Origin of the sequence: Novosphingobium mangrovi (assembly GCF_022818885.1) — a bacterium.
GTDB lineage: Bacteria > Pseudomonadota > Alphaproteobacteria > Sphingomonadales > Sphingomonadaceae > Novosphingobium > Novosphingobium mangrovi.
Genome location: NZ_JALHAT010000012.1, coordinates 1 through 53,130, shown reverse-complemented (window position 1 = coordinate 53,130; position 53,130 = coordinate 1). Strand labels below are relative to the sequence as shown.

The window sequence follows — 53,130 nt, the reverse complement described above, 5'->3', positions numbered from 1 at the left end:
TGCATCTTGAGCATGTCGAGGCGCAACTCAAGGTGGCAGACAAGGCGCGCATCGTGGTGGAGCCGGCCGCTCGGAACACGGCTGCGGCGATCGCCTTGGCTGCCTATAGCCTTTCCGAAGACGCGATTATGTTGGTGTGCCCAAGCGATCATCACATCGGCCGTCCAGAGGCGTTCGTGCAGGCCGCGCACTCGGCAGCCGCGCTGGCGGCTGAGGGCTGGATGGTCTCTTTCGGTATCGAGGCAACCTCGCCCGAGACGGGCTTTGGGTATCTGAAGCGCGGGGATGCAATCGAGCAGGATGGTGTGATTCTCGGCTACCGCACCGCGCAATTCGTTGAAAAACCCGACTTGGAGCGAGCCGGTGCCTTCCTCGCCGATGGTGGATATAGCTGGAATGGCGGTATCTTCGCCTTTCGCGTGCGCGATTATCGTGAGGAACTGGAGCGCCACCGTCCCCAGATCGCCCGAGCGGTCCGGGCTGCTGTGGCCGACGGGACGTGCGATGGCGTGCGCTTTCATCCTGACCGCGACCTCTTCGCGTCGGCGCCGAGTGCTTCAGTCGACTACGCCGTCATGGAGAATACGACGCGCGCCGCCATGGTTCCGGTCGCGATGCAGTGGTCGGATATCGGTAACTGGCGTGCCCTTCATGAAGCTCTCGAACACGACGAGGCGGGAAATACCAAGCGGGCGATGGGCGAAGTCGAATTGGTCGACTGCCGCAATGTCTTCGTAGATAGCGACGGTCCCCGTGTCTCCGTCATTGGTCTTGAGGATGTCGTTGTGGTTGTCGATGGCAACGATATCATGGTGACCAGCGTGGCCGGAACCCAGAAGGTGGGGGCGCTGGCCGGGGCAAAGAACCAGTAGCCAGGCCAAGAGGAGACACCATCATCTTGGAACAGGAAATGCGCGCAGCTCTGCCCATGCGCCAGATCGAGAAGCCGTGGGGCTGCGACAGGCTTCCGGCGCCGTTCGTCGCCCCCGAAGGGCAACGGATCGGAGAGATCTGGTTTGAGCCTCCTGCGCAACTTCCTGAGTTGCTTGTGAAGTATATTTTTGCATGTGATAAACTTTCCGTGCAGGTCCATCCGTCCGATGCGCAGACCGAGGCGGAAGGGCTCGGTCGGCAGGGCAAGGAGGAGTGCTGGCTGGTGGTCGATGCTGAGCCCGGAGCGCGGCTCGGAATCGGCTTCGATGCGCCGCTGGATAGTGCCGAGATGCGGGCGGCCGCGCTTGATGGTTCGATTGAGGATCTGATGACCTGGTATCCGGTTTCCGCCGGAGATTTCTTCTATATTCCGGCCAATACCGTACATGCGATTGGGGCCGGGGTGAGCTTGATAGAGGTGCAGCAGAACAGTGATATCACCTACCGTCTGTTCGATTATGGTCGCCCCCGCGAACTCCATCTCGACGAGGGTCTGGCCGTGGCCGATGGGAAAGTCTACGACCTCGCCCGTTGGGCCGCGAAAGTACCTGACAACGCGGCACAGACGCTTGTCGATGGCCCTCTGTTCCGTCTCGACCAGGTTTGCGGCAAACCGGCCGAAGCCATATCTGTTCTGTACCCGGCGGAACTGCTGGTGATACCGCGCGATGGGAAGGTGCAGGTGCGGGGTGAGATCATAGAGCCGGGGCAGTGCGCCCTTGCGCGCAGCCTTGATGAAGTTGTTTTCAAAGATAGGACAGTTTGCCTTCTGGCACGTGCGTGCTGAGGGAAAAGGGCCGTCCACGTTATCGGGTACGCGATATGCAAGGAGCGTGAGGGCCGGAAGTGTGTGTATGTGTGCCCGCTGCAGGCCCGTCGCGTCCGAGCGGGGCATGCCGATATGGCGTGGTGAGGGAAGACGAGAGGCTGGGAATGAAGGAAATTGTTGCGTTCGATCTCGATGGCACGCTGGCGCTGAGCAAGCAGCCTCTGACCGACGAGATGGCCGAACTTCTTGCTGGCCTGCTGGAGGTCGCGCAAGTGGCCGTGATCTCGGGCGGGGACTGGCCGCAGTTCGAAAAGCAGGTCGCCTCGCGCATGCCTGCGCACGCGGACCTCTCACGCCTGTGGATGATGCCGACCAGCGGCGCGAAGCTTTTCGTCCACCGTGACGGAACGTGGACCCCGGTTTACGCGGAACTCTTCACAGACGCGCAGAAGGCCGAGATCCTGGAGGCCTTCGACGCTGCGCTTGAAGCTACCGGCTTCGTGCCCGAGCAGACCTGGGGCGAGCGGATCGAGGACCGGGGCAGCCAGATCACCTTCTCGGCGCTCGGCCAGCAGGCTCCGCTCGAAGCCAAGGAAGTGTGGGACCCGGACTTTGCCAAGCGCAAGGTAATCCAGGCGGACCTGGTTAAGCGTCTGCCCGGCGTGTCGGTGAACCTGGGCGGGGCGACCTCGGTCGACATCACCCAGCCTGGTGTGGACAAGGCCTGGGGCCTCAAGCGCCTCGCCGAGCATTCGGGCGTGGCCGAGGACAAGATGCTCTTCATCGGCGATGCAATCTTCCCGGGCGGCAACGACTACCCGGCCAAGGCCATGGGCCTCGACACTGTGTGCGTGCGCGATCCGGCCGACACGATCAATGTCGTGACCGCGATCATCGCCTGCCAGAAGTCGGCCTGAGCTTGGGGGCGAGGGCAGGTGAGCGGGCGCGCGGGAGCCGAATGACGTGCCCGCCTTCTACCTGACCCTGCTGGCCGTCCTGCTGTCGGGTATCGGCGCGCGCGATCAGGGCGTGGTCGCCATGCTGTCGTTGCGGCAGCAACGGCGTCCGGCGATCCTGGTCACGGCGCTGGTGACATCGCTGGTGTGTGCCGGGCTCGCGGCCTTTGCCGCGCACACCCTGCTGGAGAGCCTGCCTCCGCCCGCGCGGATGATCTTCGCAGGGATCGCGCTGGGCCTCGCAGGCGCGGAGTCGCTTCTTCTCGGGCCTGTGCGGGCTTGGAAGGAGCCGACCCATTCGTTGGGCGCGCTGGGGCTGGTGCTGCTGGCCCACCAGATCGGCGATGCGGCGCGTTTCGTGATCTTCGGTCTTGGCGTGGGCATGGCCGCGCCACTGGCATCGGGGCTGGCTGGCTTTGTTGGCGGAGCGGTCCTGCTCGGCTTTGCCTGGGCCTTCCCGCAGGAGGCATCGCGGCCGCGCTGGCGCCTCGTACGACGGGTCGCGGGCGGGGCCCTGCTGCTTGCCGCGCTCTATCTGCTTATTGTGCAAATGCGTATTCTGTAATCGCCAATTCCGATTGAACAAACCCTTATAATCTGAGTTTCCTATCATATATCGAAACTGCCGGACGATGGCAGGATGACAGTTAGGAGGGTTTTTCAATGGCAAGTAACGACAATGCACACGGTGCGCTGATCGACAGCCTGAACGGGCTTCTCGCGGACACGTTTGCGCTCTACATCAAGACCAAGAATTTCCACTGGCACGTCAAGGGCCCGCAGTTCCGTGACCTCCACCTGTTGTTCGACGAGCAGGCAGGTCAGGTCCAGGCTCTTATCGATGACATCGCCGAGCGCGTGCGCAAGCAGGGCGGCACGACGCTGACGAGCCCGGATTCGATCGTAGCGAAGACCAAGATCGCCCCGCAGGACGCCACCTCGATCGACGCCATGGCGATGGTCAAGGAACTGATGGAGGACAACCTCTCCTACGTCGCGCGTCTGCGCGAAGTGAAGGCGGCGGCCGGCGAAGCGGGCGACAACGCCACCGATGGCATCGTAGACGACTGGACCGATCAGGCCGAGGAACGCGCCTGGTTCCTGCGCGAGATCCTCGCCTGAACCTGTCGGAATACCGCGCAGGCTGCGTAAGGCGCCGCGCGTGGATATCACAGGGCCCGGGAAGCATGAGGTGCTTTCCGGGCCCTGTGCGTTCTGTGCTGCGCCGCACACATAGCTCTTGCAGTGCGAAGGCCAGATGATAGACCCTCGTCCATGTCGCAGATCGAAATCATCGCTGGCGCCGAAAACGGCGCGATTGCCGCATTTGTAGCGGAACGTCTCCACGCCGCGCTGGCCGTTTCGGCCGAGGTTGCGATCACGGTTCCGGGTGGTTCGACGCCGTTCCCGATCTTCGAGATCCTGGCCCAGTCGGACCTGCCCTGGCCCCGCATAAGTGTCTGGCCGGGCGATGACCGCATCGTGGCCGAGGACCATGCGGCCAGCAACGTGGGCAAGATCCGCGCGCTGCTCGAGCCTGTCGGCGCGAAGATCGTGCCGCTGACCGAGACCGCGCGTCCTCCGCATTTCGCGCTGGCCTGGCTGGGTATGGGCGGAGATGGCCACATCGCCTCGCTCTTCCCCAACACCGATCCGCAGGTGGACGACCCTTCGCCGGTGCGCCGCCTGACCCCCGATCCGCTGCCGCCCGAAGCGCCGTTTGATCGGGTGAGCCTGACCATTCCTTCGCTCGTGGCTTCGGACGAAGTGATGTTCGTGATCCGCGGCGCGGACAAGCGTCTTGTCTTCGATGCCGCCCGAGCGGGTGAGAACGACTTGCCCGTGGCGCGCTTCCTCTCGGCGTTCCCGCGCCGGGTGACATGCTTCTGCTGACATCGCTAGCACAGGCGCTGCCCGCGCCGCTTCACCGCTTGGGGCTGCGCGGGGCGCATACGGTGCGCCGCCTGATCTGGAAGGTGCGACGTCCGGTTGTCGAGGGCGTACGGGTGCTCGTGTTCGATCCATCCGGTGCGGTCCTGCTGGTCCGGCACAGCTATGGCTCGGATGCGTGGATGCCGCCGGGCGGGGGCGTGACGCCGGGGGAAGACGTGCTGGAAGCCGCCCGCCGCGAGCTGCGCGAAGAGACCGCGTGCCGCCTGAAGTCGGCGCGCCATCACGTCGTCACGCAGGAGAACCTGCATGGCGCGACCAACCGCGTGCACATCGTTCTGGGTACGACCTGCGACCATCCGGTCCCGGACGCGCGCGAGATCGTGGAGACGCGCTTCTTCGCTTTGGATCAGCTTCCCGAAGCCATGCCGCGGGGGTTGGCTGCGCGGGTACGGTGCTGGGCGCAGGAGGATGAGGGCGGGTAAAAAAGTAGTAAGCGTGTATTCTGGATGAAATCTCCCCATGTGGAAGGGTAAGGATACTCTCGTGCATGGGACCCGACATGCGCGTGGCTCTGGGGGTGAATATGCGTTTCCTGATTACCGGTACGGCAGGTTTCATCGGATACCATCTGGCGCAGCGCCTGCTGGGCGAGGGTCACGTGGTCACCGGCTTCGATGCCATGACCGACTACTACGACGTCACGCTCAAGGAGCGGCGCACCGCGCTTCTGGAGTGAGCTGAGAATTTCCGCTTCATCAAGGGCCGGCTCGAGGACTTCGCTGCGGTTGAAGCGGCCTTTGCCGAAGCGGCGCCCGATGTGGTCATCCACCTCGCCGCGCAGGCGGGCGTGCGCTACTCGATCGATGCGCCCGAAACCTATATCGACAGCAACCTCAAGGGATCCTGGTCGATCCTGGAGATGTGCCGCCGCCAGCGCCCGCAGCACCTCATGCTGGCCTCGACCTCGTCGGTCTACGGGGCCAACGAGGCAATCCCCTTTCGCGAAGCGGACAAGGCGGACGAGCCGGTCAGCCTCTACGCGGCCACCAAGAAGGGCATGGAGGCGATGGCGCACAGCTATGCCCACCTCTACGGGATCCCGACGAGGGCGTTTCGCTTCTTCAAGGTCTACGGGCCCTGAGGACGGCCGGACATGGCGCTCTTCAAGTTCGTGCGCGCAATGCTGCAGGATACGCCCATCGACGTCTACGGTCAGGGCAAGATGGCCCGCGACTTCACCTATATCGACGATCTGGTCGAGGGCATCGTGCGCCTTTCCGAGGTGCCGCCTGTCGCCGGACATCCGGTGGAAAGGCCGGGACTTGTCGATACGCTTTCGCCCATAGGGCCCTACCGGGTGGTCAACGTGGGCGGTGGACAGCCGATCGCGCTCATGGACTTCATCTCGACCATCGAGCGCTGTCTCGGGCGCGAGGCCAAGCTCAACATGATGGACATGCAGCCCGGAGACGTGCCGCAGACGTACGCTGATCCCGCCTTGCTGGACGCGCTGACGGGCTATGTGCCGCAGACGGATCTGGCGAAGGGCGTCGCTGCCTTTACCCAGTGGTACCTGGAGGAATATGCGCCGCAGGGCGTGTCACAGAAGGGATAGCTGTCCGTCCTTCTCGGCCTTGGCTTTCACCGTCTTCTCATCCTGTTCGAGCGCGGAGAGGGTGAGGCCCATCAGCCGGATCGGCTGGGGCAGGGGCAGGAGTTCGGCCAGCAGCGCATGGCCGAGCGCGGCGAATTCGGCCTTGTCGGCGACCCAGTGGTGGACCGAACGGGCGCGAGTCAGCGTCGTGAAATCGGCATAGCGCAGCTTCAATGTCACCGTGCGTCCGCGCGTACTGGCGCGCTCGATCCGCTCCCACACCGTCTCGATGATGGCGTCCAGTGTCTCGCGCAAGGGCCCCGCGCCTTCGATGTTCTCGGCAAAGGTGCGTTCGCCGCCCACCGATTTGCGCGGGCGGTCGGCGCGCACCTGGCGCAGGTCCACGCCGCGCGCGGCCCGAAAGAGGTATTCGGCAAAGCTGCCGAAATGCGCGCGCAGGAAGGCGAGGTCCTTGGCGGCCAGGTCCGCGCCGGTCTCGATACCGAGCCTCGCCATCTTTTCCGCACCGCGCGGGCCTACCCCGTGAAAGCGGCGAACCGGCAGCGAGGCGACGAAGGCCGCGCCTTGTCCCGGGCGGATCACGCACAGGCCATCGGGCTTGTTCTGGTCACTGGCGAGCTTGGCGAGGAACTTGTTGTAGGAGACCCCCGCGCTGGCGGTGAGCCCGGTGTCGGCCTTGATCCGCTCGCGGATCTGCTCGGCGATGCGCGTCGCCGAGCCCAGCCCCTTGCGGTCCTCGGTGACGTCGAGATAGGCCTCGTCGAGCGAGAGTGGCTCGACGTGGGGGGTATAGTCGAGGAAGATTGCCCGGATCTGCTGGCTGACCGCGCGGTAGACATCGAAGCGGGCCTTGCGGAAGATGAGGTCCGGGCACAGGCGCACCGCGCGCGAGGAGGGCATCGCCGATCGCACCCCGAAGATGCGCGCCTCGTAGCTCGCCGCGGCCACCACGCCGCGTCCCGACGAACCACCCACGGCCACCGGTTTCCCGCGTATCTCGGGATCGTCGCGCTGCTCGACGCTGGCGAAGAAGGCATCCATGTCGACATGGATGATCTTGCGCAGACCGTCGGCCTCGTCCTCGTCGTGCTCGCCTGGCGAAACCATCCGCCACATATAGGCATGCCTGCCCGAAATGTAGCGGGTCGGATGCGAATCTGCTGGCCTAAATTTCGCAACTGCGGCATGCGCGCGGCATGACCGGTGCTCACACTTCCAAGGATTCCTTCCCCATGGGGCAGGCCGAATTCGTCGGCCTGATGGCCTCGATGCAGGCGCTCATGGCGCTCTCGATTGACATCATGTTGCCGGCTTTGGGGCTTATTTCGGAGGATCTGGGCGTACCCGACCCGAACCAGCGTCAGCTGATCATCGGGGTGTTCATGACTTGCGCCGGGATCGGGTCGCTGTTTCCCGGCGCCTTGGCGGACCGCTTTGGGCGTCGCCGCGTTGCCCTTTTCGCAATTGCGGGCAACTTCCTGATGACCTTCGTGTGCGCGGTTGCGGGCAGCTTCGAGCTGTTGCTGATCGCGCGTGGTATCGCAGGCCTCCTGACCTCGGCGATGATGGTCATGCCCATGACGATCCTGCGCGACCGCTACGAAGGCGATGCCATGGCACGCACCCAGTCGCTGATCGCGACGACCTTTATGGTGGTGCCGATGATCGCGCCGATGGTCGGTCAGGCGATCATGCTGGTGGCGAGCTGGCGCTGGATCTTCGGAGTGACCTGCGCGATGGGCGTGGTCGTCTTCATCTGGGCAAGCCTGCGCCTGCCCGAGACGCTGGAGCCCGAGAACCGCCAGGAAATCCGCCCCCGCGTGATCGCGGGCAACATGCGCCTGGCGCTCACCGAGCGTGCGGCCATCGGCTATTTCCTGGGCGGCGCGCTCGTCCAGGCAGGGCTCTTCGGCTATCTCAACAGCGCGCAGCAGCTGGTGGGCGAGACGCTCGGCGCGGGCGAGATGTTCCCCATCCTGTTTGGCATGATGGCGATGATCATGGCGGGCACCAACTTCATCAATGCGCGCATTGTCGTCGCCTTTGGCGCGCGCCGCGTGTCGCACACGGCGCTTATCGTTTTCATCGTGACCGGCGCGATCCACATGCTGGTCGCGCTGCGCGGCGAAGAGGATCTGTGGACCTTCGTGCCGCTGATGACCGTCTCGATGTGCATGCTCAGCTTCATCGCGGCGAACTTCCAGGCGATCTCGCTTCAGCCTTTCGGTCGCATCGCAGGCGCCGCGGCCTCGGTCATGTCGTTCGTGCGCATGGTGCTGGGCTCGGTGATCGGCGCGGCCATCGGCCTCGCCTTCGATGGAAGTGCGGTGCCGATCACGGCGGGCATGGCGATCATGGGGAGCATCTCGCTGGTGCTGATCCTCTATTCCGAAGGCGGCCGCCTGTTCCGCCGCGTCAACCCGCCGGAATACTACCTGCGCAACCAGCCCCCCAAGCAGCCGCCGCACGGCGGCTGAGGGGAGGCCCGGCTGGTCGGTGGGGCTAGACCCCGCCGCCGCGCTTGGCGAAGAAGAGCTGGTAGAGGCCAATCACGATGGCCACGAACAGCAGCACGTGAATCAGTGCGCCAGCGACCTTGAAGACGACAAAGCCCAGCAGCCAGAGCGCGAGCAGGATCAGGATGATGTATTTGAGCATCGAGCAAAACTCCTTGAAGAGGCTTTGCTTTTCCAACGCATGAACCGGCGCGGGGCTCCCTGCGCAGTGCAGATGGCGCAAGGGCTGCGGCGATGCCTCTTGCCCCGCAGGCGCAAGGACGCCACCTCGCGGCTGGATGAGCACGACGAACGATAGAACGCCCAGGTCTGAGGGGCTCGAGGAACTTCTCGCGCGCATCGCGGCGTGCCGGACCTGTGCGGACGCTCTGCCCCATGACCCGCGTCCGGTTGTCCAGGCAGGACACTCGGCCCGGATCCTCGTCATCGGGCAGGCGCCCGGGAGCAAGGTCCACGCCAGCGGGCGGGCCTGGGACGATGACAGCGGAGATCGTCTGCGCGACTGGACGGGGCTGGGTACCGAGGACTTCTACGATCCCGAACGCGTTGCGCACATGCCCAGCGGCTTTTGCTACCCGGGCAAGGGCGAGGGGGGCGACCTTCCGCCCCGGCCTGAGTGCGCCCCCTTGTGGCACGACGCCTTGCGGGCCGAACTGCCGCAGGTGCGCCTCACCCTGCTGGTGGGGCTCCACGCGCAGAAACGCTATCTGCCGCGTGGCTTTGCCCCCACCATGACGCAGGCCGTCATGCGCTGGCGCGAGGCCCCGCCGGGTTTTCTGCCCTTGCCGCACCCTGCCTGGCGCAGCCGCCTGTGGATGGCGCGCAACCCCTGGTTCGCGGCCGAGCTCCTGCCCGATCTGCGCGCGCGGATACGGGCTGCTCTCGATTAGAAGGTGTAGGCGATCCCGACGCCGCCCATGAACTGGTTGGCCGAGCCGCGCAGGGAGGTATAGGGCGTGTCCTTTCCATCGCCGAGCATGCGCGAATAGGTGGCGACCCCGATGAGCGAGAAGCCGCCGTCGCGCAGGTCTCCGGAAAGGTCCCAAGCAACAAGTGTGCCCACGCCTGCCCGGTCCCAGCCGCCCTTGCCTGTGTACTGGGGCAGGCCGCTTGCCTCGCTCTGAACCGGGGAGACCGAATAGTTGTAGTCGCCGAAATTGTCGTCCACGTGGCGGGCATAGGCCAGCACCGTGACCAGCAGGCTCTTGCTGAGCGGGGTGTTGTAGCTGACAGAGGGCGACACGGTCATGCCGTCATGGGCACCGGCAACGTCCCATTTGACGTCGGTGTTGAAGGTCATCCAGTCATAGTCATGCAGCACGCGGTTGACCGTGAAACCGGCACTCACGCCGACTTCGACCGGCATCTTGAGCCTTCCTGCCGCGGCCACCACCGGATCCTTTACCTTGCGGGTGCGGTTGAAGGACACCGTGGCGACGGGGCCGAGCGCAAGGTCGATCTTGGCGCCCCGTTTGTCCGGGATGAAGTCAATCGCGGCGCCGCCTGCACGGGTGTTGATGGTTACGCCCTCGATCCGTCCGCGGATCGCGGGGATGGGGGCAATTACGTAGTCATCGGAGCCGCTGTAGTCCGGCGTGGCAACAACCCCGGCGCCGATCGTGAAGGAATCGCCCTCGAACACGTTGCGACCGGGCTCGTCCATCTGCGTGGAAGTATCCTGGGCGAAGGCGGCCGGGCTGGCCGTGGCGGCGGCCAGCGTGCTGGCGGCCAGCAACGCGGCCTGTATCGTCTTGTGCATGGGGCTCCCCGATTGAAATGCGTATCGGGCCCAACGTGTGAGAAGCCTAATCGTTTCCGAAGGTTTGCTCCGGTTCGGGAAGGCCTGCGTGCCGGAACGGCCCGCCTTGCTGTCAGCTGCGGGGGATGAGGGGCTCGGGCAGCGTGTCGTTTCCTTCACCCAGTTTGCGCTGCATGAGGAAGACGTCGATCCACTGTTCGTGCTTCCAGCCCGCCCCCTCGAGCGTGCCCACCGGCCGGTACCCTGCGCGCGCGTGCAGGATCACCGAGGCGGGTTCGGACGAGGCGATGACTGCGAAGGCCTGGCGGAACCCGCGCGCCTCGCATTCGTCGATGAGGGCCTTGATGAGGGCCGAGCCGATGCCGCGCCGGACACAGTCCGCGCGGACGTAGACCGTTGTTTCCACGCTGTAACGATAGCCCACGCGGGGGCCATAGCGCTGGGCATAACCGAAGCCGAGGACCTTGCCGTTCGCGTCGCGCGAAACCAGATAAGGGTAGCCGGACTGGGTCAGGTCGGCGATGCGTTGACGAACCGCGTCGCAGCCTGGCGGCTCGGTTTCGAATGTCGCGGTGCTTTTCAGCACGTAATGCGAAAAGATCTCGGTGATCGATTGGGCATCCTTTGCGGAGGCCTCCTCGACTGTCAGTTCGTCATTTGTCATCGGTGTTACAATGCCGCAAGGTCGCAACTTTGCCAAGTTGTACTGTATGTCTCCAAGTACTGGGCGCTTTATAAATGGCTGACCGCACGTGTGATCTGGCAATTCTGGGGGGCGGACTGGCCGGGGGGCTGACCGCGCTGGCCTTTGCGCGCACGCGTCCCGATCTGCGTCTTTGCCTCGTCGAACAGGGCGCGCGTTTCGGCGGCGAGCATGTATGGTCGTTCTTCGATACCGACGTCGATCCGGCGGCGCGTGCGCTTCTCGATCCGCTGATCGCGGCGCGCTGGGAGGGGTACGAGGTGCGCTTTCCGGGATATGCACGCGATCTTTCGACCCGCTACGCCAGCATCACCAGCGACCGGCTCGACGCGCGCCTGCGCGAGGCTCTGCCTGCAGAGGCTCTGCTGTGCGATGCGCGTGTGGCCCGCACAGCAGCCCAGCGGGTGGAGCTGGAGGACGGGACCTCAATCACGGCAGGCGCGGTCCTCGATGCGCGCGGTGCAAAGGGTTTGCCGCATATGGCGGGAGGCTGGCAGACGTTCCTGGGGCAGATGGTCGCGACCACGCAGCCCCATGGCCTGACCCGTCCCATCGTCATGGATGCGACCGTGGATCAGGTGAACGGCTATCGCTTCGTCTACGTTCTGCCCTTCGGCCCCTCGCAGCTCTTCATCGAGGACACCTATTACGCCGACAGCCCGGCGATCGAGCGCGAAGCGCTGCGGGCACGGATCGCGCGCTATGCCGCCGGGCAGGGCTGGGACATTGCCGAGGTCCTCTACGAGGAAACAGGCGCGCTTCCCGTGATCGCGAGGGGCGATTTTTCCGCCTTCTGGAACGCCGATCCCGAGGGCGTTCCCGCGCGTGCGGGAACAAGGGCCGCGCTCGTGCATCCTTTGACATCGTACTCCCTTCCCGATGCTGTACGATTTGCCGTTCATCTCGCCGGCCTCGACAACATCGGCGGGGAGGCCCTAGGAAGGATCTGTCATGACTGGGCCGCACATCACTGGCGCGAGGGGCGCTTCTACCGAATGCTGACGACGATGCTGTTTGGCGCAGGCGCGCCCGAAGACCGCTGGCGTATGCTCGCCCGTTTCTACCGGCTTCCCGAGCCGCTGATCGAGCGTTTCTACGCCGGGCAGTCGCGGCTGGCCGACATGGCGCGGGTGCTGGCTGGAAAGCCGCCGGTGCCGGTCGGCGCGGCCGTGGCCGCTCTTGCGGGCCAGGGCCGCGCGCTCGCGGACCTCAGCCCATCGGGAGAGCGCGCATGAACCGCGCCTGCGTGATCGGGGCGGGCTTTGGCGGCCTTGCCCTGGCCATCCGCCTCCAGTCCGCCGGTGTGCAGACCACCCTGGTCGAAGCGCGCGACAAGCCGGGCGGGCGGGCCTATTACTGGGAGAAGGAGGGGTTCACCTTCGATGCCGGGCCCACCGTCATCACCGATCCCGATTGCCTGCGCGAGCTGTGGATCGGCGCGGGGCAGGACATGGCCGACGACGTCACGCTGATGCCGGTCATGCCCTTCTACCGCCTGAACTGGCCGGACGGCGTCAGCTTCGACTATTCGAACGACGAGCCCGCGCTTCACCGCGAGATTGCGCGTATCGCGCCGCAGGACCTGGCCGGTTACGACGAATTCCAGCGCTATGCCGCGGGCGTCTGGCAGGAGGGCTACGTCAAGCTGGGCCACGAGGCCTTCCTCGACTTCTCCAAGATGATCAAGGCTGCGCCCGCGCTCGCGCGCTACCAGGCCTGGCGCTCGGTCTATTCGATGGTCTCCAGCTTCGTGAAGGACGAGCACCTGCGCCAGGCGCTCTCGTTCCACACCCTGCTGGTGGGCGGCAACCCGATGAAGACAAGCGCGATCTACGCCCTCATCCACAAGCTGGAGAAGGACGGCGGCGTGTGGTGGGCCAAGGGCGGTACCAACCGCCTGGTCGCCGGGATGGTCGCGCTGTTCGAACGCATCGGGGGCACCGTGCGTCTGGGCGACAAGGTGACGCAAGTTCACACCGTGGGCGACATGGCGACCGAGGTCGAGTGCGCGAGTGGCTGGCGTGAGCGCTTCGACGCGGTCGCCAGCAACGGCGACATCATGCACACCTACCGCGACCTCCTCTCCGACAATCCGCGCGGCGAGAAGGTGGCGAAGCAGCTCTCGAAGAAGCGTTTTTCGCCCAGCCTCTTTGTCGTCCACTTCGCGCTGGAGGGCACCTGGCCGGGCATCCCGCACCACACGATCCTGTTCGGGCCGCGCTACAAGGGCCTGCTCGACGACATCTACGAGCACGGCGTGCTGCCGCGCGACTTCTCGATCTACCTCCACCACCCGACCGTCACCGATCCCTCGATGGCGCCCGAGGGCAAGAGCACGTTCTACGCCCTCGTCCCCGTCGCGCACATGGGCAAGCTGCCGATCGATTGGGACGAGGTGGGCCCGGTGCTGGAAAAGCGTATCCTTGCCGAAGTCGGCCGCCGCCTGGTGCCCGACATCGAGGACCGCCTCATCACCAGCTTCCACTACGCGCCGACCGACTTCGAGGCGGACCTTGCCGCCTACAAGGGCAGCGCCTTCAGCCTCGAGCCGATCCTGACGCAAAGCGCCTGGTTCCGCGGTCACAATCGCGACGATACGCTACGTAACTTCTACCTCGTGGGCGCGGGCACCCATCCCGGCGCGGGGATCCCGGGGGTCGTCGGCAGCGCCAAGGCGACGGCGAAACTGATGCTCGAGAACCTGCTGTGAGAGCGCGCGAACTGGCCGCTCTTCGCCAGGGCTGGGGCTGGACCGGGATCGAGTTTGCCGAGATCGTTGCCAACTCGCTCTTCGGGCACCTTCTCGTCACGGACCGTGTCGGCACGTTTCACTATGTCGATCCCGATGTCCTGGGCGTGCAGACACTGGGCGACGAGGCCGCGGCCAAGACGCATATGGAGCTGGGCGAGACGCAGGCAATCTGGCGCGCCGACGCGCACGTCGAGGCCGCCGACAAGCGCCTGGGCGCTCCGCGCGTGGGCGAGGTCTACGGCTTCACCCCGCAGGCGCTCGTCGCGGGGGACTACGCGCCGGAAAACATGGTGTGTGTGGAACTTGCCGCCTACATTCGCATGACCGGCGATCTTGCCGACCAGATCAAGGACCTGCCCGAAGGGGCGCATGTCCGCATCAAGGTGACCGACTGAAATGAAACGTCTTGCTGTCTACTGCGGCTCGGCCACTCCCCAGGATCCGCGCTACATGGAACTGGCCCGCGACGTCGGGCGCACGCTGGCCGGGCTTGGCATCGGCACGGTCTATGGTGGCGGGCGCCTCGGCCTCATGGGCGCGGTCGCGGCGGGCGCTCTGGAGGCGGGCGGTGAGGTGATCGGCGTGATCCCCGAGGCGCTCACCGCCACCAATGGGCGCGGCGGCGAGGTTGCCAACCACGACTGCACCGAATTGCACATCGTCAAGGACATGCACGAGCGCAAGGCCGCCTTCACGCGCCTGTCGGACGGCTTTATCGTCCTGCCCGGCGGGGTTGGCACCATGGATGAGCTGTGGGAGGCGGTCAGCTGGTCGCAGCTGGGCTACCACGACAAGCCGGTCGGTGTGCTCAACGCCTTCGGCTTCTACGATGGTCTCCTCGCCTTCAACCGCCACATGGCCGAAGTCGGCTTCGTGCGCCCCGCCCACCAGGGCATCATTCTGGCCGAGACCGAGCTCGACCTGTTGCTGGAGCGCATGCGCGCGCACGAGCCGATCGTGCCGATCGTACGGATGGATCCGGGCACGCTGTGAGACCCCTTATCCGTTGCAGGACCATGACCCCGGCATGACCCGCCTTTCGCCTTACGACCGCGCGGCGCTGGTGCGTTTTGCCCACCAGTCGATCCGCAAGGGCTCGAAGAGCTTTTCCGCCGCCAGCCGTCTGTTCGACCGCGAGACCCGCGAGAGGGTTTGGCTCCTCTATGCCTGGTGCCGCGCCTGCGACGATATCGCGGATGACCAAGATCACGGGCGTGGCCGCGCGCGCGGCGTGCAGGCCGAGCAGGGCGTCGGGCAGGGCGGCCTCGATCCCGAATCGCGACTCGCGACGATCCGCACGCTGACCGAACTCGCCATCGCGGGCGAACAGACCGGATCGCAGGCCTTCGATGCCCTGGGGCAGCTCCTGTGTGAAGTACCGATCCCCCAGGTCATGCTCGAGGACGTGATCGCCGGGTTCGAACTCGACGCGCGCGAATGGCGGCCCCGCTCGGAAGGCGACATGCTGCGCTATTGCTACCATGTGGCCGGTGCGGTCGGGGTGCTGATGGCGGCGGTCATGGGGGTGTCGTGCGACGAGAGCGACCCGGAAGCGGCGGACACGCTCGACAGGGCCTGCGATCTGGGCCTGGCCTTCCAGCTCTCCAACATCGTGCGCGATGTCTGGGAGGATGATGCCAATGGGCGCTGCTACCTGCCTGTCGAATGGCTGGTCGAGGCCGATATTCCACCCGGTGAACACACCAAGCCGCACTACCGCGCGCGGCTTGTCACGATCGTCGCGCGGGCCTGCGCGCTGGCGCGGGGCTACGAGGAATCCTCGCGCGCCGGGGCGATGCGTCTGCCCTTCCGACAGCGTTGGGCGATCCTCGCCGCCGCCAACATCTACGGCGGGATCGGGCGCGAGGTGGAGCGGCTGGGCGCCCATGCCTGGGACCACCGCGTCTCGACTTCCAAGCTGCGCAAGGCGGAATATCTTGCTGCGGCCTGGCACGAGGCGCGCGGCGGCGTGGCCCCGGTGCTCGAACGTCCCGGACTTGGCCGACGCGACCTGATGGAGCTTGCCCGCGCGGACTAAGCCTCTGGACACACGTGCGCGCTTGGCTCAGTCTCCCCTCCATAAGACAAAGGGGGAGATGCGCATACGATGCCAGATCTTGCACTCGCGCCGGCCTGGACGGCGATTTTCCTGGGGCTCTTCGCGCTCTTCGCCGGGATCGGGGAACTGCGCCAGCCCGGCCACTGGCACAAGCTGATCGGCGAGATCGTCGGCTCGCCCGCGCTGCAGATGGTGACGGGCCTTCTGGAACTGTTCCTGGGCGCGGTGATCTACCTCGCCAATCCCTGGGCCTCGCCCGACTGGCTTTCCAGCACGATGAGTGTGGTCGGCGGGCTCATGTGCATCGAGGCGCTGATGGTGCTGGCCTTCTCGGACGTCTACATGGCTTTCTGGCTGCGTCGCTTCGGACCGCTCTCGCGCCTGTGGTGCACCTGTTCGATCATCATCGGCCTGGCGCTCATCGCGGCGGGGCTGTTCCACTTCGGTGTGTTTGCGAGCAGCTGAGGAGCGAAGAGGAATAGGGCTGGACGAGCGTCTGGGCGCGGTCCCACCCGGCGCGCAGCCAGGTCTCGTGCGCCTTGGGATCGGGTGGCAGGATCACCGGCATCGTCTCGCGGCCCTCGGCGCGCAGCGCGGCATTTGCCTCGCAGGTAAGTATGGCGAAGGCGGGCACCTCGCTGTCCTTCCAGACCCCGGCAAAGGCGAAGATCGGCTGGTCGGCGCAGGAGAGCCAGAGCTGGCGCCGCCTGCCGTCGACGGGAGAGGGGCGTCCCCATTCCATGAAGGCGGTCGCGGGCACCAGGCAGCGGAATTCGGGGTTGCGCAGGTTCCCTGTCCAGAACGGGCTGTCGAGGTTGCGCGCGGTCAGGATGCCGTGCGGGCGGGTGTCCATCGCCGATTGCGGGGGCATGACGCCCCATAGGCGCGGGATCATCCGGCGGGGCTGACGGGTACGGGGCATGGGGCCCGCGATTGCTTCTCGTCCCGCGGTGAGGACAGGGGCGAACTGGCCGGGGCCGACATAGCCTCCCGCCCAAGGGTCCTCGCGCGTGTCGGTCTCGAAAGCGCGGCCCACGGCGGCGGCGGGGGCATCGAGGCGGTAGAGCATCGTCATGGTCTTCGCGCGCATCGTCTCTTCCCGCGCACGGGTCAAGGCGCGCTGTGCAACGCTGCGTTAGGTGAATGGGGCCTTGTGTGGTACAGCTTCGGCGCGACGTCGAATTTTGTGACGGACTTTGCCGGTTGATAGGCGCCCGACCCCGGGCCCGTGCGTGTTTGCACGGGCAGGGCCATGGCGCACTTTGGGCGACGATCTCCATTCGAAAGATGAACAGACGCACCCTCCCGCGTGCATGTGGCACGGCGGGAGCCCATAGCTATTGCATTAAGGACATCACCATGCCCATCGGCACTGTCAAATTCTTCAACACCGAAAAGGGTTACGGCTTCATCGCTCCGGAAAACGGCGGCGAGGACAGCTTTGTGCACATCAGCGCGGTGCAGGCTTCAGGCCTGGCTTCGCTCGAGCAGGAACAGCGCGTTTCCTACGAGGTCGAGACCGGCCGTAACGGCAAGAAGGCCGCGGTGAACCTCGCGCTCGCCTGATCGGCTTGCACGTATCCCGGACCGGCCTTTGCGCCGGTCCGGTTTTCGCTCCGACCCGCCATTCCAACCCGAGGAAACCCGGAGCATGAGTGTAAGCTACAAGTTCGCTACCGAGCAGGCCGATGCGGCCGCGAGGGCCGCTGACGAGGCGGTTCTTGGCAATGTTCGCGAGCGCGCGCTGCGGTCCGAAACCGCCTGGCGCACGATGGCCTCGCAGGCCCTCAAGACCGAAGAAAGCCGCCGTCGGCGCGAAGAAGCTGCCGCCAGCGCACGCGACGAGGCCTGAGCCTTTTCGCACAGGCGCTATATAGCTGCCCCTCTGGACGCATCCGCAAAGCGTCCCTACCATCACACGTATCCCCGGGGAGCCAGCAGGGCGTTCGCGTCCACCGGCTGAGAGTTGTGGGTATGCTCCACAAGACCCGTCGAACCTGAACCCGTTAATACGGGCGGAGGGAGTGGACGGTGTGCCCGGAGCTCTACGCCGGAAATCCGTACTTCATCTCTCACGCCCTCGATCAGAGAGAAGCGTGTATGGCCGACATCAACAGCAAACTGGAAATCGGTGTGACCACCGGGCCCATCCGGGGCTCGCGCAAGATCCACGTTCCCGCACAGAGCAACCCCGCGATCCGGGTCGCAATGCGCGAGATCGACCTTGAACCCTCAAGTGGTGAGCCGCCGGTTCGGGTCTACGACACCTCGGGGCCCTATACCGACCCAGAAGCCACCATCGATATCTCCGCGGGGCTGGCCGCGCTGCGCCGCGATTGGCAGCTCGCCCGCGATGATGTGGAAGAGTACGCGCCGCGCGAGGTGAAGCCCGAGGACAACGGCATGACCGGGCCGGATCGTTCGGGCGGAGTGCCCGCGTTCCCGACCGCGCTTCGAAAGCCCCTGCGGGCAAAGGCGGGGGGCAACATCTCGCAGATGCACTACGCAAGGCGCGGCATCATCACCCCCGAGATGGAATATGTCGCCGAACGCGAGAACCTGGGCCGCGCGCGCCTTGCCGAGTATTCCCGTTCGGGCGAGAGCTTCGGTGCCTCGATCCCGGACTATGTCACGCCCGAATTCGTGCGCGACGAGGTCGCTCGGGGCCGCGCGATCATTCCCAGCAACGTCAATCACCCCGAATGCGAGCCGATGGCGATCGGGCGCAATTTCCTGGTCAAGGTCAACGCCAATATCGGCAATTCGGCTGTGGCCTCGGACGTCGCCAGCGAAGTCGACAAGATGGTCTGGTCGATCCGCTGGGGCGCGGACACGGTGATGGATCTCTCAACAGGCCGTAACATCCACGACACGCGCGAATGGATCATCCGCAATTCGCCCGTTCCCATCGGCACCGTGCCGATCTACCAGGCGCTCGAGAAGGTCGGCGGCGTGGCCGAAGACCTCAACTGGGACGTGTTCCGCGACACGCTGATCGAACAGGCCGAGCAGGGCGTCGACTACTTCACGATCCACGCCGGCGTTCGGCTTGCTTACGTACCGCTCGCGGCCAAGCGCCTGACCGGCATCGTCAGCCGCGGCGGTTCGATCATGGCCAAGTGGTGCTTGGCTCACCACAAGGAATCGTTCCTCTACGAGCACTTCGACGAGATCACCGAGATCATGAAGGCTTACGACATCGCCTACTCGCTCGGCGATGGCCTGCGCCCGGGCTCGATCTACGATGCCAACGACGAAGCGCAGTTCGCCGAGCTTTTCACGCTGGGCGAACTGACGAAGAAGGCCTGGAGCCAGGACGTTCAGGTCATGATCGAGGGCCCCGGCCACGTGCCGATGCACAAGATCAAGGAGAACATGGAAAAGCAGCTGGAAAGCTGCGGTGAGGCCCCGTTCTACACCCTGGGGCCGCTTACCACCGACATCGCGCCCGGCTACGATCACATCACCAGCGGCATCGGCGCGGCGCAGATCGGCTGGTACGGGACGGCGATGCTCTGCTACGTGACGCCCAAGGAACACCTTGGCCTGCCCGACCGCGATGACGTCAAGGTGGGCGTCGTTACCTACAAGCTCGCCGCGCACGCAGCCGATCTCGCCAAGGGGCACCCGGCCGCGCAGGTGCGCGACGATGCGCTGTCCAAGGCGCGTTTCGAGTTCCGTTGGCGCGACCAGTTCAATCTCTCGCTCGATCCCGACACCGCCGAGCTCTACCATGACCAGACGCTACCCGCCGAAGGCGCCAAGACCGCGCACTTCTGCTCGATGTGCGGCCCCAAGTTCTGCTCGATGCGGATCAGCCAGGAGGTGCGCGATTTCGCGGCGAGGCAGAATCAGGGCGCCGATGGCTTCCTTGCGGCGAGTGCCCCTCAGGCGGCAGGCGTTGCCGAGAAGGGCATGGAAGAGATGAGCAAGGTCTTCAAGGAGACCGGCTCGGAGCTCTACATGGGGCAAGGCGACCGGGAGCACGATTGAGGATCTGCGCGGTGCGTCCGACGTGGCGCGCCGATGCACAAACGCCCCGGCGTTCTCCCGCGATGTTGCCGCAGAGAGCCGGGGCGTTCCTTGTTCGGTAATCAGCCGACGAGCACCATGTCGTTCCCGCTGCGCGTGACCGCAGCCGTGGCGGCGGTGTGTACGAGCGCGGCTGCCCCGCCTGCGGTACGCTTCACGGAGACGGGGGAGGTCGCGGTGTTCAGAAGCGCGAGGCGTCCGGGAATGTTGTTGGGGATGCGTAGCTCACGCGTTGCCGAAAGTGCGCCAGCGATCGTCACATAGGGCGCGGCGGTCAGGGCGGGCCAGGAGGAGAGCGTGGAGACGTCGTAGCTCGTGTCACTGGGAAATGTGAGGGTCGGCGCGGGGCGGCCCTGCCCGTTGTAGTCCTCGACCAGGCCGACGATGAAGTTGTTCGACGCGAGCCCCGCGGCAGGTCCGCTTCCGGCGTCGTTGTCCGCGAACGCTCCGCCTGAAGCGGCTTTGAAGCGCAAGCCCTTGATCCGGTTGCCCTGCGTGTTGGCACCTTGGAAGCGGACCATGGCAAACGGGGTCGCCGCGGCCGAATGGTCGATGTCCAGGTCTGTCCACGTGTTGTAGTCCGTATACAGACCCTCGTTGGCGGCGAGTGTGCAGAACAGCGCTGGGCCCGAGGAGCAGATATAGGCGTCCTGTACCGATTTGGCGTTGCGTGATCCGCGGTAGATGACCTGTGAGCAGTTGAACAGGTTGTGCGAGGTGCGCAAGTCGATCTGGTTGGCGAAAGTCACCGGGCCACTGGCAGGTGTAAGGCACTGGAAGTTGGTGACGTTGCCCCCCCTCATCGGGCGCTCGTGGGTGTAGGCGATAGGGCGGCATCCGCCGCCCCCGCGGACGAGATCGCGTGCCGTGACGTTGGCCACGGTGAGGTGCGACAAGCCGACGTTCTCGATCCCGGCGTAAGCTGCGTTCTCGATCTGGCAATTGGAGATCTCGCCGTCGAGGCCATAGCCGGAGAACGAAAATGCCTGCCCGTTGCCGTTGAAGCCCGTGCACGTCGCCGCAACGACGCCGTTCGCTTCGATCGTCTCCGCATTGGCGAACTGGGAGGCCCAGTCTTCGACCACGAAGTAGCCCGTCGCGTCGCCGGCCTCCCAGGTGCCCGAACTGAGAACCACGGCCTTGACGACGGCTGTCGAGGCCGAACTTGCGCCAACGATGGTTTGCCCTGCGGAAACCTGGACGGAGCCGCCCTGGAACGAAACCTGGCCAAGGAGGCCGGTGTTGACGACCTTGCCGCCCCGCCAGCGGATGCGTCCGTAGCGTTCGGCCGTACCCACTCCGTGATTCTGCACTTCGATTCCCATTCGGCCGACGCCATCGATCACGCAGTCATTGAAGACGATATCGAAGCCCCCGTTCGGGGCGTCGTCAAAGACAAACTTCAGTGCGTTCACATAGGCCTGCGGAGCGGTGAAGCGGCAGCGGTTGAACGTGATGCGCTCCAAATCGTTGTTGCCGCAATGGATCAGACCGTAGAGATTACGAGAGGTCGCTGAAAGCGTGCTTTCGAAGATGAGGTCGTTGAAGACGATGTCATGGCAAGGGCCCATCGTGACGAGGCGATCGTGATCGGACCGGGCGGAAGCCAGATCTCGTCCCGGTCGGGATCGTCAATCGCGGCCTGAAGCCAACCGGCGTTGTCGGCCGACACGTCGGATGCGATGCTCTTGACGATCTGTCGGTCGAAGCGCTCCTGCGCGGTTCTCCCGTCGCGCGCCCCGATCGCTGTCGCGCCGGATATCGAGGCCAGATAGGCGGTTGTTGCAAGGTTGCGCTGCTCAACGGGACTTCCCGACGCGTTCAGGTAGATCGTGACGATGCCATCGTTGATGACCGCAAAGGACTCTCCGTCGGAGGTCGCGGCCAGCCCGCTCGCCGTATCGGCGTAGGTCGGGCTTGCAAAGGCCTCTGCAGTACTGGATGAAATCGCGGCCTGATCCGCCCAGGAACGTGCACTGCGCGTGCCGGTCCCGTTCGGAGCGATCGAGCTCTCGGCCCAGGCCTGAGCCAGGGCGATCTTGGCGTTGCCTTCGTCGGCCACCTGGACCAGTGCGTCGTCCCGGGCATCGACGACATCCTGCGCCGCGCCGTCCACCATGCCTTTGGCGATCTCGTTCTGTCGCCGGGCTTCGGCGGTGTTCTCGCCAGCATAGACCAGAGTGCGATCGTCGCGCTCCTCAACGATGGCGAGCGGTCCTTCCGTGATGGTAATATGCGTCTTCATAGCGTGGGCGCTCCCTTCTTGATCGTGAACCGGCCGAAGCACAGGACGCGGCGAGGCTCTCCGGGAGGAGTCACGTAAAGCGTGTGGTGCAGTTCGATCTCCTCCTTCTCGGGGCGGGTATCGCCGACGGCCTCGAGTGTGGCCTGGTCGATCTGGGGGCGGATCGTGGTCCCGCCGACGACGTCTGCGCTGGTGGGGTGCGGATAGTCGGGATCGAAATTCGAGCTGACGCCCTCGGCGCCCTCGGCCGCCGTTTCGAGAGTGAAGGCGTTGGCGCCACCCGGAGAACTGGAGAAAGCCCAGCTGAACTGGGCGAGGGACCAGTCGTCGTTCATGCGCACGAGGTCGGCAAGACCGGTAGTTCCGCCCCACGGCGCATGCCGAAAGGCGGTCAGGTTCAGTTCGAATGGCATGGTCGCAAATCCTTGATCAGCCGGCACGAAAGGGATGAAGCAAAAGCGGCAAGGGGAGGGTGAGGCGCGGTTGCCGCGCGACAGCGCTCGCCGGTGGTCCGCCGAGTGCTGTCACGGGCTGTCTGTCGAGGTCACCGCAACCGGGAGCGCATGCCGCAGGAGGGCCGCGCAATTCTGGGAATATGAGGATGGGAAGGGTTTTCCTGCCGTTTGCCATCAGGCGATGCAGAAAAGCACATTTGCATGTTCGCTATTTGCTCCATATTGCGTGGAAATTGTCAAGAACCTTGTTGAACCTGTCCTTCATGTGCCGCCCTGTCGAGAGTTCCTGACTTGAGCAGGTTATTGTTATAAATAGTTTTCCTGTGGGGCGGTCCGTGTCCTGAGTTCCCGGACCAAAGCAGGGTGGAAGCTGTGATTTGCGCAGGAACCGCGACCTCCGGTCCGGGGTCCTGCGCGAATCGGGAGTGGCGCGAGCCTACGAGGCGAACGTCGTCTCGAGTGTGATTTCGCACGAGAGGAGCTTGGAGATCGGGCAGTTCGCCTTGGCCCCTGCGGCAATCTCCTCGAACTTCGCCTTGTCGAGGCCGGGGACCTTCGCGTTTAGCGAAAGGGCACTCCTGGAGACCTTGAAGCCGTCGCCATCCTTCTCGAGAGTCACCTTGCAGGTCGTTTCCAGGCTGCCGTCGGTATGGCCTTCGCCTGCCAGCGCGAAGCTGGTGGCCATCGTGAAGCAGGAGGCATGGGCCGCGGCAATCTGCTCTTCCGGATTGGTGCCGGCGGCGTCCTCGAAGCGGGTCTGGAAACCGTAGGGCGCGTCGAGCGCGCCGGATTTCGTGGCGACATGGCCCTTGCCGTCCTTGCCGAGACCTTCGTAGCGGGCGGTGGCGATGTTGACGCTCATCTGGGGCATTCCTTCCTTTGCTGGGTACTTGTCTCCCAAGCGCGTGAAGGCTGCGCGTAGTTCCCCGGATAGCGGATTTGGGGGCGGAACTTGTTGCACTGCAGCATGGTTTGGGAGGATACTCGCTCGCCCACCAAGGAGTCGTCCCGATGCCCGCTGCCACGTCCACTTCGAATGCGCCGCCCACTGCGGCGCTGCACTGGCTGCAACTGGCCGGTGAGGCCTGGTGGATGTGGGCGGAGGCCTCCAGCGTCATCGCGATGCGGACCGCCATGATCGCGTTCGAGCGGCCGGGACACGGGCGCGAGGCGGAGCGGATGGTGATCGAGAAGCTGGCCGCCGCCTTCAGCTTGTCGCAGCGCCTTGCGCGGGCAGGGCCGATGGCGCCGGAACAGGTGATGCAGACGATGCTGGCGGTCTATTCACCCCGGGTGGCGGCCAACCGCAGGCGCCTGACACGGCGCCTGCAGCGAGGTCATGGGCGCGTCAGGACCGCTTCCTGACGAATTCGGCGCGCAGGACCAGACCCTTGATGCCCGGATACTTGCAGTCGATTTCCTGGGTGTCGCCGGTAAGGCGGATCGAAGGGATCAGCGTGCCGCGCTTGAGCGTCTGGCCCGCGCCCTTCACGTCAAGGTCCTTGACCAGCGTGACGGCATCGCCATCGGCCAGCAGGTTTCCTACCGCGTCGCGCACCTCGACGACGTCCTGTGCCGCGCGCTTGGCCGCCAGTTCGCTCGCGGGCATCCACTCGCCGCTCTCTTCATCGTACACGTAGTCTTCGTCGTCGCTCATGCGGGATCCTTCCGGGCAAGGCCCGGGCCATGGCAGAGTGCACGGGAAATTGGGAGCGTAAAAACGTGGGTCGCAGGTTGCGAAGCAGGGACAGGAGAGAGGGACACGTCGCTCCTGTCCCCGCTCCGCGCTCCTGCGACCCGAAAGCCAACAGGAGCGGTCACGCCGGACCGTGCGAGGCGGAAACGACAAGGTTCGACGCGCTCGCATGAAAACTCTTGGCCTCTTGGGAAAGGCCGTGGGGCCGATTGTAAGGGACCTCGTCGTATCGACAAAAAACGCCCTTCACGGTGCCCGCCTGCTGGATAGCGATCCCGCTGGCTGCCGCCCCCTCTAGCACTCGTGCGCCCGGCCGCAAGGGAAGAGGCCCTCGCGTTGTTGCAAATTGTTCACATCATCAAAAAGAATTTGATTGCAGCTGTTTAGCCAGACTTTCGCGGCACGTTTCGGCGTGCGTCCTGGCGGTGGCCATGCCGGTTTGGTTCTGTCGGAAAACGGGCTAGAGGCGCACGAGGCAGTCCCGGCCTGTACAAGGAGAAAAGCGCCCCCATGACCGACCATTCGACCGAACTGGCCATCCGGGCACGCCGTGCGGCCTTCAACACCGCGATTCGCGAAGGCGATGCCACGGCAATCGGGCCGATTCTCGCGCGCGACTGTGTAATGCTCACGGGCACCGACAGCGCGGTCATTGCCGGGCGCATGGCGCAGGTGAAGGTGTGGAAGCGCGACTTCGCGAGCCCGGGGCGGATGGTCTACGCGCGCCTTCCCGATCGGATCGAGGTGTCCGCCATCGAGCCCATCGCGATGGAGTACGGGGCCTGGGAAGGGACCGTGGCTGGCGCCGATGGGCCGGCGGCCTCGGGCAGCTATGTCGCGAAGTGGCGCCAAGGGCCGGGCGGCTGGGTCATCGAAGCGGAAATCTTTCTTACTCTCGCTTAACGCTGTGCCGTAACCATCGATCTCCACGTCATGCCTCATTAACACGATCCCTCGAGGAAAAGTGCGTAGTCCGAGATTTACGCCGCGAAGGCATTTCGTTCCTATCCTGGCATAGAGGGAATTTACGCAAGGAGGAGACGCCGAGATGCTGAGCCGAAGTGGGGCATCCCCGACACTGGCACCGTGCTGGTACACGCGTCGCCACGTTCCGGCCGGAGCGCGAAGCCGCGATGCCGACGGGGTCGTGACCTGCACCTGCCGTCACTGCGGCCGCCGCATCCGCTCGCGCGACCGCGGCCAATGGGACCTCGCTGAAGGTGTCGATCTCGATGCTCTGCAGGAGCAATCCCGGACCGGACATTTCTGCGTGGTCGACACGCTCGATGGCATGGTGATCGCGCGCTATCCCATTGCGATGGACGCCGACGAGGCGTGGATCCGCACGAAGATGCAGGAGATCAGTGCCGAGTACGATGTCGCCGCGTCCGGGGGCGAACTCCAGATCCGGATCGTGCCGGGACGCCGCGAGTCTCGCCTGAAGCACTGATCCTGGATCGTGGGATCCGGGATGGTTACGGTCAGTTCAGCGCATTCTCGGCATCGCGGACGGCCTGCGCGGCCTTCTGCGCGCGCCGGGCGGCGTCATCGAGCGTAGGGCTTGTCGCCCCCGAGCGGCTCTCTGATCGTTCGGGGCGCGGAGCCTGCGCGTAGGGTGCCGTCGGGGCAGGGGCGGAGCCGTCCGCTGGCGACGGGAACAACCAGTCCGGCAACTCGTGTGAGCCCGCGGCATTCATCTCGCCATCGCTGGCATCCCCGGGCAGGTTTTCGGGCGCCTGGTAGATTTCGTAAGGAGCTGGCCTCGCGTCGCGCAGATCGACGTAGGGGTCGTGGATGCCGGGTCCCTGGCCGATGGTGTCCGGTTCGCCTGCGCTGTAGCGTCGCAGTGAGTGGCCAAGGTCGCTGCTGATCAGCGCTCCACCAAGAAACGCGAGGCTGGCAATCGCCAGAAACCAGATCAGTACGCGCATTACCCATCCATCTCGTGTCGTGTTCGGCGCGCCCACATTTCGAGGGCGCCTTGAAGCTTCGTCATACCCGGAGTGGCGCGGACGCACAAAGGGCGCCTTCCACGGGGAAGGCGCCCTTTGTGCGCTGGCTCTGCAGCGAACGGGGTTGGGAGAGAGGAGGAAAGGTCCCGTTCGCGCGGCCTGCGATCAGTTCGCGGCAGCGAGGACGTTGTCGTGCAGGACTTCGTCCTTGGTGAAGCTGACGTAACGGTTGTTGTACATGCCGGTCACGCGGTCACCCTTGACGTAGAGACGGAAGGGGACGCGGCCTTCGGCCTTGCCTTCGATGACCGTGATCTTGCCCTTCTGCTGCGAGGTGTAGGCGTAATCGACACCCTCGTGCGAGAAGTTGCGAGCTTCGCTGGCCTGGGCCGCGGCGGGAAGAGCAACGGCGGCAACGGCAGCGGCGGTGAAAATCGTCTTGAACATGGCAAAATCCTTATGTGGTTCGGGTTGCAGGACTTGCCCTGGCACCTCTTGTCTTTGTTGCGATGCAGCATCCGCAGAATCGCCCTTGCGTGCAATGCAGATTTCGGAACCAAATGGTGCAAAAAGTGCAACATTGACTCTAAATCCATGAGATTTAGCGCGAAACGAAACTCGAGTTTTCATAAGTCCAATCGCTATGGCGTATTGATATTCGCGTGTCGGATAAAAAATCGCCCTCGAACCTTTTTGCACTTCGCGGCCGGAGCAGGCAGAGGGGGACGTGAGAACCCGGGTTGGAGGATCATCTGGAATGCCAATGCGTCGTACGTATGTCGAACATGTCCTCGTGGGCGGTCTTGCGGCGCTGATTCTTGCAGGATGCCAGTCGAATTCCGAGTCGGTGCCCGGCGATGCTGATGATTCGCGTCCCTGGAGCGCCATCGCGCCGGATGAAACCGTGCAGGCCAGCGGAACCGAACCATTCTGGAGTGTGCGGGTGGAGCGTGGGCAGATGATCTACACTGCGCCCGATCTGCCGAAAGGGCAGGAGATCGCGGTCACGCGCTTTGCGGGGCGCGGAGGGCTCTCTTTCAGCGGGGAACGGGATGGCGAGGTCTGGACGCTGGCCATCACGCAAGGGGAGTGCAGCGATGGCATGTCGGATCGCAGCTATCCGTTCACGGCAACTCTGGCCGATGGCGCCACGACACGCCAGGGCTGCGCATGGAGCGCGGCCAATCCTTATCGCGATGCAAGCTGAGCGGTTTCGACCGGCCCTGCGGGGATATCCATGGCAACGGCAGGGGTGATCCCGGTGGGCGCATCAACCTCGGCCCGGGCCGGGGTGAGGTCCTGCGGGCCGGGTTCGACATAGAAGCTGGGACTGTCGAGCTGAAGCGGGGCGTTGTACTTGTCGCGCCAGTCGGGGCCGATCGGGGCCTTCATCTGTGTAGGCATCACGGCGCCAGTGAGGCCGCCAAGAAGGAACGACGCCGACACGGCCAGAACCAGTGGCTTGGTATACGGCACGAAGTTTCTCCTTTGCCCCTTTCCGCAAATTCAATGCCGCAGGGGCAAGATGGTTCCACCATACATCGCCGGTCCGATGCGCCAGGCGCCTTGTTTGTGCAGGAGAAATAGCAGTACTTCCCGGTTCGGGAATCCTATTGCATTGCAAAATATCTGTTTTTTAATCGAAAATTGCGCAAACTACTTTTCTTCAGCGGCTGATTCTGCTAGACGGCGTCTACGGGAAAAGAAGATGATCTCACGCCAAAGTCGGGACGTCTTCGGGAAGAGGATGCGTGTCATGAAGCAATTTCTGGCAATGCTTAACGCTGGTCTGGTTGTATACGCCCTGTCGATGACGGGGCGTTCGGAGCCGCTTCTGGATTTGTAGAGCTCGGGCGCACTGTTCACCCCCTGTGCGCCCACCCTGACCCCCGAGCGGACGATCTGGCGCTTTCGCCGATACGGACCGGCTGGCCCACGTTGAGAACACGCCAACAAGAAGGCGTGGGGCAGGTGATCCAGGTGGAAGAGGCAGATCGTCTCGGGGATGTGAAGCTGGAGGAGAAGCTGCGCGGCTGAGAGCCGTGCAGGCCGGTACGGTCCCGGCCACGAAGTCGGACCGACCACAACGAATGGACCTCGCCTTGAACTGACGAACGGCGAAGGAACACACGAACGGACACCGAGGGAGGGGAGACCGTGCAGGGCGCAAGCAGGCCCAAGACCTGCAGTGCCCTGCTATTTTTTTGCCCGGCTTCCGTCAGTCGCCCGGAGCCCACCCCGGCGCGGCCAGTTCGAACACCGAAAAATCGAAGCCGGGGGTGACGATGCAACTGACCAGCGTCCAGCCCGGCGCGCCGCGTGCGAGCGGCCAGGCCGCCTGCCAGTAGCCTTTGGGCACGCGCAGTTGCGGCGCCTCGCCATTGAGGATGTCGCCGCCAAGGATCTGCTGTCGTACCGGTCCGGCGTCGGTTTCGGACTGGGCCAGGGCGAGCGGGCTGCCCGCATGCCACAGCCAGATCTCGTCCGCATCGAGCACCCGGTGCCAGTGGGAGCGCTGGTGCGCTTCGAGCAGGAAATGGATTGCCGTTGCGCCCGCGCGCTCCCCGTCCGGGGCGGGCGCGCGCCAGGTTTCCTTGTACCAGCCGCCCTCAGGGTGCGGGATCAGGCCAAGGCGCTCGATCAGGGCTGCGGGGCTTGGAGGAGCGTGCATGCAGTGTCCTTCGGGTGGTTGGCAGGGGAGATAGCGGAGGATCGCCGATGTGGGCGCCAAGGGCAACCGGGCGCGTGAACGTGGGGCGACCGGACCGGGGCATCGCGGCTTTTTCGCGTAAATACCTTGGGTTCCGGTGAATTGGCTCTTGCGTGGGGCAGGGCGGCTGCGCCACCTTGGCCGTCTCCCAATTCCCACAAGGTGTTCCTCTATGTCCCGCCCTTCGCTGCTCGCCCTTGTTCTTGCCACCGCCGTGACGTGGCCGGTGAGCGGGCAGGCCGCGACTTCGCCCGCCGATGTGGCGGCCGCCGCGCTGCGCAACGCGCCGGTCTGGGACGGCCACAACGACGTGCCCGAGCAGCTGCGCGAGCGGCGTCAGGACATCCTTGCCGGCTTCGACTTCGCCGACACGATGAACACGGCCGATCCGGAGAACGGCAAGGGGCCGATGCAGACCGACCTTGCACGCCTTCGCGAGGGCAAGGTCGGCGCCCAGTTCTGGTCGGTCTACGTCTCGGCCATGCTGAACGAGCAGCAGGCGGTGCAGGCGACGCTGGAGCAGATCGACGTCATGAAGCGGATCATCGCCGCGCACCCGGACGAGATGATGTACGCGACCAGTTCAGCCGAGGTTGAAGCCGCGCGCAAGGCGGGCAAGATCGCCTCGCTCATCGGCATGGAAGGCGGGCATTCGATCGGTTCGTCGCTGGGCGTCGTGCGCCAGATGTACGAACTGGGCGCGCGCTATCTCACGCTGACGCACTTCAAGAATACGCCCTGGGCTGACAGTGCTACCGACGCCCCCGAGCATGACGGGATGACCGATTTCGGCAAGGATCTCGTGGGTGAGATGCAGCGTATCGGCATGCTGGTCGATCTCAGCCATGTCTCGCCCAAGACCATGGCCGATGCGCTCGACGTGGCGCGCGCGCCGGTGATTTTCAGCCACTCGGGCGCGCAAGGTGTCGATGGTCACCCGCGCAACGTGCCTGACGCGATTCTCGACCGGATCAAGACCAACGGCGGCATCGTGATGGTGAACTTCTACCCCAGCTACGTCAGCGAGGACCTGCGCCAGTGGCAGGCCAGCCGTCTGGGCGAAGCCGCGCGGCTGAAGTCGCTCTATCCCAACGCGCCCGAAACGGCCGAGGCGGGCATGGAAAGCTGGATTTCCGCGCATCCCAAGCCGGTCGCAACCGTGGCGCAGATCGCCGATCACGTCGAATATATCGCCAAGCGCATCGGCACCGACTACATCGGCCTCGGCGGCGATTTCGACGGGGGATCTGTCGGGGTCGAAGGCATGCCCGACGTCTCGGCCTATCCCGCGCTTTTCACCGAACTGGCGCGGCGCGGCTTTGCCCAAGACGACTTGGAGAAGATTTCCAGCCGCAACATGATGCGCGTGCTCAAGGCAGCGGAAGCCTATGCCGGGGCACATGCGGAGGACCCCGCCATCGAATCGCCAACGGCGTTCTGAGGGGAGGCACAAGCGGCTTCGGTTTATCGCGCATCTTCTTTTCGTGACCGAGGGGATGCGAAGGGGTTTCAGGCCTTTTCCAGTTCCGAGGCGCTCTTGAGGACCTGCGCTCCGTCATCCTGCTCGATCAGGTAGGCGGGATTGTCAGCGCTGGCGTTGCGCACGATCTCACTACCCTTGATGGTGCGGGTGACGCGGCTCTCAAAGCGCTCGGTGACCGTGCCGCTGGCGGAGCCATCCCCCCAGTTCCAGCGCACACAGGTACCTTTGTCAAAGTCGTTGGCCATCGGCTTCAGGCCGCCTCGTCCGGGGCTTGCATCACGCTCTCGGCATTGGCGCCCGAGGCGGCTGTTTCTTCTTCCTCGCTCGAGAGCAGCGCGCCGGTCATCCAGGCGAGCGAGAGGCCGATGATGGCAAGGGCGAGGCTGATACCAAGGACATAGCGCACGATATGGGGCGTGCTGCCGCCGCGGGCGGCGTCCTCGTCGATGTGCGTTTCGGTAGGGGGGCGTTCCATGTCGCATCCTTTCCGCAGATATTGTGCTTATCCGGAAAGGAACGCGACATGGCGCCGATATGTTCCTGCGTGGCTCGCAGGATTTACGCGATCAGTCGCGCAGGAGGTCGTTGATGCCGGTCTTCGAGCGGGTCTGCGCGTCGACGGTCTTCACGATCACCGCGCAGTAGAGCGAGGGGCCGGGCGTGCCGTCGGGGAGCGGCTTGCCAGGCAGGGTGCCGGGCACGACGACCGAGTAGGGCGGCACGTAGCCGACGTGGACTTCGCCGGTTGCGCGGTTCACGATCTTGGTCGAGGCGCCGAGGTAGACACCCATCGAGAGCACGGCGCCTTCACCCACGCGCACGCCTTCGGCCACTTCCGAACGCGCGCCGATGAAGCAGTTGTCCTCGATGATGACAGGGCCTGCCTGGAGCGGTTCGAGCACGCCGCCGATGCCCACGCCGCCCGAGATGTGGACGTTCTTGCCGATCTGCGCGCACGAGCCGACGGTGGCCCAGGTGTCGACCATCGTGCCTTCGCCCACGAAAGCGCCCAGGTTCGTGAACGAGGGCATCAGCACCACACCCTTGGCGATGTGCGCGCTGCGGCGCACGACCGCGCCCGGAACCACGCGGATGCCGGCGTCCTTGAAGTCGGCTTCGGTCCAGCCGGTGAACTTCAGAGGCACCTTGTCGAACGCGGGCGCGCCGGCCGAGCCGTATTCCATCGGCGCGTTGTCGTTCAGGCGGAACGAGAGGAGAACCGCCTTCTTGAGCCACTGGTTGACCTTCCAGCCGCCTTCGCCGTCGGGCTCGGCCACGCGCGCCTTGCCCGAATCGAGCAGGCCGAGCGCCTCGTCGACGATCTTGCGCACGTCCTCGCTGGCAGGGGTCACGTTGGCGCGGTCTTCGAAGGCGGCTTCGATCGCGGTTTCGATATCGGACATCTGGGGTGTCTCCGGGAAAAAGATGGGTTGCAGGTACGTTTCGGCGCTGCGCCTATCGCGGCGGGGCGCGCAGAACAAGAAAAAGGATTGCGGTGGGGCGAAGCGTGTTCGAATCTTTCGTCCGCCTCCGGAGGCAAGCGGTCAGCCCAGTTCGTCGTCGGGCTCCATGAGGCCGCGCACGAAGCCGATGAGGCCGGTCTGGCGGGCGCGGCGCAGGCGTTCGGAAGCCAGGATCTGCTTCACCTTGGCAAAGCAGGCGTCGATGTCATCGTTGACCACGACGTAATCGTAGCCGTCCCAGTGGCTGATTTCCGAACGGGCGCGTTCCATGCGCGCGGCGATGACTTCGGCGCTGTCGGTGCCGCGCCCGGTAAGGCGGCGACGCAGCTCCTCGATGCTGGGGGGCAGCAGGAAGATGCGCACGACGTCGCGTTCCAGCTTCTGATAAAGCTGCTGGGTGCCCTGCCAGTCGATGTCGAAGATGTAGTCCTGCCCGGCCTTGAGCCCGGCCTTCACCTGCGCCTTGGGGGTGCCGTAGCTCTTGCCGAAGACGTGGGCCCATTCGAGGAACTCGCCGTCCTCGGCCATGCGGTCGAACTGGTCCTGGCCGACGAAGTGGTAATCCCGGCCATCGACTTCGCCCGGACGCGGCGCGCGGGTGGTGCACGAAACCGAGTTGCGGATGTGCGGATCGCGTTCGAGCAGCATGCGCGAAATCGTCGTCTTGCCCGCGCCCGAGGGCGAGGAGAGGATCAGCATCAGGCCGCGCCGGTCGAGCGCGTTGCCTTCGTCATGGGCGGAAAGGGTGGGGGAAGTGTCGCTGGGCATGCCTCCCGATGCAGACAGACCTTGCGCAAATCAAGCGGAACCGGCCCGCAAACGGCGAAACCTCCACCATTCGGGAACATGCAGGCGGGCGGAGGCGGGCCTAGTCTTCGGCGCCGTCCTTGGCCATTTCCTCGATCTTGCCGGCGCCCGAGGCCGCAGCCTTGTGCTCTTTATGCCGGTCATACAAGGTCTTGGCGATGAGGCTTCCGCCCACCACCAGAGCGCCGGGGATCGAGCGCATGGCAACCTTGGCGATCGAGCGGTGCAGGAGCACCTGTGCCATCGAGCGGCCGCGCAGGATCTGGCGCGCCTTGCGCGGCGCATAGGCGCGGCCAAGCAGCGCGCGTTCCACGGCCTGGCGCGCGATCATCGAAGTGGCGCGAAGGGCGATGTCGGCAATGGCAAGGTTGGTCGCGGGGTTGGGGCTGGGCCCCAGCACCCGCGCAGCAGGCAGCTTGGTGTCGGCGCGCTTCACGTAACGCAGGCCCGGGCTGAGGCCCGGGGTGACCTGCGCTTGCTGCGCATCGGCGGGCAGAGGGGATGGACGATCCACTTCCACCGTCAGCGGAGCGATCGGTTCTGCCTCTTTCCTGCCTGCCATCGTGCGCGTTTCCATCCTGGTGCGGCTCGAGGGCCGCGTCTTGAAGTGCAGGCGGCCACGCGGGGCCGACTACGGCTTCTTGCCGAAATCCACAGAGACGACGTTCGAGCCGTCTTCGCTGGGGGTAACGCGTGAGGCAATGTCGCGTTCCATCGGGTCGTTCTCGGCCGGGAGCGTCTCGTCGAAGTCCTCGTCGCCTTCCATGGCCTGGAACTGGAGGCCGAAATCGACTGCCGGATCGACGAACGCAGTGATCGCCGAGAAGGGAATGTCGAGCTTGGAGGGCATCTGGTTGAAGCTCAGGCTGACCGTGAAGCTGTCCTCGCTGACGGCAAGGTCCCAGAACTTGTTCTGCAGAACGATGGTCATCTCGTCCGGAAAACGGGCCTTCAGTTCCGGGGGAATGGAAACTCCCGGGGCGCCCGTCTTGAACGTGATGTAGAAATGGTGATTGCCGGGCAGGACGCCATTGGTGGCTTCGACCTGGCCCAGCACGCGTCCCACGACGGCGCGCAGGGCTTCCTGCACGATTTCATCGTAAGGGATCAGGCTATCGGGTGGCGTATCGTTCATCGCGCTCTAGGTGCGCATCGTTGGGCTTGGGGTCAAGCCACAACGGACTCATTTTTGCACCATTTCGTGCGCGCGCGCGTCCAAAATACCTCAGGCCGCCGCTGGCCATACGGATGCAAACGGAAAGTGGGCGCGAACAACGCATGCGATTGATTCCCGCTCGCACAGGTTTATAGGCCCATTTCATGCGTACAGCCTCGATCACCCGCAAGACTCACGAGACCGACATCCATGTGGAGGTCAATCTCGACGGCACCGGCCATTACGATGTCACGACCGGCATCGGTTTTCTCGATCACATGATCGAGCAGTTCTCGCGCCATTCGCTGATCGATATCACCTGCCGCATCAAGGGTGATCTGCACGTCGACCAGCACCACACGACCGAGGACAGCGCCATCGCCATCGGTCAGGCCATCTCCGAGGCGCTGGGCGACAAGGCGGGCATCGGGCGCTACGGCGACGTCAATTCGCCGATGGACGAGGCGCTGAGCCGTGTTTCGCTCGATATCTCGGGCCGACCCTACCTTGTCTGGAAGGCGGGCTTCACGCAGGACAAACTGGGCGAGTTCGACACCGAGATGGTCGAGCACTGGTTCCACTCGATCGCGCAGGCGGTCGGCATCACGCTCCACATCGAGCTGCTCTACGGCACCAACAACCACCACATCTGCGAAGGCATCTTCAAGGGCTTCGCGCGGGCCATGCGCACCGCGGTCGAGCTGGACCCGCGCAAGGGCGGGGCGGTCCCCTCGACCAAGGGCATCCTCGGGGCCAAGTCGCTCTGATGGCCGAGAAGCTGGCCCTCATCGATTACGGCGCGGGCAACCTGCAATCGGTCGCCAATGCGCTGAAGGCCGCAGGTGCCGAGAAAGTTACCATTACCGCGGACCCGATGTTCGTGCGCACGGCTGACCGGATCGTGCTGCCGGGTGTGGGCGCGTTCAAGTCCTGCGCCGATGCGCTATGGGCGATCCCCGGCATGGTCGATGCCCTGCACGAGCGGGTGCAGATCGGCGGCGCGCCGTTCCTGGGCATTTGCGTAGGCATGCAGCTGCTCGCCTCGCGCGGGCTCGAATTCGGCACGACGCCAGGGCTCGACTGGATTGCGGGCGAGGTGCGCCGGATCGAGCGCGACGACCCGGCCATCAAGGTCCCGCACATGGGTTGGAACGATGTCGGTGTAGGCCGCCACGATCCCGCCCACGGCCTGATCGCGCCCGGTGAAGCCTACTTCCTGCACTCCTACCACTTCGTGCCCGATGAAGGCCACGCGATTGCCGCGATGACCGACCATGGCGGCGGCCTGGTTGCGGCGGTCGCGCAGGACAACGTCGTGGGCGTGCAGTTCCATCCCGAAAAGAGCCAGGCCTACGGCCTTGCCCTCCTGACCCGATTCCTCGACTGGAAGCCCTGACATGATCGTTTTTCCCGCCATCGACCTCAAGCAAGGCCAGGTCGTGCGTCTCGCCGAAGGCGATATGGCGCGCGCCACCGTCTATGGGGACAACCCGGCGGCCCAGGCCGCGCTCTTCGCCGAAGCTGGCTCGCAGTTCCTGCATGTCGTCGATCTCGACGGCTCGTTCGCGGGCAAGGCCGAGAACCGTGAGGCGGTCGAGGCCATTCTCGAGACCTTCGAGGGGCATGTGCAGCTGGGCGGGGGCATCCGCACCCCCGAGGCGGTCGCGGGCTGGTTCAACCTGGGCGTCAGCCGCGTCGTGATGGGCACCGCCGCGCTCAAGGACCCGCAGTTCGTCAAGGACATGGCGCGCGAATACCCGGGCGGCATCGTTGTCGCCGTCGACGCGCGCGATGGCATGGTCGCGACCGAGGGCTGGGCCGATGTCTCCGACGTTTCGGTTGTGGACCTTGCGCGCCGTTTCGAGGATGCAGGCGTCGCCTCGCTGCTTTTCACCGATATCGGCCGCGATGGCATGCTCAAGGGCTGCAATGTCCAGGCGACCGTTGACCTTGCGCGTCAGACCGAGATGCCGGTGATCGCGAGCGGCGGTGTGAAGGGGCTCGACGATATCCGCATGCTCAAGCTGCATGAGAACGACGGCATCGAGGGCGTGATTACCGGGCGTGCGCTTTACGATGGGCGCCTCGATCTCGCTGCGGCGCTGCAGATGGCCGAGAGGGACTGAACCCATGACGGTACGCGTCCGTGTCATTCCCTGCCTCGACGTGGCCGAAGGCCGCGTGGTCAAGGGCGTCAACTTCGTCGACCTCAAGGACGCAGGCGATCCGGTCGAGCAGGCGCGCGCCTATGATGCGGCCGGAGCCGACGAACTGTGCTTCCTCGACATTTCGGCGAGCCACGAGGGCCGGGGCACGCTGCTCGACATCGTGCGCCGTACCGCCGAAGTGTGCTTCATGCCGCTGACCGTGGGCGGGGGCGTGCGCACCGCCGAGGACGCGCGCGCGCTGCTGCTGGCAGGCGCCGACAAGGTGGCGGTCAATTCGGCCGCTGTCGCGCGCCCCGAAGTCGTCTCGGACATCGCCGCGCGTTTTGGCGCGCAGTGCATCGTCGCCTCGGTCGATGCGCGCCGGGTGGATGATGGCACCGGGCCCAAGCGCTGGGAAATCTTCACCCACGGCGGGCGTCGCCCGACCGGGATCGACGCGCTGGAGCACGCTGCGAAGCTGGCAAGCCTGGGCGCGGGTGAACTGCTCGTCACCTCGATGGACGGCGACGGGACCAAGAAGGGCTATGACCTCGACCTGACCCGCGCGATTGCGGACAACGTGTCCGTGCCGGTCGTCGCAAGCGGGGGCGTGGGCAATCTCGATCACCTTGTCGAGGGCGTTACCAAGGGGCATGCGAGCGCGGTCCTGGCGGCCTCGATCTTCCACTTCGGCACCCATTCGATCGCCGAGGCCCACGCGGCGCTGCGGGCGGCCGGGCTCCCGGCGCGGGGGCAGTCGCTCCACCACGGTTGAGCCGGGGCGCCGTCGCGCGGCTCCGGTCTGAAACGGTGTGGTTCATTCCTGGACAATTGCGTATTCAGGGCTTGAGACAGGCCTCGCTTACGGGAATGGCCCAAGTCACGAGTTCGCGCCATTGGGAGAGGGCGATGCTGTTCCAGGTCTTGTGTGTTGCCCTTGTCGGTATCCTGCTGGGGGCGCTGCCCGCACATGCAGCGGACGGCGTGAGCCTGCCCGAACCTAGCGGGCTTCTCCTGTTGGGCCTGGGCATTGCGGGCGTGGTGCTGGGGCGCCGTTTTTCGCGTCGTCGCGAACGGGACTGATACGGTCCCAACAGCGGGCTTGACCGGCGCGGCCGCGCGCCGCATGGCAGGCGCACCATGAGCGCACCCGATACACCATCCGATACCCTGGCCCGCCTTGAAGCCACCATCGCGCAGCGCCGCCAGGCCGACCCGTCGTCGAGCTATGTCGCCAAGCTCAACGCCAAGGGCCTGAAGAAGATCGCCCAGAAGGTCGGCGAGGAGGGCACCGAGACGGTGATCGCCGCTCTCGCCGAGGACGAGCCTGCGCTGGTGGGCGAGGCGGCCGATCTGATCTTCCACCTCATGGTTCTGCTCAACGCCAAGGGCGTGCCGTTTGCCGATGTCCTCGCCGAGCTCGACCGCCGCGAAGGCGTGTCGGGCATCGCCGAGAAGGCCGCGCGCGCCCAGGACTGATACTTTTCACGTTCGTTCCACGCCGGAGACGTCCATGCCCATCGATCCCAAGCAGCCCTACGACGACGCCAACATCTTCGCCAAGATCCTGCGCGGCGAACTGCCCTGCGACAAGGTCTACGAGGACGAGGTCGCGCTCGCTTTCAACGACATCCGCCCGCAGGCGCCCGTCCACGTGCTGGTGATCCCCAAGGGCGCCTATGTCTCGTGGGACGATTTTACCGCGAAGGCGGACGATGCTGAGATCGCGGCCTTCATGCGCGCGGTCGGCAACGTGACGCGCCAGTTGGAACTCGACACGCCAGGCTACCGTCTCATGGTCAACATGGGGCAGGCCGGGCACCAGGAAGTCCCGCATCTGCACGTCCACATCTTCGGCGGGCGTCAGTTCTTCCAGATGATCGCGGACTGACGCGTTCCACGGGGCGTGCCGGGATGACCTGGCACGCATCGTCGCAGCAAGGGGGCGGCTGGCCGGACGGCGGAGCCCCTTTCAACCACAATCTGCCCTGCGGGCTGTATGTGACACGCAGCTTCTCTTTGCAGGGCATCATGTGAGCGCTATTGCTCCGCGCACGATGACCAGCCCTTCTCCCCTGACTTCGCTTGCGCCCGTCAACGGCACCATCGTTCCTTCCGGCAACGAGGATGCCAGCGGCTCGCACCACTATCCCTTGCGCGTCTACTACGACGATACCGATGCGGGGGGCGTAGTGTACCATGCCAACTACGTCGCCTGGTTCGAGCGCGCGCGTTCGGATCTGCTCGAGGTGCTGGGCATCGACCAGAGCGCGGCCCTGGAAGATGGCTCGGGGCTCTACACCGTGGCCGAAGTCCATGTGCGCTATCTCGCGCCTGCGCGGCTGGGGGACACCGTCATCATCGTGACCACCGCGCAGCAGGTCGGCAAGGTGCGCTGCACCCTGCACCAGACCGCCTGGCGCGGGGAAACCAAGCTGGCCGAAGGAGTTGTAAAGGTCGGGTTCATCGGCCGTGATGGACGACCGCGCCGTCAACCCGAGGCCTGGCAGCAGGCTTTTGCCACCTTCTCGCCCGTTCATCCCATTACGCCCGCATCCGCTCCGGAAGGACACGAATGATCCTCGACCTGCTCGCCCCCACGCTCGATTTTGCCGGTGACAGCGACCGGCTCAATCCGGTGACCCTGTTTCTCGATGCCGATATCGTCGTGCAGGCGATCATGCTGGGCCTGATCCTGGCCAGCGTCTGGGTCTGGACGATCATCATCACCTTCACCTTGCGCATCGGCCGCGTGAACCGCACCTGCGACGAGTACGAGGACGGCTTCTGGAAGGCGCAGAACTTCGAGGCGTTCCAGAAGGAGCGCCGCCGCGCCGACGTGCCGATGGGCAAGGTCGCGGGCTCGGGCCTCGCCGAATGGCGCCGCAACGCGCAAGTGCCCACGCTCGATGCCGAGGGCGCGCGCCAGCGCATTGCGCTCGCGCTGACCTCGTCTGTGGGCGAAGAGGCCGAGAACCTCTCCAATCGCCTGAACTTCCTGGCAACGGTGGGCTCGGTCGCGCCGTTCGTGGGCCTGTTCGGCACGGTCTGGGGCATCATGAACAGCTTCTTCCAGATCGGCCAGCAGCAGAATTCTTCGCTCGCGGTTGTCGCGCCGGGCATTTCCGAGGCGCTCTTTGCGACCGCCATCGGCCTCTTCGCCGCGATCCCCGCCGTGATCGCCTACAACCGCTTCTCGCACCGCGTGAACATGGTCGAATCGCGCCTCCAGCGCTTTGCCGACAAGCTTCACGCCGCGCTGACCCGCCAGCTGGAGTCGCGCTGAGATGGCGATGGGCCTCAACGGCGGCGGAGGACGGCGCGGCCGGGGTGGGCGCAGCCGCGCCCCCATGGCCGAGATCAACGTGACCCCGCTGGTCGACGTCATGCTGGTGCTGCTCATCATTTTCATGGTGGCCGCCCCGCTTCTGAAGGCCGCCGTGCCGATCGAACTGCCGCAGAGCCGCGCCAAGGCAATGGCGGAGGAAACCCAGCAGATCACCATCACCCTTCGCCGGGACGGGGCAATCTTCTACGAGGATCAGCAACTGGCCGCAGGCGAACTGGGCGAGCGCCTGGCTTCGGTGCAGCCGGGCGCGGACGGCAAGATGCCGCTCGTCTCGCTGCGCGGAGACAAGGCGCTCGACTACGGGCGCGTCATGGGCGTGATGGGCGAACTCAACCGTGCTGGCTTCACCTCGATCTCGCTGGTGACCGACGTCAGCGGCGGTTCAGGAAGCTGACGTAGGTTCACGGGCCATGGCATCGCTTGCACTGCGAAAGGATGAAGGCGTTGGTCTCGTCGTGGCGGTTGTCCTCCACGCAGGGCTTCTGGGCGTGCTGCTGCTGCGCCCGGCGCCCGAGGAAATCGTGCCGCGGCCCGAACGCATCGAGGTCTCGATCAGCGACGAGGTGGGGATGACCTCGACCTCGCCCGATCCCTTCAGCCAGGCGGCGCCGGATATGGCGCCGACGCTGGGGGAACCTGCGCCCGAAGCGCTGCCCGAACCCGAAACCCCGGCCGAGGCGGCTCCGGCCCCGGAACCCGAGGCGCAGCGCCCGACACCGCCCGCGCCCGAACCCAGGGCTGCGCCCAAGCCATCCCCCAAGGCGAAGCCCAAGCCCAAGCCAGAGCCCAAACCGGAACCCAAGCCCAAGGCATCTTCGAGCCGCAAGTCGAGCGCGATCGACGACATCGTCTCCAAGCCGAGTTCGAAGTCCTCCTCCGCCTCCAGCAGCAAGGCCACGTCCGAGCCCAAGAAGGCGGGCGGCAGCCGGGTCAGCTCTAATTTCCTTGATGGGATCTCGGGCGGCACATCGGAATCGGGTAGCGGGGCGCCCGCCGCCGCGATCGGTCCCAAGCAGGTCTCGGCGCTCGGCGCGGCGATCCGTCGCCAGCTCAAACCCCACTGGCAGGCCCCGCAAGGCGCCGATGCCGAATTGCTCGTGACCAAGGTGCGCTTCCGCCTCAAGCCCGACGGTACGCTGGACGGCGAGCCGCAAATCGTCGCTACAAGCGGCCGGACCGCCTCGAACGCGGCGCAGGTCTCGCGCCACCAGGAGCAGGCCATTCGCGCGGTCAAGCTGGCCGCGCCTTTCAATCTTCCCGACGACCTGTACGAAGGGTGGAAGGTCGTCACCACCAATTTTGACAGAAGGCTCTAGCCATGAAGACCCTTTCCGCTCTTGCTCTTGGCCTCCTGCTCTGCGCCTCGGGGCCGGCACTGGCCCAGTCCACAGGGACGTTCACGCCGGAAATCACCGCGCCCACTCAGGAGGCGCAGGAGAGTGACGGGCTGGAAGTGACGGTCTCGGACGACAGCGACTGGCAGGATCTTGGCATCGCGATCACGACCTTCGCGACCGACGCCGACGTGCCGACGCAGACCACGGCGGGCACGACCGGGCAACTGGGCCACGCAATCGCGCAGGTCGTGGCGGGTGACCTCAAGAACAATGGCCTGTTCAAGCCCTCGGGGCCGGACGGCCTGCCGCGCCCGGCCTTTGGCGAGGTGAGCGCGCCCAACTATCGGCTGTGGTCGGGCAATGGCGCGGACATGCTGGTGCAGGGTTATGTCCATGCAGGCAATGACGGCACGCTGACGGTGGGGTGCTATCTCTATGACGTGGCGCTTGGTCAGCCGCTGGAGAAGGGCGGCTGGAAGGTCGCCCCGTCCGACTGGCGCCGGGCCGGACACAAGTGCGCGGACATGGTCTACTCGCGTCTGTCGGGGGAGAGCCCGTTCTTCGATTCGCGCATCGCCTACATTGCCGAGACCGGTTCCAAGGACCACCGCATGAAGCGTCTTGCGGTCATGGACTCGGACGGGGCCAACCACCGTTACCTCACCAGCGGTCAGGCCATGGCGCTGACCCCGCGCTATTCGCCCGACTATTCGAAGATCCTCTATCTTTCGTACCTGAACGGCCAGCCCAGCGTCTACGCCTATGACCTGACGACCAATTCGCAGAAGCTGATCTTCCGCACCACCAACCCGACAATGGCGCCGCGCTGGTCGCCCGATGGCAAATGGGTGCTCTTCTCGATGTCGCAGGGCGGGCGTACCGACATCTACCGCATCACTTCGGCTGGTGGCGGCACGCCGGAGCGCCTGACCAATGGCCCGGGCATCAACATCGGCGGCAGCTACTCGCCCGATGGCAGCAAGATCGTGTTCGAAAGCGACCGTTCGGGCTCGCAGCAGGTCTACGTGATGAACGCGGACGGCACCAACCAGAAGCGCATCAGCTTCTTCGGCGGGCGCTCGGCGACGCCGGAATGGAGCCCGCGCGGCGATCTCATCGCCTTCACCCACATCGCAGGCAACCTGCGCGTGGCGGTGATGAGCCCTGCGGGCCGCAACATGCGCTACCTCACCGATTCGTGGCAGGACGAGGCCCCGACCTGGTCGCCCAACGGCCGTATCGTCCAGTTCTTCCGCACCCAGCGTGGTTCGGGTGAGGCGACCATCTGGCAGGTCGATCTCACCGGCCGCAACGAGCGCAAGCTGCCCACCCCGGTGGGCGCGTCCGACCCGGCCTGGGGACCGATCCGCCGCTGAACCCTTTCCGCTCCCGAGGCGTTGTTCGGTTGCCAATGCAATCCAGTTGACAGCGCCCGGGGGAGGATCCCACCCTTTCGTTTCGCCGCCCGGTCCCGGGCTGAGCACCACAGGAGACTGCCTCAATGCCTTCTTCCCTCTCGATGTCGCGACACCTGAAGAGCGGTTCGACCCTGCTTCTCGTGGCAGGGGCGCTGGCGCTTTCCGCCTGCGCTTCGAAGGCGCCCAAGGAACTGCCGCCCGAACCCGGCCCGGCCCGCACCACCACGCAGCCCGATTCGGGCGAGGCGCTAGGCCCGCGTCCCGGCAGCCAGGCCGATTTCGCCGCGCAGATGATGGGCGATGACACCATCTACTTCGACACCGACAAGTACGACATCGACGCGATGGACCAGCAGGCGCTCGCCAAGCAGGCGCAGTGGCTGATGACCTACCCCGAGAAGCGCGCGACGATCGAAGGCCATGCGGACGAGCGCGGCACGCGCGAGTACAACCTCGCGCTGGGTGAGCGCCGCGCGAACTCGGCCAAGAACTATCTGATCAGCCTGGGCGTTGCGGCGAGCCGCCTGACCACGCTCAGCTACGGCAAGGAGCGCCCGGTGGCGCTGGGCTCGAACGAGCAGGCCTGGGCGCAGAACCGCCGCGCAGTGACCGTCACCATCGACTGATCTCAACGCCTTTGCGAAGGCGTCTTGCGAAGAGGCCCGCCCGACCTTCGGCTCACGCTGGGGCAGGGCGGGCCTTTTTCGTGTTCGCCGCCCGGTGGCAGGGCCGCAAGAGACTTGCATCGCGCCCGCGAGAAGGCGTAACGGCTGGGGAATGGCCCGTGCAAAACGATCCGACAACTGGGGTTTCCCGCGCTGGGGCGGCTACGGCAGCTCGCGCGAGGCGACGCAGGTGCGCATCTGCGACCGTCACGGCTGCACCGAACGCGGCGACTGCCCCGCGCCCAAGAGCCCCAACAGCCCGGATCGCTGGTATTTCTGCCAGAAGCACGCGGCCGAATACAACTCGGGCTGGGACTACTTTGCCGGGCTCGACAAGGAAGAGGCCGAAAAGCGCGAGTCCGAGGAATGGACCGAGACTGCTGGCTACAAGGAATCGGCGCACTACGGCTGGGGCGGCTCGGGCGACGGCACGCGCAGCCGCGACGAATTGCGCGCGCTCGAAGTCCTCGGCCTCGATCCCGACGCGGAGTTTCAGGAGGTGCGCAAGGCCTGGCGCACCAAGGCCAAGGAAGTCCACCCGGACGTGAAACCGGGCGATGAAGACGCCGCCAAGGCCTTCCAGACCTACCAGCTCGCCTACGAGGTCCTGCGCGCGGCGGAAGAGCGGCGCGAGTGGCAGGGGTGAAGAGGTAGAAAGTAGAAGGGATTCTCCGGGGGCCATTGCCTTCGGGCTCCCCAAATTGTCGAGCTCATCTTATGCGCGCCGCCCTGGCGGGGAAAGGTGAGGCAGACATTTTGGGGTCAAGGGGCGATGGCCCTTTGTATCCTGTGCGTCCTCAAACTGAGAGAGCACCCGCGATCCAGTCGCCAACGGCGTGCAGATCGGGCAGGACCGCATGGGCAAGCGCGCGCGTCTCGGGCGTGGGCGCGAGGAGATCGGGAACGAGCAGGACGGTCATGCCCGCGCTGGCGCCTGCGCGAAGGCCGTTGGGCGAATCTTCCACGACCACGCAGCGCTGTGGATCGACGCTCAGGTTGCGGGCGCTCAGCAGGTAGGGCTCGGCATGGGGCTTGGGCTGCTCGACATCATTGAGGGTGACGATGGAGGCGAACAGCTCGAGGAAGCCTGCGACTTCGAGCTTCTCCTGCGCGAGCGGACTGCGCGTCGAGGTGCACAGGCCCAGCGGGAGGCCGGTCTCGGTAAGCGCCTCGAGCAGTTCGCGGGCACCGGGGCGCAGCGGAAGATCGGCGCGCCACAGATCATTGAACAGTTCGTCGGCGTGGGCGTTGAAGGCGGCGACGTCGGCGTCTTCGCCCCAAAGGCGTTGAAGGTGCAGGTCATTCACTTCGCGGTGGACGCCCACGAACTGGCGGTGGAGCTCCTCGGGCAGGTCATGGCCGAGCGCGCGCGCGGCTTCGCGCTGGGAACGGCGGTAGAGGCTCTCGGTATCGAGCAGGGTGCCATCCATGTCGAAGATGATCGCCTCGGGCCGGAAGGGAGCTTCGGCCACGCGCGAGGGCGCATCGGTCGGCGCGGAAAATGTCACGAGGGGCGTTCCTGTCTGTCGGGAAAGGGGGAGGGATGCCGGTGACTTAGGTATTGCGCCTGTGCCTTTCAACGCAGCAGCGCATGGACCAGCCAGACGACGGCGACGATCATAGGAGCGCCCGCGAGATCGAGCCAGAAGCCGGCCTTGACCATGCTGGGAAGCGCGATCCGTCCCGTCGCCCAGGCAATCGCGTTGGGCCCCGTGCCCGAGGGCAGCATGAAGCCCCAGCTGGCCGCAAGCGCGGCAGGCATCGCCAGCAGCAGCGGATCGGCGCCCAGCGCGACGGTGAGGCTGGCCACGACCGGCATGATGCCGCTTGCCGTTGCGACGTTGCTGGCAAATTCGGTGATGAGGATCACCATCGCGGTGATGGCAAGGGCTACGAGGGGAAGCGGGACCGCCGAAAGCGGGAGGAGCGAACGCCCCAGCCAGTCGTCGAGCCCGGAGGCGCCCATCCCGGCGGCGAGGGCCAGCCCTCCGCCGAACATCATGATGACATCCCAGGGCGCGCGGTTGGCTTCCTCCCAGCTCAGGAGCGCACGGCCGGTGCCGTCGGGCAGGAGGAAGAGAAGCAGGCTGACCCCGATGGCGATGGAGCCATCGGTCAGCGCGCCTGCGGGCAGGAAGGGGCGCAGCAGCGGGCTTGTCATCCACAGCGTGAAGGCCAGGGCCACAAGAGGGAGGAGGCGGCGCTCGGCGCTCGACCAGCGCGGCTCCACGGCAATCGCGCGCCGCGCCGCGCCAATGCGAAAGGCGCCGCTCGAGGCCCCTTGCACGCGCGCGATGATCCAGGCGGCCATGGGAATGCCCAAGATCACGGCGGGCACGCCGATCAGGCTCCAGGTTGCAAAGCTTATCTTTACGCCGATCATCGAATCGAGGAGGGCGATGGCAATCGCGTTGGTCGGCGATCCCACCAAGGTACCCAGCCCGCCGATGGACGCGGCAAAGGCAATCCCCATCGGCAGCGCGCCCGACAGGCCGCGGGTGTCCTCGCTCTGCATGCCGCCCGCTTCCAGCACGGCCACGGCCATGGGCATCATGATGAGCGTGGTCGAGGTGTTCGAAATCGCCATGGACAGGAGCGCGGCGGCAATCATGAAGGCCAGCAGCAGGCGCTGCGCTCCGCCCCCGCTGCCGAGGCGGTCCAGGAGCGCGAGCGCAAGGCGCCGGTGCAGTCCGGTGCGCTCGATGGCAAGCGCCAGGAAGGCCCCGCCCAGGATCAGGAACAGCGTGGGCGAATAGTAGGCAGAGGCGGTCTCGCCCGCGCTCATGATCCCGGCGAAGGGCAGCACCAGGAAGGGCAGGAGCGCGGTGGCGGTGAGCGGAATGGCCTGGGTCATCCACCAGGTCGCCATCCAGACGACGAGCCCTGCCACGATCCAGGGGGCCTGCGCCATGCCGCTGGGAGGCGGCGCGATGAGGACCGCGCCAAACAGCAGCGGTCCTGCGATGCGTCCGATTGTCCGGCTGTTCACCCGTGCCGCTCCCCTCTAGCCCCGCGTGCGGCCCTTTGGAGGCCTGTCACATGAGGCAGCAGCCTAGCCCCGAAGGGCGCCTCAAGGCGAGAGGGAATGCGGCCGGATCAGACCATCGTTTCGGGGCGCACCACGCGGTCGAATGTTTCGGCATCCACAAGATCGAGTTCGAGCGCGGCGGCGCGCAGGGTGAGGCCTTTCTCGTGCGCGTACTTGGCGATCTTCGCGGCCTTGTCATAGCCGATCTCGGGCGCCAGCGCGGTTACCAGCATGAGCGAATTGGAGACCAGTTCGGCGATGCGTTCGCGGTTGGGCTCGATCCCCTCCACGCAGCGGGTGGTGAAGCTCTCCATCCCGACGCTCAGCAGGTGGAGCGAGCGCATCACCGCCGCCCCGATCATGGGCTTGAAGACATTGAGTTCGAACGCGCCCTGCAGACCGCCGACGGTAATCGCCTGGTGGTTGCCGATGACCTGCGCTGCGACCATCGTCAGCATCTCGCACTGGGTGGGATTGACCTTGCCGGGCATGATCGAGCTCCCCGGCTCGTTGGCGGGCAGCTCGATCTCACCCAGCCCCGAGCGCGGGCCCGAGCCCAGCCAGCGGATGTCGTTGGCGATCTTGGTGAGCGCGACCGCCAATGTGTTGAGGCGGCCCGAAAACTCGACGAGGGTGTCGTGGCTCGCCAGCGCCTCGAACGGGTTGGGCGCGGCGTGGAAGGGAAGACCGGTCAGTTCGGCAAGCTCGGCGGCGACGTCCTTGCCAAAGCCTTCGGGCGCGTTGAGGCCGGTGCCAACCGCAGTGCCGCCGATGGCGAGGCGGCACAGCCCATGCTCGATCATCGGCAGGGTGCGGGTGCGGGCTAGGCGCAACTGGGTGTAGTAGCCGGAGAATTCCTGGCCCAGCGTCACCGGCGTTGCGTCCTGGAGGTGGGTGCGGCCGATCTTGACGATGTCCGACCAGCGTTCTGCCTTGGCGAGGAGGGCGCCCTCCAGTGTTTCGAGCGCGGGGATCAGCGTGTCTTTGGCCGCGCGGGCCGCGGCGACATGCATGGCGGTGGGGAAGCTGTCGTTCGAGGACTGACCCTTGTTGACGTGGTCGTTGGGGTGGACCGGGCTCTTGCCGCCGCGCGTGCCGGTGAGGATCTCGTTGGCCCGTCCTGCGATCACCTCGTTGACGTTCATGTTGGTCTGGGTGCCGCTGCCTGTCTGCCAGATGACGAGGGGGAACTGGTCGTCGAGCTTTCCCGCTGCGACCTCGGCGGCGGCCTGTTCGATGGCTTCGGCGAGGGTGTCGTCGAGGCCATGGCGGCGGTTGACCCGGGCGGCGGCCTGCTTGACCAGCGCCATGGCGTGGACGATCGCGATGGGCATGCGCTCGGTCTCGCCAAAGGGGAAATTGGCGATGCTGCGCTGGGTCTGGGCGCCCCAGTAGGCGTCCTGCGGCACGGCGATCTCGCCGAGGCTGTCGCTTTCCATGCGGGTTTTCATGGGGATAGGCTCCTTGGTGGTGGCGCGGGTGGTCGCCACTCAAGGTAGGAAGCCTTTGCGCGATTGCACGGGGGCCAAAAAAAGCCCCCGCGGCGCAAAAGCGCTGCAGGGGCTGAAAAGGTCGTCAGAGTCTGAGGGAATTTCAGAAACTGATGGTGGCCTACCGGCGGGTGTGATCGCTAACCAGTATAGCGCTCCAAAAAATCCGCACAACGAACAAAAATCCGCGCTAACCCCTAATCGGACAGGCACTCGGGGTGCATCCAAGACGGGGCGAGGCGGCTCAGGCTGTCCGGGGTTCTCCTGCAGGATGGGCCGCGCTTTCCGGCTGCGCAGCTGCGGGAGCTGGGCTGAACGAGGTCGGATAGCGGCCGAGCGCGAAGGTGATTGCGACCGAGAACAGGAGTAGCGCGATCGAGAGGATGATCTCGGGCTGATAGCTGCCGAACCGGTCGTACATCGCGCCGTAGAAGGCGGGCGCGAAGCCCGCGCCAAGTCCGAAGGCGGCGTACTGGATGCCGTAAAGCTCGCTGAAGTGCTTCTGCCCGAAATAGCGGGCGGTCATGTAGGCGACGAGATCGAACTCGGCGCCGGCCACCAGGCCCAGCGTGACGACCGAGGCGACCATGACCGGCACGGTAAGTCCCGGATTGGCCAGCAGGACGAGCGCGAAAGTCGCCGGGATAACGAGCAGGGCGCAGACCAGCGGAGCCCAGATCCGGTCGAGCAGGAAGCCCGAGAGAATGCGCCCCGCCGTCACGCTGATGGCCAGCGCGGCAAGCGCGGAGGCGGCGGTGGAATTGTCCACGCCGCGGTCGAGCAGCAGCGGGAAGAGATTGGGCAGAAGGCCGCTGACGCCGAAAGCAAGGGCCATCGAGCCGACAGCCAGAACCCAGAAGCGATAGCCGCGCAGGGCCTGGCGAACGGGAATGCCGGTCTGGGGAAGGGCCTCAGTGGCGGTGCGGGCCCGCGCTTCGGGCAGGCGCAGCCAGGCAAAGAGGACGGGCAGTGCGATCACCAGTGGCAGGGCGGCCAGGAGCACGTAGCCCCCGCGCCAGCCAAAGGCCTCAAGCGCGGCGTTGAGGAGGAAGGGGATCGCCGCGCCCGTGGCGCCGGTCGAGGCGAGCGCAAGGCCCAGCGCCAGGCCACGCGACTGGGTGAACCAGGCGTTGATGACCTTGGCGTAGGTCATCGGCAGGGTGCCCAGCGAAATGACGGCGAGCACCGCCCAGGCGGCATAGAACGTCAGGAGCTGGCCGCCGATGAGCGCGATGAGCAACTGCGCAAGGCCAAGGCCAGCCGTGGAGACGAGCGCGACCTTGCGCGGCCCCAGCCGGTCCACCAGGCGCCCGACATAGGCGCCCAGGAAGACGAGCGCGATGGGCGCGAGCATGAGCGTGCCCAGGATGTCGGCGCGCGACCACCCGAATTCACCTTCGAGTGCGGTCGCCATGATGCCCGAAGTGTAGGGCGCGATGGGGGAGAGGCCCAGGCCCAGGCCAAAGGCGCAGGCGACCAGAGGGCGCCATCCTGCGCGGAATTCGGCGAGGCTGCCTGGCTGTGCGTGGGAGCTTTGGTGTTCCGCACTATTCATCGTTCAACTTCACCCTTGTCGGCCGTGTGTGAGCGGGGTCTCTCCCCGGGGGGCAGAGGTGGCGAGGCCACCGTTCGGCAGGCAGGGAGGCTACCTGAGCCACCCTGTGGGACGAGCCTGACCGGGCAAAACATCCGCGATCCGAACAAAGGTCTGTCCGAGGTTCGATCATTTTCCCGCATTGCGGTCTCTTGCGGGCATGACCAAGGACCTCTCCTCCACGCCCGAACCGGGCCAGACCTGCGCCCAATACCTGGCCCGTGGCATCTGCGAATCCGGCACCGAAACGGTGTTTGCCCTTGCCGGGGCGACTCACGCTCCGCTTCTGTTCGCGCTTGAGGAACGGGGCGTTTCCATCGTCGGCGGGCGGCACGAAAGCGGCACTGTGGGCGGGGCCGACGGCTATGCCCGCCGCTCGGGGCGCACCGGCGTTGCGCTGATCGTGGCCGAGCAGGGGCTGGCCAACGCGATGACCGCGCTGATGACCGCCGCGCAGGCCGAAAGCCCGCTGGTCGTGATCGCGACGCGCTTTCCCGACAGCTGGGTCGAACCCTCCGTGCCTTATGCCGTCGACCGTCATGAGATGACCGCCCCCTATCTCAAGTTCAGCCGCACGGTACCCTCCCCCGACCGGGTGGGCGAGTATTTCCACGCGGCGATGAAGGCGGCCAATGAAGGCGTGCCCGGCCCGGCCTTGCTCGTCCTGCCGCTCGATTTCCTGACCCGCGAGACCACGAGCGCGCCGCGCGCGCCGGTCACGGTGCCCACGCTGCCCGGGGCGCACGACGATCAGGTCGCGGCGATGGCGCAGATGCTGGCCGAGGCGCGCCGTCCGATCATCGTGACGGACAACCGGGCGGCCCTGTCACCGTGCGGGGAGGCGCTCCAGGCGCTGGCGGGCATGGGTGTGCCGGTCCTGGGCAATGGCCTCGGGCGCGGGCTCGTCCCCGAGGTTGCGCCGACCGGCTATCCCTGGCCCTACGCGCAGCGCGCCGCGTGCGAGGCGGATCTGGTGCTGGTGGTCGGCGCGCGGATGAACATGTGGTTCGGCTATGGCCTGGCGCCGCGCTTCGCGCCCGAGGCCCGCTTCATCCATCTCGACACCAGCGCCGAGGCCATCGGGCGCAATGTCCCTGTCGAACTCGCGGTGCTGGCCGATCCGGCGCGCACGCTGACAGCGCTTGGCAAAAGCTTGCAGGCGCACGATTTCCGCCGCGATCCGAGCTGGATCGCGCAGGCGCTGGAGCCTCGCGCCACGTGCGTGGAGGGCCTGCTCGCCGACTATGGCGAGGACCTCCATCCTGCCTCCATCGGCGCCGCGCTCGACCGCGTCCTGCCGCCCGAGCGGGTACTTGTCTGCGATGGCGCGGATTCGATGAACTTCACCCAGGCCTGCATGCGGGTCCACACCCCGCGTTCCTACGCCGATCTGCTGCCTTTCGGCGCGATGGGAGCGGCCTTCCCGCTGGCTATCGGCATGGCCGCGGCCGAGGCAGAAGCTGCGCGGCGTGAGGCGCGCGATCCGGTGCCCGTCGCGCTGGTGACAGGCGATGGCTCGCTGGGCTTTTTCCTCGCCGAACTCGACACCGCGGCGCGCTCTGGCCTTCCGCTCCTCGTCCTTGTCTCGAACGACGGCAAATGGGGCACCGAATATCACGGCCAGAAGCTCGCCTATGGGCGCGCGATCAACACCGACCTTGGCCAGTCCGACTACGCCGCGATTGCGCGCGCCTTTGGCGGACATGGCGAACGCGTGGAGACGAAGGGTGAGCTTGATGCCGCGCTCGCCGAGGCGCTGGCGCGCACGGGCCCAAGCCTCATCGACGTGCGCGTCGATCCGGAAGGCGGGCGCATCCGCAAGACCGAGCCGCTGTTGGGGATGGTCCTGTTCGAGGACATTCCTGGTCATTGAGTGGCCGGGGCACTGAGGGCCCCACTTTCAGCAACACTATCAAGATAACAACTTCGGGGAAGAAAGACATGACCAAGGCTTCCAGATGGCTGCTGGCCGGAACCGCGATGCTGGCCGCATCGCCCGCGCTGGCGCAGGAACAGGCACCGCGCGCCGATACGAGCGCCTATGGCAATGACATCGTCGTCACGGCCCAGCGCCGCGAAAGCTCGCTTCAGGAAACGCCGATCTCGGTGACGGCGCTTGGCGAACAGGCGCTGCAGGATCTCCAGATCCAGCGCACGGCCGACCTCCAGCGCGTGACGCCCAGCCTCAGCGTGACGCAGGGCACCGTCGATCCCACCACGCTCACCATCTTCATGCGCGGCGCCGGGCAGAACGCGGGCACCTGGGTGGGCTACGAATCCGCGGTCGGCCTCTATATCGACGACCTGTACTTCGCGAGCCTGACGGGTGCGAACCTGGATCTCGCCGACCTTGAACGCATCGAGGTGCTGCGCGGCCCCCAGGGCACGCTCTATGGCCGCAACACGCTGACGGGCGCGATCAAGTACGTGACCAAGAAGCCGGACGGCACGAGCTTCGGCTCGCTTCAGGCCGAGGCGGGGGCCTACGACATGGTGCGCCTCAAGGGCACGGTCTCGACCGCGCTGTCGGACGACTGGGCGGTCCTTGCCAGCGGCAATTTCTACGACCGTGATGGCTATTTCAGCGCTCCGGCGCTGGATCGCGACGACTATGGCAAGGCGACCGAGTACGGCGGGCGCGTGGCGCTGGCCTATACGGGGGGCGGGCCGTTCGGGCTCAACGCCTCGGCTTTCTATTCGCGCGCGAAGAACGATGGATCGGTCGGCCTTGCCACTGACCCGGTGACGCTCGAGCCGGCGGCCTCCGATCCCTACACTTATGTCGGCCCGATTGATGGCTATGGCGATGTCGAAACCTATGGCGGCGATCTCACGCTGAGCTACGATGTCGGCGGAGCAACGATCAAGTCGATCACCGGCGTCGTGCGCAACGAGCAGGACTTCCTGGCTGACACCACCGCCGGGCAGCCTACGAACACCGTCGATGGCCCTTATGCGCTGGGCTTCGACCGGCTGGAATCGGAAGCGGGGCGCACCCAGATCTCGCAGGAGCTGCAGATCCTGGGCGATGCGATGGGCGACAAGCTGCACTACATCGCCGGGCTCTATTACTTCCGCGAGAAGGGCCATCAGGGGCGGAGCGACTTCCTGCTCGGCCTCTATGATCTTCTGCCCCAGCTGGTCGACATGAAGACCACCAGCTACGCTGCCTATGGCCAGCTGACCTATGACCTGACGCCCACGCTCTCGGCGACGGCGGGCCTGCGCTATACGCACGAGACCAAGTCGGTCGAGGGATACCAGCAGAACAACCTGACGACCGTGCTCGAGGACCGGACCTACGGCGACATCGACGCGACCCGCAAGGCCAAGTCCTGGACGCCCAAGTTCGGCCTCGACTGGCAGGCAACCCCGGATATCCTCGCCTATGCCAGCGTTTCGCGCGGCTTTCAGGCCGGGGGCTTCAACTATCTCGCGCTTGTCAACCCGACGAACTACGAGAACGGTTTCGATCCGCAAACCGTGTGGGCCTACGAAGTGGGTCTCAAGACTTCGTTCCTGGATGGGCGCGGACACCTCAACCTCGCCGCTTACCGCAACGATTTCAGCGATATCCAGACCAACGTGATCGTGGCCGGCTCCTCCCTGACGCAGAACGCGGGCACCGCCCGGGTGCAGGGCATCGAGGGTGAGTTCTCCTATTCGCCGCTGCCGGGTTGGAACCTGTTTGCCTCGGGCTCCTACAATGACGACAAGTACCTCGACATCGATCCCGCGAGTTCGGCCGCGTCGTCGGGCGCGACGCGCCTGCCCAACGTGCCGCACTGGCAGGGCAGTGCAGGCTTCTCGGGCCGGGTTCCTGACGAGAAGCTGGGCGACCTTCTGGTCGGCGCCGACTATTCCTACATGGGCGGCAAGTACCTTGGCGGCACCAACGCGCCGATCACCTACATGCCCGACTATGAACTCGTGAACGCCTACGTCGGCTGGGCACCGCCGGTTGACAGCGATATCGAGTTGCGCTTCTCGGTCGCCAACCTCCTCAAGGAAGACTACTACGTCTACGGCAACGTGCTGGGCGCCTACGGCATCCGCAGCCCCGGCGATCCGCGGACCTGGAAGGTTTCGGTGAGGTTCAGCTACTAGGTCGCGTTGACAAAAAGGATTCCCAACTCGGTGAAGTTCTG

At 65.6% G+C, this 53,130-nt stretch carries 63 protein-coding genes, 1 pseudogene and 1 riboswitch (1 of these 65 only partly in view); of the genes and pseudogenes, 40 read left to right on the top strand and 24 right to left on the bottom strand.

The window, feature by feature from the left end:
* From MTR65_RS08935 to MTR65_RS08900, 8 genes and pseudogenes are all read left to right on the top strand, one after another.
* Positions 1-872: the 3' portion of a mannose-1-phosphate guanylyltransferase gene (locus MTR65_RS08935; RefSeq protein ID WP_243799506.1), read on the top strand. The gene continues 184 nt to the left of window position 1, outside the view; the window shows 872 of its 1,056 coding nt (coding positions 185-1,056); its start codon lies beyond the left edge, outside the window; its stop codon occupies positions 870-872.
* A gap of 38 nt (positions 873-910) precedes the next feature.
* Positions 911-1,720, top strand: coding sequence for a class I mannose-6-phosphate isomerase (locus tag MTR65_RS08930; protein WP_243799504.1), 810 nt, complete (start codon positions 911-913; stop codon positions 1,718-1,720).
* 146 nt (positions 1,721-1,866) lie between these two features.
* Entirely contained in the window at positions 1,867-2,619 is a 753-nt protein-coding gene (locus MTR65_RS08925; protein ID WP_243799268.1) for an HAD-IIB family hydrolase, read from the top strand.
* 46 nt (positions 2,620-2,665) lie between these two features.
* Positions 2,666-3,223 (top strand): hypothetical protein, encoded by a 558-nt coding sequence (locus tag MTR65_RS08920; RefSeq protein ID WP_243799265.1) that lies wholly within the window; start codon positions 2,666-2,668, stop codon positions 3,221-3,223.
* Between the two features lie 98 nt (positions 3,224-3,321).
* Entirely contained in the window at positions 3,322-3,780 is a 459-nt protein-coding gene (locus tag MTR65_RS08915) for a Dps family protein (RefSeq protein WP_226634466.1), read from the top strand.
* A gap of 153 nt (positions 3,781-3,933) precedes the next feature.
* A complete protein-coding gene (locus MTR65_RS08910) occupies positions 3,934-4,551 on the top strand; it encodes a 6-phosphogluconolactonase (protein WP_039390927.1) in 618 nt (205 codons plus the stop codon).
* Entirely contained in the window at positions 4,539-5,033 is a 495-nt protein-coding gene (locus tag MTR65_RS08905; protein ID WP_243799263.1) for an NUDIX domain-containing protein, read from the top strand. The genes MTR65_RS08910 and MTR65_RS08905 overlap by 13 nt, the downstream gene beginning before the upstream one ends.
* A 65-nt stretch (positions 5,034-5,098) precedes the next feature.
* Positions 5,099-6,166, top strand: a pseudogene (locus MTR65_RS08900) (NAD-dependent epimerase/dehydratase family protein).
* Here the strand turns inward: MTR65_RS08900 and dinB are convergent.
* Positions 6,152-7,273 carry a DNA polymerase IV gene (gene dinB, locus MTR65_RS08895; RefSeq protein WP_243799501.1) on the bottom strand — a complete coding sequence of 374 codons (1,122 nt, stop codon included), beginning with the start codon at positions 7,271-7,273 and terminating at the stop codon, positions 6,152-6,154. The pseudogene MTR65_RS08900 and the gene dinB sit on opposite strands and share 15 nt — an antisense overlap.
* A 125-nt stretch (positions 7,274-7,398) precedes the next feature.
* On the opposite strand from dinB, the gene MTR65_RS08890 reads away from it, so the two are divergent.
* Entirely contained in the window at positions 7,399-8,643 is a 1,245-nt protein-coding gene (locus tag MTR65_RS08890) for a multidrug effflux MFS transporter (protein ID WP_243799261.1), read from the top strand.
* Between the two features lie 25 nt (positions 8,644-8,668).
* Here the strand turns inward: MTR65_RS08890 and MTR65_RS08885 are convergent, their stop codons facing one another.
* Positions 8,669-8,824: a lmo0937 family membrane protein gene (locus MTR65_RS08885; protein WP_144400902.1), complete on the bottom strand. Its 156-nt coding sequence runs from the start codon at positions 8,822-8,824 to the stop codon at positions 8,669-8,671.
* A gap of 136 nt (positions 8,825-8,960) precedes the next feature.
* Between MTR65_RS08885 and MTR65_RS08880 the strand changes: the two genes are divergently transcribed.
* Positions 8,961-9,572 carry a uracil-DNA glycosylase family protein gene (locus tag MTR65_RS08880; RefSeq protein ID WP_243799258.1) on the top strand — a complete coding sequence of 204 codons (612 nt, stop codon included), beginning with the start codon at positions 8,961-8,963 and terminating at the stop codon, positions 9,570-9,572.
* Here MTR65_RS08880 and MTR65_RS08875 read toward each other — a convergent pair.
* Both MTR65_RS08875 and MTR65_RS08870 read right to left on the bottom strand, forming a co-directional pair.
* Positions 9,569-10,441 carry a MipA/OmpV family protein gene (locus MTR65_RS08875; protein WP_243799256.1) on the bottom strand — a complete coding sequence of 291 codons (873 nt, stop codon included), beginning with the start codon at positions 10,439-10,441 and terminating at the stop codon, positions 9,569-9,571. The two genes, MTR65_RS08880 and MTR65_RS08875, sit on opposite strands and share 4 nt — an antisense overlap.
* 112 nt (positions 10,442-10,553) lie before the next feature.
* Positions 10,554-11,105, bottom strand: coding sequence for a GNAT family N-acetyltransferase (locus MTR65_RS08870; protein ID WP_039390933.1), 552 nt, complete (start codon positions 11,103-11,105; stop codon positions 10,554-10,556).
* Positions 11,106-11,179: 74 nt separating this feature from the next.
* Between MTR65_RS08870 and crtY the strand changes: the two genes are divergently transcribed.
* The 6 genes from crtY (at position 11,180) to MTR65_RS08840 (ending at position 16,420) form a co-directional block, all read left to right on the top strand.
* The gene (gene crtY, locus MTR65_RS08865) at positions 11,180-12,379 is read left to right on the top strand and encodes a lycopene beta-cyclase CrtY (RefSeq protein ID WP_243799254.1); all 1,200 of its coding nucleotides are present in this window, start codon (positions 11,180-11,182) and stop codon (positions 12,377-12,379) included.
* A complete protein-coding gene (locus tag MTR65_RS08860; protein WP_243799252.1) occupies positions 12,376-13,854 on the top strand; it encodes a phytoene desaturase in 1,479 nt (492 codons plus the stop codon). The genes crtY and MTR65_RS08860 overlap by 4 nt, the downstream gene beginning before the upstream one ends.
* The gene (locus MTR65_RS08855) at positions 13,851-14,291 is read left to right on the top strand and encodes a T6SS immunity protein Tdi1 domain-containing protein (RefSeq protein ID WP_243799250.1); all 441 of its coding nucleotides are present in this window, start codon (positions 13,851-13,853) and stop codon (positions 14,289-14,291) included. The genes MTR65_RS08860 and MTR65_RS08855 overlap by 4 nt, the downstream gene beginning before the upstream one ends.
* 1 nt (position 14,292) lies before the next feature.
* Positions 14,293-14,889 carry an LOG family protein gene (locus MTR65_RS08850; protein ID WP_039390935.1) on the top strand — a complete coding sequence of 199 codons (597 nt, stop codon included), beginning with the start codon at positions 14,293-14,295 and terminating at the stop codon, positions 14,887-14,889.
* 34 nt (positions 14,890-14,923) lie between these two features.
* Entirely contained in the window at positions 14,924-15,934 is a 1,011-nt protein-coding gene (locus MTR65_RS08845) for a phytoene/squalene synthase family protein (protein ID WP_243799248.1), read from the top strand.
* A gap of 69 nt (positions 15,935-16,003) precedes the next feature.
* Positions 16,004-16,420, top strand: a complete 417-nt coding sequence (locus tag MTR65_RS08840; protein WP_243799246.1) for a hypothetical protein — start codon at positions 16,004-16,006, stop codon at positions 16,418-16,420.
* On the opposite strand, the gene MTR65_RS08835 is transcribed toward MTR65_RS08840, so the two are convergent.
* Entirely contained in the window at positions 16,374-17,045 is a 672-nt protein-coding gene (locus MTR65_RS08835; RefSeq protein WP_243799244.1) for an SOS response-associated peptidase family protein, read from the bottom strand. The genes MTR65_RS08840 and MTR65_RS08835 overlap by 47 nt on opposite strands.
* A gap of 269 nt (positions 17,046-17,314) precedes the next feature.
* Here MTR65_RS08835 and MTR65_RS08830 point away from each other — a divergent pair, with 269 nt between their 5' ends.
* The 3 genes from MTR65_RS08830 (at position 17,315) to thiC (ending at position 19,948) form a co-directional block, all read left to right on the top strand.
* On the top strand, positions 17,315-17,521 hold the full coding sequence (locus MTR65_RS08830) for a cold-shock protein (protein ID WP_039390941.1): 207 nt from the start codon (positions 17,315-17,317) through the stop codon (positions 17,519-17,521).
* 85 nt (positions 17,522-17,606) lie between these two features.
* Positions 17,607-17,807 carry a hypothetical protein gene (locus MTR65_RS08825; RefSeq protein WP_243799242.1) on the top strand — a complete coding sequence of 67 codons (201 nt, stop codon included), beginning with the start codon at positions 17,607-17,609 and terminating at the stop codon, positions 17,805-17,807.
* Positions 17,808-17,872: 65 nt separating this feature from the next.
* A riboswitch (TPP riboswitch) is annotated at positions 17,873-17,997 on the top strand.
* A 58-nt stretch (positions 17,998-18,055) separates the two neighbouring features.
* Complete coding sequence (thiC, locus tag MTR65_RS08820) at positions 18,056-19,948, top strand: phosphomethylpyrimidine synthase ThiC (protein ID WP_243799240.1); 1,893 nt, start codon at positions 18,056-18,058, stop codon at positions 19,946-19,948.
* A 101-nt stretch (positions 19,949-20,049) separates the two neighbouring features.
* On the opposite strand, the gene MTR65_RS08815 is transcribed toward thiC, so the two are convergent.
* The 4 genes from MTR65_RS08815 to MTR65_RS08800 form a co-directional block, all read right to left on the bottom strand.
* A complete protein-coding gene (locus tag MTR65_RS08815; RefSeq protein WP_243799238.1) occupies positions 20,050-21,558 on the bottom strand; it encodes a hypothetical protein in 1,509 nt (502 codons plus the stop codon).
* Positions 21,474-22,232, bottom strand: coding sequence for a hypothetical protein (locus MTR65_RS08810; protein ID WP_243799236.1), 759 nt, complete (start codon positions 22,230-22,232; stop codon positions 21,474-21,476). Before MTR65_RS08810 ends, MTR65_RS08815 begins: the two co-directional genes overlap by 85 nt.
* A complete protein-coding gene (locus MTR65_RS08805) occupies positions 22,229-22,645 on the bottom strand; it encodes a hypothetical protein (RefSeq protein WP_243799234.1) in 417 nt (138 codons plus the stop codon). Before MTR65_RS08805 ends, MTR65_RS08810 begins: the two co-directional genes overlap by 4 nt.
* A gap of 478 nt (positions 22,646-23,123) precedes the next feature.
* Entirely contained in the window at positions 23,124-23,549 is a 426-nt protein-coding gene (locus tag MTR65_RS08800) for an OsmC family protein (RefSeq protein ID WP_243799232.1), read from the bottom strand.
* Positions 23,550-23,698: 149 nt separating this feature from the next.
* Here MTR65_RS08800 and MTR65_RS08795 point away from each other — a divergent pair, with 149 nt between their 5' ends.
* Entirely contained in the window at positions 23,699-24,052 is a 354-nt protein-coding gene (locus tag MTR65_RS08795; protein ID WP_243799230.1) for a hypothetical protein, read from the top strand.
* On the opposite strand, the gene MTR65_RS08790 is transcribed toward MTR65_RS08795, so the two are convergent.
* Positions 24,036-24,344 (bottom strand): alkylphosphonate utilization protein, encoded by a 309-nt coding sequence (locus MTR65_RS08790; RefSeq protein WP_243799228.1) that lies wholly within the window; start codon positions 24,342-24,344, stop codon positions 24,036-24,038. The genes MTR65_RS08795 and MTR65_RS08790 overlap by 17 nt on opposite strands.
* A 549-nt stretch (positions 24,345-24,893) precedes the next feature.
* Here MTR65_RS08790 and MTR65_RS08785 point away from each other — a divergent pair.
* Both MTR65_RS08785 and MTR65_RS08780 read left to right on the top strand, forming a co-directional pair.
* Positions 24,894-25,286, top strand: coding sequence for a YybH family protein (locus tag MTR65_RS08785; protein ID WP_243799225.1), 393 nt, complete (start codon positions 24,894-24,896; stop codon positions 25,284-25,286).
* A 145-nt stretch (positions 25,287-25,431) separates the two neighbouring features.
* Complete coding sequence (locus MTR65_RS08780) at positions 25,432-25,833, top strand: hypothetical protein (protein ID WP_243799223.1); 402 nt, start codon at positions 25,432-25,434, stop codon at positions 25,831-25,833.
* Positions 25,834-25,864: 31 nt separating this feature from the next.
* On the opposite strand, the gene MTR65_RS08775 is transcribed toward MTR65_RS08780, so the two are convergent.
* Both MTR65_RS08775 and MTR65_RS08770 read right to left on the bottom strand, forming a co-directional pair.
* Positions 25,865-26,314 (bottom strand): hypothetical protein, encoded by a 450-nt coding sequence (locus tag MTR65_RS08775; RefSeq protein WP_243799221.1) that lies wholly within the window; start codon positions 26,312-26,314, stop codon positions 25,865-25,867.
* Positions 26,315-26,500: 186 nt separating this feature from the next.
* Positions 26,501-26,782: a hypothetical protein gene (locus MTR65_RS08770; RefSeq protein WP_226634426.1), complete on the bottom strand. Its 282-nt coding sequence runs from the start codon at positions 26,780-26,782 to the stop codon at positions 26,501-26,503.
* A gap of 316 nt (positions 26,783-27,098) precedes the next feature.
* Between MTR65_RS08770 and MTR65_RS08765 the strand changes: the two genes are divergently transcribed.
* Entirely contained in the window at positions 27,099-27,542 is a 444-nt protein-coding gene (locus tag MTR65_RS08765; RefSeq protein ID WP_243799219.1) for a COG3650 family protein, read from the top strand.
* Here MTR65_RS08765 and MTR65_RS08760 read toward each other — a convergent pair.
* The gene (locus MTR65_RS08760) at positions 27,524-27,811 is read right to left on the bottom strand and encodes a hypothetical protein (RefSeq protein WP_243799216.1); all 288 of its coding nucleotides are present in this window, start codon (positions 27,809-27,811) and stop codon (positions 27,524-27,526) included. The genes MTR65_RS08765 and MTR65_RS08760 overlap by 19 nt on opposite strands.
* A 742-nt stretch (positions 27,812-28,553) precedes the next feature.
* Positions 28,554-29,006, bottom strand: coding sequence for a cupin domain-containing protein (locus MTR65_RS08755; RefSeq protein WP_243799214.1), 453 nt, complete (start codon positions 29,004-29,006; stop codon positions 28,554-28,556).
* Positions 29,007-29,217: 211 nt separating this feature from the next.
* Here MTR65_RS08755 and MTR65_RS08750 point away from each other — a divergent pair, with 211 nt between their 5' ends.
* Complete coding sequence (locus MTR65_RS08750; protein ID WP_243799212.1) at positions 29,218-30,486, top strand: dipeptidase; 1,269 nt, start codon at positions 29,218-29,220, stop codon at positions 30,484-30,486.
* Positions 30,487-30,554: 68 nt separating this feature from the next.
* Here MTR65_RS08750 and MTR65_RS08745 read toward each other — a convergent pair whose 3' ends face one another.
* From MTR65_RS08745 to MTR65_RS08720, 6 genes are all read right to left on the bottom strand, one after another.
* Entirely contained in the window at positions 30,555-30,773 is a 219-nt protein-coding gene (locus MTR65_RS08745; RefSeq protein WP_243799210.1) for a hypervirulence associated TUDOR domain-containing protein, read from the bottom strand.
* 5 nt (positions 30,774-30,778) lie between these two features.
* Complete coding sequence (locus MTR65_RS08740; RefSeq protein ID WP_243799208.1) at positions 30,779-31,003, bottom strand: hypothetical protein; 225 nt, start codon at positions 31,001-31,003, stop codon at positions 30,779-30,781.
* Between the two features lie 91 nt (positions 31,004-31,094).
* Positions 31,095-31,931, bottom strand: a complete 837-nt coding sequence (dapD, locus tag MTR65_RS08735; protein ID WP_243799206.1) for a 2,3,4,5-tetrahydropyridine-2,6-dicarboxylate N-succinyltransferase — start codon at positions 31,929-31,931, stop codon at positions 31,095-31,097.
* A 141-nt stretch (positions 31,932-32,072) separates the two neighbouring features.
* A complete protein-coding gene (gene gmk, locus MTR65_RS08730; RefSeq protein WP_243799203.1) occupies positions 32,073-32,759 on the bottom strand; it encodes a guanylate kinase in 687 nt (228 codons plus the stop codon).
* A 100-nt stretch (positions 32,760-32,859) separates the two neighbouring features.
* Entirely contained in the window at positions 32,860-33,360 is a 501-nt protein-coding gene (locus MTR65_RS08725) for a hypothetical protein (protein WP_243799200.1), read from the bottom strand.
* Positions 33,361-33,429: 69 nt separating this feature from the next.
* Complete coding sequence (locus MTR65_RS08720) at positions 33,430-33,933, bottom strand: SspB family protein (protein ID WP_243799198.1); 504 nt, start codon at positions 33,931-33,933, stop codon at positions 33,430-33,432.
* Positions 33,934-34,118: 185 nt separating this feature from the next.
* Here MTR65_RS08720 and hisB point away from each other — a divergent pair, with 185 nt between their 5' ends.
* From hisB to MTR65_RS08650, 14 genes are all read left to right on the top strand, one after another.
* Entirely contained in the window at positions 34,119-34,721 is a 603-nt protein-coding gene (hisB, locus tag MTR65_RS08715) for an imidazoleglycerol-phosphate dehydratase HisB (RefSeq protein ID WP_148628873.1), read from the top strand.
* Complete coding sequence (hisH, locus tag MTR65_RS08710) at positions 34,721-35,350, top strand: imidazole glycerol phosphate synthase subunit HisH (RefSeq protein ID WP_243799195.1); 630 nt, start codon at positions 34,721-34,723, stop codon at positions 35,348-35,350. Before hisB ends, hisH begins: the two co-directional genes overlap by 1 nt.
* 1 nt (position 35,351) lies before the next feature.
* Positions 35,352-36,080, top strand: a complete 729-nt coding sequence (gene hisA, locus MTR65_RS08705; RefSeq protein ID WP_243799193.1) for a 1-(5-phosphoribosyl)-5-[(5-phosphoribosylamino)methylideneamino]imidazole-4-carboxamide isomerase — start codon at positions 35,352-35,354, stop codon at positions 36,078-36,080.
* A gap of 4 nt (positions 36,081-36,084) precedes the next feature.
* Positions 36,085-36,876, top strand: coding sequence for an imidazole glycerol phosphate synthase subunit HisF (gene hisF, locus MTR65_RS08700; protein ID WP_243799190.1), 792 nt, complete (start codon positions 36,085-36,087; stop codon positions 36,874-36,876).
* A gap of 134 nt (positions 36,877-37,010) precedes the next feature.
* Complete coding sequence (locus tag MTR65_RS08695; RefSeq protein ID WP_243799188.1) at positions 37,011-37,184, top strand: PEP-CTERM sorting domain-containing protein; 174 nt, start codon at positions 37,011-37,013, stop codon at positions 37,182-37,184.
* A gap of 57 nt (positions 37,185-37,241) precedes the next feature.
* The gene (locus MTR65_RS08690; RefSeq protein WP_243799186.1) at positions 37,242-37,580 is read left to right on the top strand and encodes a phosphoribosyl-ATP diphosphatase; all 339 of its coding nucleotides are present in this window, start codon (positions 37,242-37,244) and stop codon (positions 37,578-37,580) included.
* A 34-nt stretch (positions 37,581-37,614) separates the two neighbouring features.
* Positions 37,615-37,992 (top strand): histidine triad nucleotide-binding protein, encoded by a 378-nt coding sequence (locus tag MTR65_RS08685; protein WP_213503596.1) that lies wholly within the window; start codon positions 37,615-37,617, stop codon positions 37,990-37,992.
* Between the two features lie 142 nt (positions 37,993-38,134).
* A complete protein-coding gene (locus MTR65_RS08680; protein WP_243799183.1) occupies positions 38,135-38,680 on the top strand; it encodes a YbgC/FadM family acyl-CoA thioesterase in 546 nt (181 codons plus the stop codon).
* Positions 38,677-39,387 (top strand): protein TolQ, encoded by a 711-nt coding sequence (tolQ, locus tag MTR65_RS08675; RefSeq protein WP_226634399.1) that lies wholly within the window; start codon positions 38,677-38,679, stop codon positions 39,385-39,387. Before MTR65_RS08680 ends, tolQ begins: the two co-directional genes overlap by 4 nt.
* Position 39,388: 1 nt before the next feature.
* On the top strand, positions 39,389-39,844 hold the full coding sequence (locus MTR65_RS08670) for an ExbD/TolR family protein (RefSeq protein ID WP_039390994.1): 456 nt from the start codon (positions 39,389-39,391) through the stop codon (positions 39,842-39,844).
* 16 nt (positions 39,845-39,860) lie between these two features.
* Positions 39,861-40,766 (top strand): TonB C-terminal domain-containing protein, encoded by a 906-nt coding sequence (locus tag MTR65_RS08665; RefSeq protein ID WP_243799181.1) that lies wholly within the window; start codon positions 39,861-39,863, stop codon positions 40,764-40,766.
* Positions 40,767-40,768: 2 nt separating this feature from the next.
* Positions 40,769-42,163, top strand: a complete 1,395-nt coding sequence (gene tolB / locus MTR65_RS08660) for a Tol-Pal system beta propeller repeat protein TolB (protein WP_243799179.1) — start codon at positions 40,769-40,771, stop codon at positions 42,161-42,163.
* A 125-nt stretch (positions 42,164-42,288) separates the two neighbouring features.
* Positions 42,289-42,831, top strand: coding sequence for a peptidoglycan-associated lipoprotein Pal (gene pal, locus MTR65_RS08655; protein WP_243799177.1), 543 nt, complete (start codon positions 42,289-42,291; stop codon positions 42,829-42,831).
* Positions 42,832-42,982: 151 nt separating this feature from the next.
* The gene (locus MTR65_RS08650; protein WP_226634394.1) at positions 42,983-43,516 is read left to right on the top strand and encodes a J domain-containing protein; all 534 of its coding nucleotides are present in this window, start codon (positions 42,983-42,985) and stop codon (positions 43,514-43,516) included.
* 151 nt (positions 43,517-43,667) lie between these two features.
* Here the strand turns inward: MTR65_RS08650 and MTR65_RS08645 are convergent, their stop codons facing one another.
* The 4 genes from MTR65_RS08645 to MTR65_RS08630 form a co-directional block, all read right to left on the bottom strand.
* The gene (locus MTR65_RS08645) at positions 43,668-44,378 is read right to left on the bottom strand and encodes an HAD family hydrolase (protein WP_243799175.1); all 711 of its coding nucleotides are present in this window, start codon (positions 44,376-44,378) and stop codon (positions 43,668-43,670) included.
* 68 nt (positions 44,379-44,446) lie between these two features.
* Positions 44,447-45,859: an SLC13 family permease gene (locus MTR65_RS08640; RefSeq protein ID WP_243799173.1), complete on the bottom strand. Its 1,413-nt coding sequence runs from the start codon at positions 45,857-45,859 to the stop codon at positions 44,447-44,449.
* A 107-nt stretch (positions 45,860-45,966) separates the two neighbouring features.
* Complete coding sequence (gene fumC / locus MTR65_RS08635) at positions 45,967-47,349, bottom strand: class II fumarate hydratase (RefSeq protein ID WP_243799171.1); 1,383 nt, start codon at positions 47,347-47,349, stop codon at positions 45,967-45,969.
* Between the two features lie 283 nt (positions 47,350-47,632).
* Positions 47,633-48,943, bottom strand: coding sequence for an MFS transporter (locus tag MTR65_RS08630; protein WP_243799168.1), 1,311 nt, complete (start codon positions 48,941-48,943; stop codon positions 47,633-47,635).
* Between the two features lie 199 nt (positions 48,944-49,142).
* Here MTR65_RS08630 and MTR65_RS08625 point away from each other — a divergent pair, with 199 nt between their 5' ends.
* Both MTR65_RS08625 and MTR65_RS08620 read left to right on the top strand, forming a co-directional pair.
* Positions 49,143-50,855 (top strand): thiamine pyrophosphate-binding protein, encoded by a 1,713-nt coding sequence (locus MTR65_RS08625; RefSeq protein ID WP_243799166.1) that lies wholly within the window; start codon positions 49,143-49,145, stop codon positions 50,853-50,855.
* 68 nt (positions 50,856-50,923) lie between these two features.
* Positions 50,924-53,089, top strand: coding sequence for a TonB-dependent receptor (locus MTR65_RS08620; RefSeq protein WP_243799163.1), 2,166 nt, complete (start codon positions 50,924-50,926; stop codon positions 53,087-53,089).
* Positions 53,090-53,130: the final 41 nt, after the last annotated feature.

Excerpts from the sequence above, each read along its gene's own strand:
- MTR65_RS08930 (WP_243799504.1), top strand. The coding sequence starts at position 911 with ATGCGCGCAGCTCTGCCCATGCGCCAGATCGAGAAGCCGTGGGGCTGC.
- MTR65_RS08925 (WP_243799268.1), top strand. The coding sequence starts at position 1,867 with ATGAAGGAAATTGTTGCGTTCGATCTCGATGGCACGCTGGCGCTGAGC.
- MTR65_RS08915 (WP_226634466.1), top strand. The coding sequence starts at position 3,322 with ATGGCAAGTAACGACAATGCACACGGTGCGCTGATCGACAGCCTGAAC.
- MTR65_RS08910 (WP_039390927.1), top strand. The coding sequence starts at position 3,934 with ATGTCGCAGATCGAAATCATCGCTGGCGCCGAAAACGGCGCGATTGCC.
- MTR65_RS08905 (WP_243799263.1), top strand. The coding sequence starts at position 4,539 with ATGCTTCTGCTGACATCGCTAGCACAGGCGCTGCCCGCGCCGCTTCAC.
- dinB (WP_243799501.1), bottom strand. The coding sequence starts at position 7,273 with ATGGTTTCGCCAGGCGAGCACGACGAGGACGAGGCCGACGGTCTGCGC.
- MTR65_RS08890 (WP_243799261.1), top strand. The coding sequence starts at position 7,399 with ATGGGGCAGGCCGAATTCGTCGGCCTGATGGCCTCGATGCAGGCGCTC.
- MTR65_RS08885 (WP_144400902.1), bottom strand. The coding sequence starts at position 8,824 with ATGCTCAAATACATCATCCTGATCCTGCTCGCGCTCTGGCTGCTGGGC.
- MTR65_RS08880 (WP_243799258.1), top strand. The coding sequence starts at position 8,961 with ATGAGCACGACGAACGATAGAACGCCCAGGTCTGAGGGGCTCGAGGAA.
- MTR65_RS08875 (WP_243799256.1), bottom strand. The coding sequence starts at position 10,441 with ATGCACAAGACGATACAGGCCGCGTTGCTGGCCGCCAGCACGCTGGCC.
- MTR65_RS08870 (WP_039390933.1), bottom strand. The coding sequence starts at position 11,105 with ATGACAAATGACGAACTGACAGTCGAGGAGGCCTCCGCAAAGGATGCC.
- crtY (WP_243799254.1), top strand. The coding sequence starts at position 11,180 with ATGGCTGACCGCACGTGTGATCTGGCAATTCTGGGGGGCGGACTGGCC.
- MTR65_RS08860 (WP_243799252.1), top strand. The coding sequence starts at position 12,376 with ATGAACCGCGCCTGCGTGATCGGGGCGGGCTTTGGCGGCCTTGCCCTG.
- MTR65_RS08850 (WP_039390935.1), top strand. The coding sequence starts at position 14,293 with ATGAAACGTCTTGCTGTCTACTGCGGCTCGGCCACTCCCCAGGATCCG.
- MTR65_RS08845 (WP_243799248.1), top strand. The coding sequence starts at position 14,924 with ATGACCCGCCTTTCGCCTTACGACCGCGCGGCGCTGGTGCGTTTTGCC.
- MTR65_RS08840 (WP_243799246.1), top strand. The coding sequence starts at position 16,004 with ATGCCAGATCTTGCACTCGCGCCGGCCTGGACGGCGATTTTCCTGGGG.
- MTR65_RS08835 (WP_243799244.1), bottom strand. The coding sequence starts at position 17,045 with ATGCGCGCGAAGACCATGACGATGCTCTACCGCCTCGATGCCCCCGCC.
- MTR65_RS08830 (WP_039390941.1), top strand. The coding sequence starts at position 17,315 with ATGCCCATCGGCACTGTCAAATTCTTCAACACCGAAAAGGGTTACGGC.
- MTR65_RS08825 (WP_243799242.1), top strand. The coding sequence starts at position 17,607 with ATGAGTGTAAGCTACAAGTTCGCTACCGAGCAGGCCGATGCGGCCGCG.
- thiC (WP_243799240.1), top strand. The coding sequence starts at position 18,056 with ATGGCCGACATCAACAGCAAACTGGAAATCGGTGTGACCACCGGGCCC.
- MTR65_RS08815 (WP_243799238.1), bottom strand. The coding sequence starts at position 21,558 with ATGGGCCCTTGCCATGACATCGTCTTCAACGACCTCATCTTCGAAAGC.
- MTR65_RS08810 (WP_243799236.1), bottom strand. The coding sequence starts at position 22,232 with ATGAAGACGCATATTACCATCACGGAAGGACCGCTCGCCATCGTTGAG.
- MTR65_RS08805 (WP_243799234.1), bottom strand. The coding sequence starts at position 22,645 with ATGCCATTCGAACTGAACCTGACCGCCTTTCGGCATGCGCCGTGGGGC.
- MTR65_RS08800 (WP_243799232.1), bottom strand. The coding sequence starts at position 23,549 with ATGAGCGTCAACATCGCCACCGCCCGCTACGAAGGTCTCGGCAAGGAC.
- MTR65_RS08795 (WP_243799230.1), top strand. The coding sequence starts at position 23,699 with ATGCCCGCTGCCACGTCCACTTCGAATGCGCCGCCCACTGCGGCGCTG.
- MTR65_RS08790 (WP_243799228.1), bottom strand. The coding sequence starts at position 24,344 with ATGAGCGACGACGAAGACTACGTGTACGATGAAGAGAGCGGCGAGTGG.
- MTR65_RS08785 (WP_243799225.1), top strand. The coding sequence starts at position 24,894 with ATGACCGACCATTCGACCGAACTGGCCATCCGGGCACGCCGTGCGGCC.
- MTR65_RS08780 (WP_243799223.1), top strand. The coding sequence starts at position 25,432 with ATGCTGAGCCGAAGTGGGGCATCCCCGACACTGGCACCGTGCTGGTAC.
- MTR65_RS08775 (WP_243799221.1), bottom strand. The coding sequence starts at position 26,314 with ATGCGCGTACTGATCTGGTTTCTGGCGATTGCCAGCCTCGCGTTTCTT.
- MTR65_RS08770 (WP_226634426.1), bottom strand. The coding sequence starts at position 26,782 with ATGTTCAAGACGATTTTCACCGCCGCTGCCGTTGCCGCCGTTGCTCTT.
- MTR65_RS08765 (WP_243799219.1), top strand. The coding sequence starts at position 27,099 with ATGCGTCGTACGTATGTCGAACATGTCCTCGTGGGCGGTCTTGCGGCG.
- MTR65_RS08755 (WP_243799214.1), bottom strand. The coding sequence starts at position 29,006 with ATGCACGCTCCTCCAAGCCCCGCAGCCCTGATCGAGCGCCTTGGCCTG.
- MTR65_RS08750 (WP_243799212.1), top strand. The coding sequence starts at position 29,218 with ATGTCCCGCCCTTCGCTGCTCGCCCTTGTTCTTGCCACCGCCGTGACG.
- MTR65_RS08745 (WP_243799210.1), bottom strand. The coding sequence starts at position 30,773 with ATGGCCAACGACTTTGACAAAGGTACCTGTGTGCGCTGGAACTGGGGG.
- MTR65_RS08740 (WP_243799208.1), bottom strand. The coding sequence starts at position 31,003 with ATGGAACGCCCCCCTACCGAAACGCACATCGACGAGGACGCCGCCCGC.
- dapD (WP_243799206.1), bottom strand. The coding sequence starts at position 31,931 with ATGTCCGATATCGAAACCGCGATCGAAGCCGCCTTCGAAGACCGCGCC.
- gmk (WP_243799203.1), bottom strand. The coding sequence starts at position 32,759 with ATGCCCAGCGACACTTCCCCCACCCTTTCCGCCCATGACGAAGGCAAC.
- MTR65_RS08725 (WP_243799200.1), bottom strand. The coding sequence starts at position 33,360 with ATGGCAGGCAGGAAAGAGGCAGAACCGATCGCTCCGCTGACGGTGGAA.
- MTR65_RS08720 (WP_243799198.1), bottom strand. The coding sequence starts at position 33,933 with ATGAACGATACGCCACCCGATAGCCTGATCCCTTACGATGAAATCGTG.
- hisB (WP_148628873.1), top strand. The coding sequence starts at position 34,119 with ATGCGTACAGCCTCGATCACCCGCAAGACTCACGAGACCGACATCCAT.
- hisH (WP_243799195.1), top strand. The coding sequence starts at position 34,721 with ATGGCCGAGAAGCTGGCCCTCATCGATTACGGCGCGGGCAACCTGCAA.
- hisA (WP_243799193.1), top strand. The coding sequence starts at position 35,352 with ATGATCGTTTTTCCCGCCATCGACCTCAAGCAAGGCCAGGTCGTGCGT.
- hisF (WP_243799190.1), top strand. The coding sequence starts at position 36,085 with ATGACGGTACGCGTCCGTGTCATTCCCTGCCTCGACGTGGCCGAAGGC.
- MTR65_RS08695 (WP_243799188.1), top strand. The coding sequence starts at position 37,011 with ATGCTGTTCCAGGTCTTGTGTGTTGCCCTTGTCGGTATCCTGCTGGGG.
- MTR65_RS08690 (WP_243799186.1), top strand. The coding sequence starts at position 37,242 with ATGAGCGCACCCGATACACCATCCGATACCCTGGCCCGCCTTGAAGCC.
- MTR65_RS08685 (WP_213503596.1), top strand. The coding sequence starts at position 37,615 with ATGCCCATCGATCCCAAGCAGCCCTACGACGACGCCAACATCTTCGCC.
- tolQ (WP_226634399.1), top strand. The coding sequence starts at position 38,677 with ATGATCCTCGACCTGCTCGCCCCCACGCTCGATTTTGCCGGTGACAGC.
- MTR65_RS08670 (WP_039390994.1), top strand. The coding sequence starts at position 39,389 with ATGGCGATGGGCCTCAACGGCGGCGGAGGACGGCGCGGCCGGGGTGGG.
- MTR65_RS08665 (WP_243799181.1), top strand. The coding sequence starts at position 39,861 with ATGGCATCGCTTGCACTGCGAAAGGATGAAGGCGTTGGTCTCGTCGTG.
- tolB (WP_243799179.1), top strand. The coding sequence starts at position 40,769 with ATGAAGACCCTTTCCGCTCTTGCTCTTGGCCTCCTGCTCTGCGCCTCG.
- pal (WP_243799177.1), top strand. The coding sequence starts at position 42,289 with ATGCCTTCTTCCCTCTCGATGTCGCGACACCTGAAGAGCGGTTCGACC.
- MTR65_RS08650 (WP_226634394.1), top strand. The coding sequence starts at position 42,983 with ATGGCCCGTGCAAAACGATCCGACAACTGGGGTTTCCCGCGCTGGGGC.
- fumC (WP_243799171.1), bottom strand. The coding sequence starts at position 47,349 with ATGAAAACCCGCATGGAAAGCGACAGCCTCGGCGAGATCGCCGTGCCG.
- MTR65_RS08630 (WP_243799168.1), bottom strand. The coding sequence starts at position 48,943 with ATGAATAGTGCGGAACACCAAAGCTCCCACGCACAGCCAGGCAGCCTC.
- MTR65_RS08625 (WP_243799166.1), top strand. The coding sequence starts at position 49,143 with ATGACCAAGGACCTCTCCTCCACGCCCGAACCGGGCCAGACCTGCGCC.
- MTR65_RS08620 (WP_243799163.1), top strand. The coding sequence starts at position 50,924 with ATGACCAAGGCTTCCAGATGGCTGCTGGCCGGAACCGCGATGCTGGCC.